The sequence below is a fragment of the Streptomyces sp. RLA123 genome, assembly GCF_056270165.1.
Window position 1 is genome coordinate 6,110,001 of sequence record NZ_JBWDOR010000003.1, and the last position, 57,064, is coordinate 6,167,064.

At 72.3% G+C, this 57,064-nt stretch carries 52 protein-coding genes, 2 rRNA genes and 1 pseudogene (2 of these 55 only partly in view); 40 read left to right on the forward strand and 15 right to left on the reverse strand.

Features of this window, described 5'->3' with window-relative positions; genetic code table 11:
• The 4 genes from RV983_RS27900 to RV983_RS27915 all read left to right on the forward strand — a co-directional run.
• Window positions 1-1,459 (forward strand): 23S ribosomal RNA (locus tag RV983_RS27900); it begins 1,664 nt to the left of the window's first position.
• A gap of 106 nt (window positions 1,460-1,565) precedes the next feature.
• Window positions 1,566-1,682 (forward strand): 5S ribosomal RNA (gene rrf / locus RV983_RS27905).
• A gap of 202 nt (window positions 1,683-1,884) precedes the next feature.
• Window positions 1,885-3,189, forward strand: coding sequence for a hypothetical protein (locus RV983_RS27910; protein WP_475988473.1), 1,305 nt, complete (start codon window positions 1,885-1,887; stop codon window positions 3,187-3,189).
• A gap of 23 nt (window positions 3,190-3,212) precedes the next feature.
• Window positions 3,213-4,130 carry a hypothetical protein gene (locus tag RV983_RS27915; RefSeq protein WP_475990479.1) on the forward strand — a complete coding sequence of 306 codons (918 nt, stop codon included), beginning with the start codon at window positions 3,213-3,215 and terminating at the stop codon, window positions 4,128-4,130.
• A gap of 76 nt (window positions 4,131-4,206) precedes the next feature.
• Here the strand turns inward: RV983_RS27915 and RV983_RS27920 are convergent, their stop codons facing one another.
• Window positions 4,207-5,493 (reverse strand): DUF1015 domain-containing protein, encoded by a 1,287-nt coding sequence (locus tag RV983_RS27920; protein ID WP_475988474.1) that lies wholly within the window; start codon window positions 5,491-5,493, stop codon window positions 4,207-4,209.
• Between the two features lie 72 nt (window positions 5,494-5,565).
• Here RV983_RS27920 and RV983_RS27925 point away from each other — a divergent pair, with 72 nt between their 5' ends.
• Window positions 5,566-6,597 (forward strand): HAD-IIA family hydrolase, encoded by a 1,032-nt coding sequence (locus RV983_RS27925; RefSeq protein WP_475988475.1) that lies wholly within the window; start codon window positions 5,566-5,568, stop codon window positions 6,595-6,597.
• A gap of 49 nt (window positions 6,598-6,646) precedes the next feature.
• Here the strand turns inward: RV983_RS27925 and RV983_RS27930 are convergent, their stop codons facing one another.
• Window positions 6,647-6,994: a sterol-binding protein gene (locus tag RV983_RS27930; protein ID WP_475988476.1), complete on the reverse strand. Its 348-nt coding sequence runs from the start codon at window positions 6,992-6,994 to the stop codon at window positions 6,647-6,649.
• 154 nt (window positions 6,995-7,148) lie between these two features.
• Here RV983_RS27930 and RV983_RS27935 point away from each other — a divergent pair, with 154 nt between their 5' ends.
• From RV983_RS27935 to RV983_RS27960, 6 genes are all read left to right on the forward strand, one after another.
• Window positions 7,149-8,177 (forward strand): histone, encoded by a 1,029-nt coding sequence (locus tag RV983_RS27935; protein ID WP_475988477.1) that lies wholly within the window; start codon window positions 7,149-7,151, stop codon window positions 8,175-8,177.
• Complete coding sequence (locus RV983_RS27940) at window positions 8,170-8,424, forward strand: hypothetical protein (protein WP_475988478.1); 255 nt, start codon at window positions 8,170-8,172, stop codon at window positions 8,422-8,424. Before RV983_RS27935 ends, RV983_RS27940 begins: the two co-directional genes overlap by 8 nt.
• 7 nt (window positions 8,425-8,431) lie before the next feature.
• Entirely contained in the window at window positions 8,432-9,238 is an 807-nt protein-coding gene (locus RV983_RS27945) for a TlyA family RNA methyltransferase (protein ID WP_475988479.1), read from the forward strand.
• Window positions 9,235-10,155, forward strand: a complete 921-nt coding sequence (locus RV983_RS27950; protein ID WP_475988480.1) for an NAD kinase — start codon at window positions 9,235-9,237, stop codon at window positions 10,153-10,155. Before RV983_RS27945 ends, RV983_RS27950 begins: the two co-directional genes overlap by 4 nt.
• A gap of 38 nt (window positions 10,156-10,193) precedes the next feature.
• A complete protein-coding gene (gene recN / locus RV983_RS27955; protein ID WP_475988481.1) occupies window positions 10,194-11,936 on the forward strand; it encodes a DNA repair protein RecN in 1,743 nt (580 codons plus the stop codon).
• 939 nt (window positions 11,937-12,875) lie between these two features.
• Window positions 12,876-14,012: a glycosyltransferase family 4 protein gene (locus RV983_RS27960; protein ID WP_475988482.1), complete on the forward strand. Its 1,137-nt coding sequence runs from the start codon at window positions 12,876-12,878 to the stop codon at window positions 14,010-14,012.
• Window positions 14,013-14,029: 17 nt separating this feature from the next.
• Here RV983_RS27960 and RV983_RS27965 read toward each other — a convergent pair whose 3' ends face one another.
• The gene (locus RV983_RS27965; protein ID WP_475988483.1) at window positions 14,030-15,838 is read right to left on the reverse strand and encodes a glycoside hydrolase family 15 protein; all 1,809 of its coding nucleotides are present in this window, start codon (window positions 15,836-15,838) and stop codon (window positions 14,030-14,032) included.
• A gap of 355 nt (window positions 15,839-16,193) precedes the next feature.
• Here RV983_RS27965 and RV983_RS27970 point away from each other — a divergent pair, with 355 nt between their 5' ends.
• The 11 genes from RV983_RS27970 (at window position 16,194) to RV983_RS28020 (ending at window position 29,407) form a co-directional block, all read left to right on the forward strand.
• Window positions 16,194-17,891, forward strand: a complete 1,698-nt coding sequence (locus tag RV983_RS27970; protein WP_475988484.1) for a CTP synthase — start codon at window positions 16,194-16,196, stop codon at window positions 17,889-17,891.
• A gap of 65 nt (window positions 17,892-17,956) precedes the next feature.
• Entirely contained in the window at window positions 17,957-18,580 is a 624-nt protein-coding gene (locus RV983_RS27975; RefSeq protein WP_475988485.1) for an NUDIX domain-containing protein, read from the forward strand.
• 182 nt (window positions 18,581-18,762) lie between these two features.
• On the forward strand, window positions 18,763-21,051 hold the full coding sequence (locus tag RV983_RS27980; protein ID WP_475988486.1) for a hypothetical protein: 2,289 nt from the start codon (window positions 18,763-18,765) through the stop codon (window positions 21,049-21,051).
• Between the two features lie 259 nt (window positions 21,052-21,310).
• Window positions 21,311-22,426 (forward strand): alanine dehydrogenase, encoded by a 1,116-nt coding sequence (gene ald, locus RV983_RS27985; protein ID WP_475990480.1) that lies wholly within the window; start codon window positions 21,311-21,313, stop codon window positions 22,424-22,426.
• 488 nt (window positions 22,427-22,914) lie between these two features.
• The gene (locus RV983_RS27990; protein WP_475990481.1) at window positions 22,915-23,874 is read left to right on the forward strand and encodes a ParA family protein; all 960 of its coding nucleotides are present in this window, start codon (window positions 22,915-22,917) and stop codon (window positions 23,872-23,874) included.
• A complete protein-coding gene (locus tag RV983_RS27995) occupies window positions 23,859-24,503 on the forward strand; it encodes a hypothetical protein (RefSeq protein WP_475988487.1) in 645 nt (214 codons plus the stop codon). Before RV983_RS27990 ends, RV983_RS27995 begins: the two co-directional genes overlap by 16 nt.
• Before the next feature lie 60 nt (window positions 24,504-24,563).
• On the forward strand, window positions 24,564-25,775 hold the full coding sequence (locus RV983_RS28000; RefSeq protein ID WP_475988488.1) for a segregation and condensation protein A: 1,212 nt from the start codon (window positions 24,564-24,566) through the stop codon (window positions 25,773-25,775).
• Window positions 25,768-26,439, forward strand: a complete 672-nt coding sequence (gene scpB, locus RV983_RS28005; protein ID WP_475988489.1) for an SMC-Scp complex subunit ScpB — start codon at window positions 25,768-25,770, stop codon at window positions 26,437-26,439. The genes RV983_RS28000 and scpB overlap by 8 nt, the downstream gene beginning before the upstream one ends.
• Entirely contained in the window at window positions 26,439-27,503 is a 1,065-nt protein-coding gene (locus tag RV983_RS28010) for a pseudouridine synthase (RefSeq protein WP_475988490.1), read from the forward strand. Before scpB ends, RV983_RS28010 begins: the two co-directional genes overlap by 1 nt.
• Before the next feature lie 117 nt (window positions 27,504-27,620).
• Window positions 27,621-28,397, forward strand: a complete 777-nt coding sequence (locus RV983_RS28015) for a nucleotidyltransferase domain-containing protein (protein WP_475988491.1) — start codon at window positions 27,621-27,623, stop codon at window positions 28,395-28,397.
• 20 nt (window positions 28,398-28,417) lie between these two features.
• Window positions 28,418-29,407, forward strand: coding sequence for an ADP-ribosylglycohydrolase family protein (locus RV983_RS28020; protein WP_475990482.1), 990 nt, complete (start codon window positions 28,418-28,420; stop codon window positions 29,405-29,407).
• Here the strand turns inward: RV983_RS28020 and RV983_RS28025 are convergent.
• From RV983_RS28025 to RV983_RS28045, 5 genes are all read right to left on the reverse strand, one after another.
• Window positions 29,366-30,076 (reverse strand): nucleotidyltransferase domain-containing protein, encoded by a 711-nt coding sequence (locus RV983_RS28025; protein ID WP_475988492.1) that lies wholly within the window; start codon window positions 30,074-30,076, stop codon window positions 29,366-29,368. The genes RV983_RS28020 and RV983_RS28025 overlap by 42 nt on opposite strands.
• A gap of 18 nt (window positions 30,077-30,094) precedes the next feature.
• Window positions 30,095-30,490, reverse strand: coding sequence for a Rieske (2Fe-2S) protein (locus RV983_RS28030; RefSeq protein ID WP_475988493.1), 396 nt, complete (start codon window positions 30,488-30,490; stop codon window positions 30,095-30,097).
• Complete coding sequence (locus tag RV983_RS28035; protein ID WP_475988494.1) at window positions 30,487-31,083, reverse strand: DUF6529 family protein; 597 nt, start codon at window positions 31,081-31,083, stop codon at window positions 30,487-30,489. The genes RV983_RS28030 and RV983_RS28035 overlap by 4 nt, the downstream gene beginning before the upstream one ends.
• A 52-nt stretch (window positions 31,084-31,135) precedes the next feature.
• Window positions 31,136-31,822 carry a hypothetical protein gene (locus tag RV983_RS28040; RefSeq protein WP_475988495.1) on the reverse strand — a complete coding sequence of 229 codons (687 nt, stop codon included), beginning with the start codon at window positions 31,820-31,822 and terminating at the stop codon, window positions 31,136-31,138.
• An 88-nt stretch (window positions 31,823-31,910) separates the two neighbouring features.
• The gene (locus RV983_RS28045; RefSeq protein ID WP_475988496.1) at window positions 31,911-32,273 is read right to left on the reverse strand and encodes a DUF952 domain-containing protein; all 363 of its coding nucleotides are present in this window, start codon (window positions 32,271-32,273) and stop codon (window positions 31,911-31,913) included.
• A 110-nt stretch (window positions 32,274-32,383) separates the two neighbouring features.
• Here RV983_RS28045 and aroH point away from each other — a divergent pair, with 110 nt between their 5' ends.
• From aroH to der, 5 genes are all read left to right on the forward strand, one after another.
• Window positions 32,384-32,746 carry a chorismate mutase gene (gene aroH / locus RV983_RS28050; RefSeq protein ID WP_475988497.1) on the forward strand — a complete coding sequence of 121 codons (363 nt, stop codon included), beginning with the start codon at window positions 32,384-32,386 and terminating at the stop codon, window positions 32,744-32,746.
• The gene (locus tag RV983_RS28055; protein ID WP_475988498.1) at window positions 32,743-33,828 is read left to right on the forward strand and encodes a prephenate dehydrogenase; all 1,086 of its coding nucleotides are present in this window, start codon (window positions 32,743-32,745) and stop codon (window positions 33,826-33,828) included. Before aroH ends, RV983_RS28055 begins: the two co-directional genes overlap by 4 nt.
• 133 nt (window positions 33,829-33,961) lie before the next feature.
• Window positions 33,962-34,651: a (d)CMP kinase gene (gene cmk / locus RV983_RS28060; protein WP_475988499.1), complete on the forward strand. Its 690-nt coding sequence runs from the start codon at window positions 33,962-33,964 to the stop codon at window positions 34,649-34,651.
• Window positions 34,648-35,307: a lysophospholipid acyltransferase family protein gene (locus tag RV983_RS28065; RefSeq protein ID WP_475988500.1), complete on the forward strand. Its 660-nt coding sequence runs from the start codon at window positions 34,648-34,650 to the stop codon at window positions 35,305-35,307. Before cmk ends, RV983_RS28065 begins: the two co-directional genes overlap by 4 nt.
• A 75-nt stretch (window positions 35,308-35,382) precedes the next feature.
• Window positions 35,383-36,840, forward strand: a complete 1,458-nt coding sequence (der, locus tag RV983_RS28070) for a ribosome biogenesis GTPase Der (protein ID WP_475988501.1) — start codon at window positions 35,383-35,385, stop codon at window positions 36,838-36,840.
• 22 nt (window positions 36,841-36,862) lie between these two features.
• On the opposite strand, the gene RV983_RS28075 is transcribed toward der, so the two are convergent.
• Entirely contained in the window at window positions 36,863-37,114 is a 252-nt protein-coding gene (locus RV983_RS28075) for a hypothetical protein (RefSeq protein ID WP_475988502.1), read from the reverse strand.
• A gap of 177 nt (window positions 37,115-37,291) precedes the next feature.
• Entirely contained in the window at window positions 37,292-38,056 is a 765-nt protein-coding gene (locus tag RV983_RS28080) for a hypothetical protein (RefSeq protein WP_475990483.1), read from the reverse strand.
• A 550-nt stretch (window positions 38,057-38,606) separates the two neighbouring features.
• Here RV983_RS28080 and RV983_RS28085 point away from each other — a divergent pair.
• From RV983_RS28085 to RV983_RS28095, 3 genes are all read left to right on the forward strand, one after another.
• On the forward strand, window positions 38,607-39,248 hold the full coding sequence (locus RV983_RS28085; RefSeq protein WP_475988503.1) for a LysM peptidoglycan-binding domain-containing protein: 642 nt from the start codon (window positions 38,607-38,609) through the stop codon (window positions 39,246-39,248).
• Between the two features lie 116 nt (window positions 39,249-39,364).
• Window positions 39,365-39,883, forward strand: a complete 519-nt coding sequence (locus RV983_RS28090) for a LysM peptidoglycan-binding domain-containing protein (RefSeq protein ID WP_475988504.1) — start codon at window positions 39,365-39,367, stop codon at window positions 39,881-39,883.
• A gap of 193 nt (window positions 39,884-40,076) precedes the next feature.
• Window positions 40,077-41,348, forward strand: a complete 1,272-nt coding sequence (locus RV983_RS28095) for a glycosyltransferase family 4 protein (RefSeq protein ID WP_475988505.1) — start codon at window positions 40,077-40,079, stop codon at window positions 41,346-41,348.
• A 70-nt stretch (window positions 41,349-41,418) separates the two neighbouring features.
• On the opposite strand, the gene ctaD is transcribed toward RV983_RS28095, so the two are convergent.
• Window positions 41,419-43,086, reverse strand: coding sequence for an aa3-type cytochrome oxidase subunit I (gene ctaD, locus RV983_RS28100; protein ID WP_475988506.1), 1,668 nt, complete (start codon window positions 43,084-43,086; stop codon window positions 41,419-41,421).
• Between the two features lie 233 nt (window positions 43,087-43,319).
• On the opposite strand from ctaD, the gene RV983_RS28105 reads away from it, so the two are divergent.
• The 3 genes from RV983_RS28105 to RV983_RS28115 all read left to right on the forward strand — a co-directional run bounded on the left by RV983_RS28105 (window position 43,320) and on the right by RV983_RS28115 (window position 45,072).
• Window positions 43,320-44,234, forward strand: a complete 915-nt coding sequence (locus tag RV983_RS28105; protein WP_475988507.1) for a bifunctional DNA primase/polymerase — start codon at window positions 43,320-43,322, stop codon at window positions 44,232-44,234.
• Window positions 44,235-44,238: 4 nt separating this feature from the next.
• Window positions 44,239-44,628, forward strand: coding sequence for a DUF779 domain-containing protein (locus RV983_RS28110; protein ID WP_475988508.1), 390 nt, complete (start codon window positions 44,239-44,241; stop codon window positions 44,626-44,628).
• A 219-nt stretch (window positions 44,629-44,847) separates the two neighbouring features.
• Window positions 44,848-45,072, forward strand: coding sequence for an I78 family peptidase inhibitor (locus tag RV983_RS28115; protein ID WP_475988509.1), 225 nt, complete (start codon window positions 44,848-44,850; stop codon window positions 45,070-45,072).
• Window positions 45,073-45,205: 133 nt separating this feature from the next.
• Here RV983_RS28115 and RV983_RS28120 read toward each other — a convergent pair whose 3' ends face one another.
• Window positions 45,206-46,210, reverse strand: a complete 1,005-nt coding sequence (locus tag RV983_RS28120) for a phosphatase PAP2 family protein (RefSeq protein WP_475988510.1) — start codon at window positions 46,208-46,210, stop codon at window positions 45,206-45,208.
• 523 nt (window positions 46,211-46,733) lie between these two features.
• Between RV983_RS28120 and RV983_RS28125 the strand changes: the two genes are divergently transcribed.
• Window positions 46,734-48,362 carry an MFS transporter gene (locus RV983_RS28125; protein ID WP_475988511.1) on the forward strand — a complete coding sequence of 543 codons (1,629 nt, stop codon included), beginning with the start codon at window positions 46,734-46,736 and terminating at the stop codon, window positions 48,360-48,362.
• An 83-nt stretch (window positions 48,363-48,445) separates the two neighbouring features.
• A complete protein-coding gene (locus RV983_RS28130) occupies window positions 48,446-49,630 on the forward strand; it encodes an acyl-CoA dehydrogenase family protein (protein ID WP_475988512.1) in 1,185 nt (394 codons plus the stop codon).
• Between the two features lie 54 nt (window positions 49,631-49,684).
• Here the strand turns inward: RV983_RS28130 and RV983_RS28135 are convergent, their stop codons facing one another.
• Entirely contained in the window at window positions 49,685-50,134 is a 450-nt protein-coding gene (locus tag RV983_RS28135) for a cell division protein SepF (RefSeq protein ID WP_475988513.1), read from the reverse strand.
• Between the two features lie 295 nt (window positions 50,135-50,429).
• Between RV983_RS28135 and RV983_RS28140 the strand changes: the two are divergent.
• The 3 genes and pseudogenes from RV983_RS28140 to RV983_RS28150 all read left to right on the forward strand — a co-directional run.
• Window positions 50,430-50,738, forward strand: a pseudogene (locus RV983_RS28140) (hypothetical protein); the annotation flags it as partial.
• 265 nt (window positions 50,739-51,003) lie between these two features.
• Window positions 51,004-52,065, forward strand: a complete 1,062-nt coding sequence (locus RV983_RS28145; RefSeq protein WP_475988514.1) for a S1 family peptidase — start codon at window positions 51,004-51,006, stop codon at window positions 52,063-52,065.
• A 134-nt stretch (window positions 52,066-52,199) separates the two neighbouring features.
• A complete protein-coding gene (locus RV983_RS28150) occupies window positions 52,200-53,117 on the forward strand; it encodes a S1 family peptidase (protein WP_475988515.1) in 918 nt (305 codons plus the stop codon).
• Here the strand turns inward: RV983_RS28150 and RV983_RS28155 are convergent.
• The gene (locus tag RV983_RS28155; protein WP_475988516.1) at window positions 53,111-54,250 is read right to left on the reverse strand and encodes a winged helix DNA-binding domain-containing protein; all 1,140 of its coding nucleotides are present in this window, start codon (window positions 54,248-54,250) and stop codon (window positions 53,111-53,113) included. The genes RV983_RS28150 and RV983_RS28155 overlap by 7 nt on opposite strands.
• Window positions 54,251-54,311: 61 nt before the next feature.
• Between RV983_RS28155 and RV983_RS28160 the strand changes: the two genes are divergently transcribed.
• Entirely contained in the window at window positions 54,312-55,274 is a 963-nt protein-coding gene (locus RV983_RS28160; protein ID WP_475988517.1) for a helix-turn-helix transcriptional regulator, read from the forward strand.
• Window position 55,275: 1 nt separating this feature from the next.
• On the opposite strand, the gene RV983_RS28165 is transcribed toward RV983_RS28160, so the two are convergent.
• Entirely contained in the window at window positions 55,276-56,805 is a 1,530-nt protein-coding gene (locus tag RV983_RS28165; protein ID WP_475988518.1) for an alpha/beta fold hydrolase, read from the reverse strand.
• Window positions 56,806-56,904: 99 nt separating this feature from the next.
• Here RV983_RS28165 and RV983_RS28170 point away from each other — a divergent pair, with 99 nt between their 5' ends.
• Window positions 56,905-57,064 carry the start of a helix-turn-helix domain-containing protein gene (locus RV983_RS28170; RefSeq protein ID WP_475988519.1) on the forward strand. 803 nt of this gene lie beyond the right edge of the window, so 160 of the gene's 963 nt are visible here — the first part of the coding sequence; it begins with the start codon at window positions 56,905-56,907; its stop codon lies beyond the right edge, outside the window.

Sequence of the window (57,064 nt, forward strand, 5' to 3'; positions counted from 1 at the left end):
CCGGGCGGTGGTTGTCCCGGGGTAAGGGTGTAGGCCGAGTGGTAGGCAAATCCGCCACTCATTAAGGCTGAGACCTGATGCCGAGCCGATTGTGGTGAAGTGGATGATCCTATGCTGTCGAGAAAAGCCTCTAGCGAGTTTCATGGCGGCCCGTACCCTAAACCGACTCAGGTGGTCAGGTAGAGAATACCGAGGCGTTCGGGTGAACTGTGGTTAAGGAACTCGGCAAAATGCCCCCGTAACTTCGGGAGAAGGGGGGCCATTGCTGGTGAGGGGACTTGCTTCCCGAGCTGGTGGTGGCCGCAGAGACCAGCGAGAAGCGACTGTTTACTAAAAACACAGGTCCGTGCGAAGCCGTAAGGCGATGTATACGGACTGACGCCTGCCCGGTGCTGGAACGTTAAGGGGACCGGTTAGCTCTGATTCGTCGGGGCGAAGCTGAGAACTTAAGCGCCAGTAAACGGCGGTGGTAACTATAACCATCCTAAGGTAGCGAAATTCCTTGTCGGGTAAGTTCCGACCTGCACGAATGGCGTAACGACTTCTCGACTGTCTCAACCACAGGCCCGGTGAAATTGCACTACGAGTAAAGATGCTCGTTTCGCGCAGCAGGACGGAAAGACCCCGGGACCTTTACTATAGCTTGATATTGGTGTTCGGTTCGGCTTGTGTAGGATAGGTGGGAGACTGTGAACTCCAAGCGCCAGCTTGGGGGGAGTCAACGTTGAAATACCACTCTGGTCGTGCTGGATGTCTAACCTCGGTCCGTGATCCGGATCAGGGACAGTGTCTGGTGGGTAGTTTAACTGGGGCGGTTGCCTCCTAAAGTGTAACGGAGGCGCCCAAAGGTTCCCTCAGCCTGGTTGGCAATCAGGTGTTGAGTGTAAGTGCACAAGGGAGCTTGACTGTGAGACTGACGGGTCGAGCAGGTACGAAAGTAGGGACTAGTGATCCGGCGGTGGCTTGTGGAAGCGCCGTCGCTCAACGGATAAAAGGTACCCCGGGGATAACAGGCTGATCTTCCCCAAGAGTCCATATCGACGGGATGGTTTGGCACCTCGATGTCGGCTCGTCGCATCCTGGGGCTGGAGTCGGTCCCAAGGGTTGGGCTGTTCGCCCATTAAAGCGGTACGCGAGCTGGGTTTAGAACGTCGTGAGACAGTTCGGTCCCTATCCGCTGTGCGCGTAGGAGTCTTGAGAAGGGCTGTCCCTAGTACGAGAGGACCGGGACGGACGAACCTCTGGTGTGCCAGTTGTCCTGCCAAGGGCATGGCTGGTTGGCTACGTTCGGGAGGGATAACCGCTGAAAGCATCTAAGCGGGAAGCCTGCTTCGAGATGAGGACTCCCACCCCCTTGAGGGGTTAAGGCTCCCAGTAGACGACTGGGTTGATAGGCCGGATGTGGAAGCCCAGTAATGGGTGGAGCTGACCGGTACTAATAAGCCGAGGGCTTGTCCGTAGATTGCTCGCGTCCACTGTTTGGTTCCCGGGTTGCGAATGGTCGCACCGGTTGAACCAGTCACTTAACTGAAAAGTGTGCTTGTTCGCCTGACACCCGATGGTGTTTCGGTGGTCATAGCGTTAGGGAAACGCCCGGTTACATTTCGAACCCGGAAGCTAAGCCTTTCAGCGCCGATGGTACTGCAGGGGGGACTCTGTGGGAGAGTAGGACGCCGCCGAACAATCTTTCTGGACCCTCGGTCCTGGCCAAAGCGCTGGGGCCGGGGGTCCTTTTGTTTTTTACGGCAGTGCGCAGTCCGCGGACGGTACGGGAGACTGGCACTACAGCAGTACGAACGACAGGAGTCACGTCGATGTCCAACACGCCCGAGGAAAGGCCGGATCGGCCAGAGCGGCGCGCGCCGCATCAGGGCGGCGACCGGGGTGGTAACCGCAGCAGCGGTCCCCGCCGCGAAGGCGACCGAGCCGGCGGCGGTTTCCGTCGCGACGATCGCCCCCGTTATGACCGGCCCCGTGAGGACCGGCGGGACGATCGAGGTGGCTTCCGTCGCGACGACCGGCCCCGTGAGGACCGGCCCCGTGAGGACCGTCCGCGCGATGACCGCGGTGGGTTCCGTCGGGACGACCGTCCGAGTCAGGACCGTCCGCGCTTTGACCGTCCTCGTGAGGACCGGCCGCGCGACGATCGTCCGCGTCAGGATCGTCCCGCTGGTGACCGTGGTGGTTTCCGTCGCGACGACCGTCCCGGTGGTGACCGTGGTGGGTTCCGTCGGGACGACCGTCCGAGTCAGGACCGTCCGCGCTTTGACCGTCCTCGTGAGGACCGGCCGCGCGACGATCGTCCGCGTCAGGATCGTCCCGCTGGTGACCGTGGTGGTTTCCGTCGTGACGACCGTCCCGGTGGTGACCGTGGTGGGTTCCGTCGGGACGACCGTCCGAGTCAGGACCGTCCGCGCTTTGACCGTCCTCGTGAGGACCGGCCGCGCGACGATCGTCCGCGTCAGGATCGTCCCGCTGGTGACCGTGGTGGTTTCCGTCGCGACGACCGTCCCGGTGGTGACCGTGGTGGTTTCCGCCGTGACGACCGTCCCGGTGGTGACCGTGGTGGTTTCCGCCGTGACGACCGTCCCGGTGGTGACCGTGGTGGTTTCCGTCGTGACGACCGTCCCGGTGGTGACCGTGGTGGTTTCCGCCGTGATGACCGTCCGAGTCAGGACCGTCCGCGCTTTGACCGTCCTCGTGAGGACCGGCCCCGTGAGGATCGTCCGCGTCAGGATCGTCCCGCTGGTGACCGTGGTGGTTTCCGTCGCGACGACCGTCCGAGTCAGGACCGTCCGCGCTTTGACCGTCCTCGTGAGGACCGGCCCCGTGAGGATCGTCCGCGTCAGGATCGTCCCGGTGGTGACCGTGGTGGGTTCCGTCGCGACGACCGTCCGAGTCAGGACCGTCCGCGCGATGACCGTGGTGGTTTCCGTCGTGACGACCGTCGTGATGAGCGTCCGCGCTTTGACCGTCCTCGTGAGGACCGGCCCCGTGAGGACCGTCCGGGTGATGACCGTGGTGGCTTCCGGCGCGACGACCGCCCTCGTGGCCCGCGCAGGGACGACGAGCGCGGTGGCCGGCGTCCGTCCGTGCAGGGGCGCGGCCGCTTCGCGGACACGCGGGGCCGTGACGACCGCCGTGAGGAGCGGGAGCCGATCAAGCGGCTGCCGATCCCGGATGAAGTGACGGGCCAGGAGATCGACCCGAGTGTGCGGCAGGAGCTCATGAGCCTGCCGAAGACGCTGGCGGACGACGTGGCGCGCAACCTCGTGATGGTCGCCCGGCTGCTGGACGAGGACCCGGACGCGGCCTACGCGTACTCCCGTGTCGCGCTGCGGCTCGCGTCACGCGTCGCCGCTGTCCGCGAGGCGGCCGGTTTCGCGTCGTACGCGACGGAGCGGTACTCCGAGGCGCTGACCGAGTTCCGCACCTGCCGCCGGATGACGGGCACGGTCGACCTGTGGCCGGTCATGGCGGACTGCGAACGCGGCATGGGCCGCCCGGAGCGTGCGTTGGAGATGGCGGGCGCCCCCGAGGTGAACAAGCTGGACCGCGCGGGCCAGGTGGAGATGCGTCTGGTGGCCGCCGGTGCCCGGCGCGACATGGGCCAGAACGAGGCCGCTGTCGTCACGCTCCAGAGCTCCGAGCTGGCGTCGCACGCCGTTCACCCGTGGACGGCCCGGCTGCGTTACGCGTACGCCGACGCTCTGCTCGCCGTGGAGCGGGGGGACGAGGCCCGCGAGTGGTTCGCCAAGGCGGTGGAGGCGGACCACACCGGCAGCACGGACGCCTCCGACCGCTTGGCGCAACTGGACGGCGTGGCGTTCGTGGACGCACTGGACGATGACACCGACACCGAAGACTCGGTCGTCCCCGGGAACGACGCGGACGAGCCGTCCGATGCCCACATGGACGACGATGACGACGATGACGATGACGATGACGATGACGCGGAAGAGGGTGACGAGGACGACGAGGACGACGACGAGCCGAAGGCGAAGTCCACGACGGACGAGCGCCCCGCCGCCCCGGTCGAGGAGCCCGAGGTCGACCTGACCGACGAGGCCGATCCGTCGGCGTTCCTCGAGAACCCGTTCAAGGAGCCCTCGCGCGACACGGAGGACTGACCCGCGGCGGACAGCCGGCGGCGAACGAGAAGGGCGGCACCCGCATCGCGCGGGTGCCGCCCTTCGGCGTTCTCCGTCAGGCCGGTGTGCCGTCCGGCTCCAGGCTGCGCAGGACCAGACCGGAGGCCGGCTTGGGCCCGAACGAGGTCGACTTGCGCGGCATCGTGACGCCCTGGCGGGCGAGTTCGTGGACGACGCTCTCGCGCACCGGGTGGATGAGCACGGCGGTGCCGCCCAGGCGTTCCGCGTGCGCCACGGCCGCCTCCGTGTCGTGGATGTACTGGATGTGCTCGGGGCTGTCGGGAACCTCCCAGACGCGGTCCAGCAGCAGGCTGTGCAGCACGGTCGCGTCGAGCCGCCGCCATGCCTCGGGGCGGTCGTGCGGGACGGTCAGTGCGGTCAGGTCCGGATCGGGCCGGTCCAGCAGGTGGAAGCTGTTGCCGCCGCTCAGGACGAAGGCGTTGCCCTCGGCCGTGGCGTCCTCCAGGGCGGCCAGGGCCTGGGGGAGGACGTGCGGCAGCTCGCGGACCCGGAAGGCCTTGCGCGCGGCCTCCAGGGCAAGGGCGACGGGCAGTTGGGGCAGCACGCGGTGGATCGCGCGGACCCGCAGCGGGTAGCGGGCGGTGTCGACGAGCAGGACGAGGCCGTAGTCCCAGGGGCTCGGGCCGTCGTGTTCGGCCTGGAGCCGCAGGTAGGTGGCCCAGCGGTGGTGGCCGTCGGCGATGAGCGCCTGGTGGCGCGAGAGGTCGGCGCCGACGGCCGCGATGGCGTCGTCGTCGGTGATCGCCCACAGGCGGTGCCGGATGCCGTCCTCGGTGGTCGTGGCGAGCAGCGGGGCGTCCCGGACGGTGTGTTCGACGATCCGGCCGGCGGGGCCGTCATCGCCGCGGTAGGACAGCAGCAGCGGTTCGAGGTTCGCGGCCGTGGCGCGCATGAGGGCGGCGCGGTCGGCGACCGGCCCGGGCATGACGTCCTCGTGGGGGAGGACGACGCGCTCCTCGGGCGGGCTCAGCCGCAGGGCGCCGATGAGCCCCCGCTGCAGATGGTCGCCGTCGCGCTGCTCGTAGACGTACAGCGCGGGGGCGGGGTCCAGGGCGAGGACGCCGTCCCTCTGCCACTGGGACAGGGTCGAGGCCGCCTTCAGGTGCCGGCCGTCCGGGGGCTCGGCACTGGGCAGGATGAGCCGCACGACATTGTGCGGGTCGGCGGTCTCCAGGTGCCGCTGTCCCTCGGGCCGGACGACGACGTCGTACGGTGGCGAGGTGACCGCGGCCAGGCTGCCGACCCGCTCGGGGACGTAGCGGAGCGCGCGGAACGGCGCGAGCCGCAGACCACCCGGTGCAGCGGGTCCGGAAATGCTCATCCGGGAATGCTACGCGGGTGATGTCCGCGGGGAGTGCCGAGTGATCGACAACATACGAGGAGCGACAGCCAGATGACGACCCACCGGATCGTGCCGGACGGCAGCGAACGGCCCCTGGACCAGGCGTACGACACGGCGCTGCTCGACCTCGACGGGGTCGTGTACGCCGGCGGCGACGCCATCGCGCACGCCGTCGACTCGCTCGGCGCGGCGCGTGGGCACGGCATGCATCTGGCGTACGTCACCAACAACGCGGCCCGCACCCCGCAGGCCGTCGCGGAGCACCTGACCCGGCTGGGCGTGCCCGCGGAGGCGTCGGAGGTCATCACCTCGGCGCAGGCGGTGGCCCGGCTGATCGCCGACCAGGTGCCCAGCGGGGCACGGGTGCTGACGGTCGGTGGCGAGGGGCTGGTGGAGGCGCTGCGCGAGCGCGGACTGCGGCCCGTGGACTCCGCCGACGACGATCCCGCGGCGGTCGTCCAGGGCTACTCGCCCAAGGTCGGCTGGGAGCAGCTCGCCGAGGCCGCGTACGCGGTCAACCGGGGCGTGCCCTGGTTCGCGTCCAACACCGACCTGACGATTCCGACCGCGCGCGGCACGGCGCCCGGCAACGGCGCGCTCGTGGAGGTCGTGCGGATCGCCACCGGCGCGACGCCGCAGATCGCCGGTAAGCCGCTGCCCCCGATGCACCGTGAGACCGTCATCCGGACGGGGGCCGAGCGGCCTCTGGTGGTGGGGGACCGGCTCGACACCGACATCGAGGGCGCGCACGCGGGTGGCGTCGACTCCCTGCTGGTCCTCACCGGGGTCACCACGGCCGCGCAGTTGCTCGCCGCGCCGCCCGAGCACCGGCCGACGTACGTGGACGCGGACCTGCGCGGACTGCTGACGCCGCAGCCCGAGGTGGCGGCGGCCGGCGGCGAGGGGGCGTACCGCTGCGGCGGCTGGACGGCACTCGCCGGTGAGGGCGCGCTGCTGCTGGACGGGCAGGGCGAGCCCATGGACGGGCTGCGGGCGCTGTGTGCGGCGGCCTGGACGGCGGCGGGCAGCGGGACGTGCACCCTGGACGCGGAGAAGGCACTGGCCCGGCTGGGCCTGAGCTAGCCGGGCCGGGGCCAGGGGCGGGCCGGGGAACTTCCGGAGGCTGGAGAGGCTAGAGGAGCTTGCGCAGCCGCAGGAGGTCGCGCAGGGCCGCCTCCAGCTTCACCCGGCCGCTGCCCCACGCCTTCGCGAAGTGCAGCCTGCCTTCGACGAGCGCGACCAGGTCGTCACCGGCCATGGTGAGCCTTATCTGCGCGCGCTCGTCCGGCGTGCCGGGCACCGTGACGACATCCTGGATGCAGCCGTCGGAGAGCCGGCCGACGAAGGTGATGTCGAGGTCGGTGATGCGGCAGCTCAGCGAGCGGTCGAGGGCGGCCGCGTTGCGCATGTCGCCCTCCGCCTTGGCGAGGTTCTCCGACAGCCGGTCGAGTGCGCTGCGGCACTCCTCGATGGTCGCCATCGGTTGTGCGTCTCCCGTTCGGATGCTGACGTGTGCTGATCGACGGTACCGCAGCCGACCCTCGGCAAGGTGCGGGCCGCTACGGGGTAGCGTCATGACGAACGAGAAGCAGAGGCACGAAGACCGGTGAACCCGAAGGTGAGGAGTGAGGGCGATGCGGGACGCGCTGCGGACCTGCCTGCAGATTGCGGGCGGCCTGACCGAGGCCACCCGGCGACGGGCGGTCGGGGCGGCGAGAGAGCTGCTGGACCAGGCGGGGATAGACGTCGAGGAAGTCCAGCGTTCGATCGGCCGGCGCATCCCGACGGAGGTCCAGACGCTCGCCGACGAGCTGATGACGGCTGGGCGCGCCAACAGGGACCTTCTCGTCGGGCTCATCCGCGAGGAGATCGACAAGGCCATGACCCGGGTCAGCCGGCTCGCGGACGACGTCACGCGGGTCGGGGTGGTGCTGGAGGCGCTGGAACGGCGCATCCGCAACCTGGAGGGCGACGGACGCGTCAAGGCGGCCGCTGACGCCTCCGGAACGGCGGACACGGAGGACGAGGGCGGGGAGGCCGAGCCCGGGCTGTACGTGCCGCCCCAGCCGCCCGTCGAGCACGTGCCGGTCGAGGGGGAACCGCCGGTCAAGAGCGCCGCTCCCACCGCGCGCAAGAACGCGGCCCCCGCGACGGCGCCGGCCACCCCCAAGAAGGCGGCCGCTCCGTCCAGGACCCCCGTCGCCGCTCCCACCGCGCGCAAGAACGCCGCGCCTGGGGCGGTGCCCGCCGTGCCGAAGTCCAAGACCCCGGCGGCAGCGCCCGCGAAGAAGGCCGCGGCCAAGAAGGCGGCTCCCGCCAAGAAGAGTGCCGCCGTCACCAAGACCGCGTCCGCGGCGAAGGGGACACCGGCCAAGACGACAGCGGCCGAGGAGACCGCCGCGCCTCGCAAGGCGGCGAAGGCGGCGCCCTCTGCACGGACGGCGGCCCCGGTGAAGAAGGCCGCCGCCAGGAAGACCGCGCCCGCCGCCAAGACGGCCACTGCGGCCAAGGCGCCGGCCAAGAAGGCCACCCCTGAGAGGTCCGCCACCGCGAACACCGCGGCGAAGAAGGCCACCGCGAAGAAGACCACCGCCAAGAAGACCACCGCCAAGAAGACCGCGGCGAAGAAGACCACCGGGACGCGGGAGGCGAGCCGTGACTGAGGCGGGTGCGACGCAGGTGATGCCTGAGGTGACGCCCGGGCTCACGCCCGAGGTGCCGCCCGGGCCGGAGGCGCCGCAGCCGCTGGGGGTCGTGGTGGAGGCGACGGGGAATACCGAGGTGGACGGCGTGCTTGTCCGCCTGGAGGACGCCGACATACTGCCCACCGAGGACCACATCGAGGTGTACGAGGATGTACACCGTGGGCTGCGCGACGCCCTCACGAGACTCGACGACAACAGGAGCTGAACCTCACGTGGCACGACGCCGACTCGACGCCGAGCTGGTGCGCCGGAACCTCGCCCGCTCACGGGAGCACGCCGGGCAGCTGATCGCGGCCGGCCGGGTGACCGTGGGCGGGACGACCGCGACCAAGTCCGCCACGCAGGTGGAGACCAGCGCGGCGGTGGTGGTGACCGAGGACGGCTCGGAACCGGACTACGTCTCCCGCGGCGGCCACAAGCTCGCCGGGGCACTGGAAGCGTTCGTACCGCTGGGACTGGGCGTGGCGGGCCGCCGGGCCCTGGACGCCGGGGCGTCGACGGGCGGGTTCACCGACGTGCTGCTCCGCAACGGCGCCGCGCACGTCGTGGCGGTGGACGTCGGGTACGGCCAACTCGCCTGGTCCCTGCAGAGCGATGAACGCGTCACCGTCAAGGACCGTACCAACGTACGCGAGTTGACGCTCGAGCAGATCGACGACCGGCCGGCCGACATCATCGTGGGCGACCTGTCCTTCATTCCGCTCGGGCTCGTCCTGCCCGCCCTCGTCCGCTGCTCCGCGCCCGACGCGGACCTTGTCCTCATGGTCAAGCCGCAGTTCGAGGTCGGGAAGGAACGGCTGGGCAGCGGCGGCGTCGTACGCAGCCCTCAGCTGCGCGCCGAAACCGTACGCCAGGTCGCCGGACAGGCGGCCGTACTGGGACTGGGGGTGCTGGGCGTGACCGCGAGCCCGTTGCCGGGACCGTCGGGGAATGTGGAGTACTTTCTGTGGCTGCGCGCCGGGGCACCCGAGCTGGACCCGGCCGACGTCGACCGCGCCGTGGCGGAGGGGCCCCGTTGAGCGAGACACATCAGGCGCAGGAGCGCACCGTCTTCCTGCTGGCGCACACCGGCCGGCCGGCCGCCATTCGCAGTGCGGAGCGGGTCGTGCAGGGCCTGCGGCGCTGCGGCATCGGTGTGCGGGTGCTGGCCGAGGAAGCCGAGGACCTCACCCTGCCGGACGCCGGCGCGGTGCAGCGGGTGCAGGAGATCGGCCCGGAGACCGTCAAGGACTGCGAGTTGATCATCGTCCTCGGCGGTGACGGCACGCTGCTGCGCGGCGCGGAGTTCGCCCGCGCCTCGGGCGTGCCGATGCTGGGCGTCAACCTGGGCCGCGTCGGCTTCCTCGCGGAGGCGGAGCGGGACGATCTGGACAAGGTCGTCGACCGGGTCGTCACGCGCGACTACGAGGTCGAGGAGCGCATGACGATCGACGTCCTGGTGCGCAACGACGGCCGCGTCGTGCACACCGACTGGGCGCTCAACGAGGCGTCGGTGGAGAAGCAGGCGCGCGAGCGGCTGCTGGAGGTCGTCACGGAGGTGGACGGCCGTCCGGTCTCCCGGTTCGGCGGCGACGGGGTGGTCATGGCGACCCCCACCGGATCGACGGCCTACGCCTTCTCGGCGGGCGGCCCGGTGGTCTGGCCGGAGGTCGAGGCGCTGCTCATGGTGCCGATCAGCGCGCACGCGCTGTTCGCCAAGCCGCTGGTCACCTCGCCGAGGTCGGTGCTCGCCGTCGAGGTGCAGCCCAAGACGCCGCACGGGGTTCTGTGGTGCGACGGGCGGCGGTCGGTGGACCTGCCCGCGGGGGCGCGCGTCGAGGTGCGGCGGGGTGCCGTGCCGGTGCGGCTGGCGCGGCTGCACCATGCCTCTTTCACCGACCGGCTGGTCGCGAAGTTCGCCCTTCCGGTGGCGGGCTGGCGGGGCGCGGCGCACTGAGGGGTGAGGCCCGTCGCGCGGCGGGCAGCAAACCTCGTATGGTCGTATCCGTGTTGGAGGAAATGCGGATCAGATCGCTGGGAGTCATCGAGGACGCCGTGGTGGAGTTGTCGCCCGGCTTCACCGCGGTGACCGGCGAGACCGGCGCGGGCAAGACCATGGTCGTCACGAGCCTCGGGCTGCTCCTGGGCGGCCGTGCCGACCCGGGCCTGGTCCGGATCGGTACGAAATCGGCGTCCGTCGAGGGACGGATCACGCTGAGTGCCGACGCGCCCGCCGCCGTGCGGGCCGAGGAGGCCGGTGCCGAGCTGGACGACGGCGCACTGCTCATCAGCCGTACCGTCTCGGCGGAGGGCCGCTCCCGGGCGTACGTGGGCGGCCGTGCCGTGCCCGTGGGGCTGCTGGGCGAGCTGGCGGACGAGCTGGTGGCCGTGCACGGCCAGACCGACCAGCAGGGCCTGCTTCGGCCCGCGCGTCAGCGCGCGGCCCTGGACCGGTACGCGGGCGACGCCGTCGCCGTGCCGCTGGCCAAGTACGGCGCCGCCTACCGGCGGCTGCGCGAGGTCGCGGGCGAGCTGGACGAGCTGACCACCCGGGCACGGGAGCGGGCCCAGGAGGCCGACCTGCTGCGCTTCGGCCTGGAGGAGGTCGCGGGCGCCGAGCCGCTGCCGGGCGAGGACACCGAGCTGGCCGCCGAGGCGGAGCGGCTGGGCCACGCCGAGGCGCTCGCCTCGGCCGCCACACAGGCGCACGCGGCGCTGGCGGGCAATCCCGAGGACCCCGAGGGCGTCGACGCCGGGATGCTCGTCGCGGGCGCCCAGCGGGCGCTGGACGCCGTGCGCTCGCACGATCCCGAGCTCGCCGTGCTGGCCGACCGGATCGGCGAGATCGGCATCCTGCTGGGCGACGTCGCCGGGGAGCTGGCCGGGTACGCCGACAACCTGGACGCCGACCCGCGGCGGCTGGCCGCGGTCGAGGAACGGCGCGCCGTCCTCGTGCACCTGACGCGCAAGTACGGCGAGAACATCGACGCCGTCCTGGAGTGGGCGGCCACCGGCGGCGCGCGCCTGGGCGAGCTGGAGGGCGACGACGACCGGATCACCGAGCTGACCGTCGAGAGGGACGCTCTGCGGGCCGAACTCGGCGACCTCGCGCAGGCCCTCAGCGACGCCCGCGCGGAGGCGGCGGACCGTTTCGCCGGGGCCGTGACCGCGGAGCTCGCCCAGCTCGCCATGCCGCACGCCCGGGTCACGGTCGCCCTGCGGCAGACCCCGGACCCCGAGGGCGTCGTGGTGGGCGGGCGTCCGGTCGCCTTCGGCGCCACCGGCGCCGACGAGGTGGAACTGCAGCTCGCGCCGCACCCGGGCGCACCGCCGCGGGCGATCTCCAAGGGCGCGTCCGGTGGTGAGCTCTCCCGCGTGATGCTCGCGGTCGAGGTGGTCTTCGCGGGGTCCGACCCCGTGCCCACGTATCTCTTCGACGAGGTCGACGCGGGTGTCGGCGGAAAGGCGGCCGTCGAGGTCGGCCGGCGTCTCGCCAAGCTGGCGCGGTCCGCGCAGGTGGTGGTCGTCACCCACCTGCCGCAGGTGGCGGCGTTCGCCGACCGGCAGCTGCTGGTCGAGAAGACCAACGACGGCTCCGTGACACGCAGTGGTGTGCGCGTGCTGGAGGGCGAGGAGCGCGTGCGTGAGCTGTCGCGCATGCTCGCCGGCCTGGAGGACTCCGAGCTGGGACGCGCCCATGCCGAGGAACTGCTCGCGGCGGCCCGCGAGGCCCGCTGAGCCGACCGCGTTGGCGGCGGGACCGGGCGGGGAGTGCGTGCCCGGCCCTGTCCCCCGGGGCGGGCCGGTGGGCGGGGCCCGGTGTCCGCTTCACCGGTGCCGAGCGTTCTGCGGCCGGGATGTCCGGACCCGGTGCGGGCTCGGGCCGCCGCGATGCGACGCGGTGCCCCGCCGACCAGACGGCAGGGGCGGGGCATCAGCGGCGCGGCCTGTGCCGGCCGGCTTCGGGCCGAGGCCGTTGACGTGCGCGGGACGGCGTCCCGCCTGGAGCGGCGGTGATGAGCCGCTTCGCGGGGTCATCGCGCGAAGGGCGGGCGGAGCCGCGCGTGCCCGAAGCGGTGGCGTGTCCTGTCGAGCCCGGCTGAGTCGCGTCGGCCGATGCGGTGGGGGTGGGGCTTGGCGGCCTGAGCCGCGTTTCGGGTTTCCTGGCAGTACCTGGGGTGCGTCGGCCGGTTCCGGCCGTGGGGTGGCGTGCGGAGGTGCCGGTGCGGGTGTGGTTCTTCGACTGCGGTCGCCCTGTGCTGGGTGGTCGTTGGCGCGTACTTCTTAAGCCGGTGCGCAGGGGTGTGCGGCTGGGCTGAGTCGCGTCGGCGGACGTGGTGGGGGTGGGGCTTGGCCGTCGGAGTCGCGGTTTCGGGTGTTTCGCCGGTACCCGGGGTGCGTCGGCCGGTTTCCCGCCGCGGTGCTGGGCACGTCGTTCGCGCGGGCTCCTTCGGCCGGCGCCAGGGCGCGGGCTGCGGGGCTGAGCCGCGCCGGGCGAGGTGGTGGCGCCGATCCGCGGCGTGGAGCATGCTGACGCACTCGTAAGGGTGGTCCCGCGTACGTGCGACCGGGCGCGCGCCGCGCAGCGCTCCCTGGATGGCGTATTGGCCTGGCATCCTGGAGGGCAGCACACTGCAATCCCCTTCGCCCGATGCCGAGTCAGGAGTCCGACCGCGCGTGAGCAGTACTCCGAGCCCCCTGCACGGCCAGCTGCACGCCGTCCATGTGCTGGGTGAGACGGGGAGGGCCCATGTGGCCTCGGTCGCGGGCGGGTTGGTGGCGCGCGGTGTGCAGGTGACGGTGTGCGGGCCGGGCGCGGCGGAGGAGCGGTACGGATTCGCCGCGGCCGGGGCGCGGTTCGCGCCGGTGGAGATCGCGCGGCGCTCCGCGCCACGCGTGGACGCCGCGGTGGTGACGGCTCTGCGGGCGGCCTGCGCCGGAGCGGATGTCGTGCACGCGCACGGCCTGCGGGCCGGCCTGCTGACCACCGTGGCGATGGGCGGGCGCCGCACGCCGCTGGTGGTGACCTGGCACGGCGCGGTCTTCGCCGAGGGTGCCCGCAAGCCGTTGCTGCGGTTGCTGGAACGGCGCGTGGCGCGGGCCGCGTCCGTGGTGCTGGGCGCGTCCTCGGACCTGGTGGACCGGGCCCGGGCGGTCGGCGCCCGGGACGCCCGGCTGGCACCGATCGGCGTGCCGCTGCCGCCCAGGACCGCCGCGACGCCCGAGGCGGCCGCCGAGGCGGAACGGCGCCGCCAGAAGGCACGGGACGAATTCGGCACCGGGACAAGCCCGTTGCTGCTGGCGGTCGGCCGCCTGGAGCCCCACAAGGGGTACGGCCAGCTGCTCGACGCCGTCCACGGATGGGCGCGGCTGGATCCGCAGCCGCTGCTGGTGATCGCCGGCGAGGGGTCGCTGCGTCCGGAACTCCAGCAGCGGATCGACGCCGGGAAGCTGCCGGTGCTGCTGCTGGGTCTCCGTGACGACGTGCCCGAACTGCTGGCCGCCGCTGACGCGGTGGTGCTGCCCTCCCGTTGGGAGGCCCGCTCGGTCATCGCCCAGGAGGCCCTCCACGCGGGGGTACCGCTGATCGCGACCGCCGTCGGCGGCACCAAGGAACTTGTGGGCGAAGCCGCCGAGTTGGTGCCCTACGGCGATCCGAAGCGGCTTGCCGACACCGTCGTGCGGCTGCTCGGCGACCCGGCGCGGCGGGCCTCACTGGCCGCCGCCGGCCCCGCGCAGGCGGCCACTTGGCCGACCGAGGATGACACGGTCGCCCAAGTGCTCAGCATCTACGACGAGTTGTCCTCGTACTGAACGCCGCCCGGCGGCATTCAGCCGCCGTACGCGCCGCTCGCGGTCAGCCGCAGCGCGGTGTCGATCAGCGGGACATGGCTGAACGCCTGCGGGAAGTTACCCACCTGGCGCTGCAGCCGCGGGTCCCACTCCTCCGCCAGCAGGCCGAGGTCGTTGCGCAGGTCCAGCAGCCTTTCGAACAACCGGCGCGCCTCGTCGACCCGGCCGATCATGGCGAGGTCGTCGGCGAGCCAGAAGGAGCAGGCGAGGAAGGCGCCCTCGTCGCCGGGGAGGCCGTCGAGGTTCTCGCCGCCGGGAGGGGCGTCGGTCGGGTAGCGCAGCACGAAACCGTCCTCGGTGGACAGCTCCCGCTGGATCGCCTCGATGGTCCCGATGACGCGCTTGTCGTCCGGCGGAAGGAAGCCGACCTGCGGGATGAGCAGCAGGGACGCGTCGAGCTCACGCGAGCCGTAGGACTGCGTGAAGGTGTTGCGCTCCTTGTCGTACCCCTTCTCGCACACGTCCCGGTGGATCTCGTCGCGCAGGTCGCGCCAGCGCTCCAGCGGGCCGTCGACCTCGCCGGACTCGATGAGCTTGACGGTGCGGTCGACGGCGACCCAGGCCATGACCTTGGAGTGCACGAAGTGCCGGCGCGGGCCGCGGACCTCCCAGATGCCCTCGTCCGGCTCGTCCCAGTGGTCCTCCAGGTACTGGATGAGCCGGATCTGCAGCAGCGAGGCGTAGTCGTTGCGGGCCAGGCCGGTCATGTGGGCCAGGTGGAGCGCCTCGGTGACCTCGCCGTAGACGTCGAGCTGGAGTTGGTGGGCGGCGCCGTTGCCCACCCGGACCGGGGTCGAGCCCTCGTAGCCGGGCAGCCAGTCCAGCTCGGTCTCGCCGAGTTCGCGCTCGCCGGCGATGCCGTACATGATCTGCAGGTTCTCCGGGTCGCCCGCGACCGCGCGCAGCAGCCACTCGCGCCAGGCGCGGGCCTCGTCCCGGTAGCCGGTGCGCAGCAGCGACGACAGGGTGATCGCCGCGTCGCGCAGCCAGGTGAAGCGGTAGTCCCAGTTGCGGACGCCGCCGATGTCCTCGGGCAGTGAGGTGGTCGGCGCGGCCACGATGCCGCCGGTGGGCCCGTACGTCAGCGCCTTGAGCGTGATCAGGGAGCGGACCACGGCGTCCCGGTAGGGCCCGTGGTAGGTGCACTGGGCGACCCACTCGCGCCAGAAGTCCTCGGTGGCCTCGAGCGAGGACTCGGGGTCGGCGAGCGGAGGCGGCTCCTTGTGCGAGGGCTGCCAGCTGATCGTGAAGGCGACCCGGTCGCCGGGCGCCACGGTGAAGTCGGCGTACGTGGTGAGGTGCTCGCCGTAGGTCTCGACATCGGTGTCGATCCAGACCGAGTCCGGGCCGGCGACGCCGACGATGCGGTCCCCGACCTTGTGCACCCACGGCGTGACCCAGCCGTAGCTGAAGCGCATGCGCAGCGCCGAGCGCATCGGCACGCGGCCGCTGACGCCCTCGACGATCCGGATCACCTGGGGGGCGCCGTCACGCGGCGGCATGAAATCGATCACACGGACCGTTCCGCGCGGGGTGTCCCACTCCGACTCCAGCACCAGGGAGTCCCCCCGGTAGCGGCGCCGGGTGGCGGCCGGCGGCTGTGAACCGTGCGGGAAGGCGGGGCCGAGGCGCCAGTAGCCGTGCTCCTCGGTGCCGAGCAGGCCCGCGAAGATCGCGGGGGAGTCGAAGCGGGGCAGACACAGCCAGTCGACCGTGCCGTCCCGGCACACCAGGGCGGCGGTCTGCATATCGCCGATGAGTGCGTAATCCTCGATACGCCCGGCCACGTAGGTCTCCAGTCGAACGACGGCGGCGCCCCGTGGGACTGGGGCGGTGATTGCGGTCTGTGGATCTTTCGACGAGCTCTTTCCCGGGAGCAGGCGGGGTGGTGCCGTGCCGGTTCACTCGCATCGAATCGATGTGTCCGAGCAGGATACGACGACAACGCGGGCGGTGCGGAAGCCCTGACCGAGCCTGCTGGGCCGGTCGGGTGCATTTTGTCGTACCAATGTCCCGACGACCTCCCTTTTCATCCGAGAGCCGCCCCCCGCGGCTGGTGCGCGTCACTGATACCCTGGTAGCCCGTGGGCCGGTGGCCTGAACCACTGAACCGCCGCGACGACACCACCCCTCTTCACCGCCATGGTGCCGTCCCGACCACCACCTCGCGACCACGGGAGCCCCCTCTTGGCACAGCCGCCCAAATCCACGACGACCAAGCACCTCTTCGTCACCGGGGGTGTCGCCTCCTCGCTCGGCAAGGGCCTGACGGCCTCCAGCCTGGGAGCGCTGCTCAAGGCCCGGGGCCTGCGGGTCACCATGCAGAAGCTCGACCCGTACCTCAACGTGGACCCGGGCACGATGAACCCCTTCCAGCACGGTGAGGTGTTCGTCACGGACGACGGCGCCGAGACGGACCTGGACATCGGTCACTACGAGCGCTTCCTGGACGTGAACCTCGCGGGCTCGGCCAACGTCACCACCGGCCAGGTCTACTCCTCGGTGATCGCCAAGGAGCGCCGCGGCGAGTACCTCGGCGACACCGTGCAGGTCATCCCGCACATCACCAACGAGATCAAGTCCCGCATCCGTCGCATGGCGACCGAGGACGTGGACGTCGTCATCACCGAGGTCGGCGGCACCGTCGGCGACATCGAGTCGCTGCCCTTCCTGGAGTCCGTCCGCCAGGTCCGGCACGAGGTGGGCCGCGACAACGTCTTCGTGATGCACATCTCGCTGCTGCCGTACATCGGCCCCTCCGGCGAACTGAAGACCAAGCCGACGCAGCACTCGGTTGCCGCGCTGCGCAGCATCGGTATCCAGCCCGACGCGATCGTGCTGCGCGCCGACCGCGACGTGCCGACCTCCATCAAGCGCAAGATCTCGCTGATGTGCGACGTGGACGAGGAAGCGGTGGTCGCCGCCATCGACGCCCCGTCGATCTACGACATCCCCAAGGTGCTGCACACCGAGGGCCTGGACGCCTATGTCGTCCGCAGGCTGAACCTGCCGTTCCGCGATGTGGACTGGACGCAGTGGGACGACCTTCTCAAGCGGGTCCACGAGCCCGAGCACGACCTGAAGGTCGCGCTGGTCGGCAAGTACATCGACCTGCCCGACGCGTACCTGTCGGTGACCGAGGCGCTGCGCGCCGGCGGGTTCGCCAACAACGCCAAGGTCAACATCAAGTGGGTCACCTCCGACGACTGCAAGACCCCGGCGGGCGCCGCGCGCCAGCTCGGCGACGTCGACGCGATCTGCGTGCCCGGCGGCTTCGGCGACCGCGGCGTGGAGGGCAAGGTCTCGGCGATCACCTACGCCCGGGAGAACGGCATCCCGCTGCTGGGGCTGTGCCTGGGTCTGCAGTGCGTGGTCATCGAGGCGGCCCGCAGCCTCGCCGGCATCGAGGACGCCAACTCCACCGAGTTCGACCCGGCCACCGCCCACCCGGTGATCTCCACCATGGCCGAGCAGCTCGACATCGTCGCCGGCCAGGGCGACCTGGGCGGCACCATGCGGCTCGGGCTCTACCCGGCCAAGCTCGCCGAGGGCTCCATCGTCCGCGAGGTGTACGGCGGCGAGCCCTACGTCGAGGAGCGCCACCGCCACCGCTACGAGGTCAACAACAGCTACCGGGGCGAGCTGGAGAAGAAGGCCGGCCTGCAGTTCTCCGGCACCTCGCCGGACAACAAGCTGGTCGAGTACGTCGAGTACCCGCGCGAGGTCCATCCCTACCTCGTCGCCACCCAGGCGCACCCCGAACTGAAGTCGCGGCCGACCCGTCCGCACCCCCTGTTCGCGGGTCTGATCGCGGCCGCCGTCAAGCGTCGCCAGGGCTGATCGATACGGTGGCCGTGGCGGGCCGCAGCCGGGCCCGCCACGGCATCACGTACGGAGGGCACAGCATGCTGCAGGACACCCCTGAGGAGTGGCGGACCACGGCCACCTCCACCCCCTTCACCGGGAACAAGACCGGTGTCCGGACCGACGAGGTCGTCATGCCCGACGGCGGCGTCGCGAAGCGCGACTACCAGGTCCACCCGGGCTCGGTGGCCGTGCTGGCCCTGGACGACGAGGACCGGGTGCTGGTCCTCAAGCAGTACCGGCACCCCGTGCGGATGAAGCTGTGGGAGCTGCCCGCCGGTCTGCTGGACATCCCCGGCGAGAACCCGGTGCACGCCGCCCAGCGCGAGCTGTACGAGGAGGCGCACGCCAAGGCCGAGGACTGGCGGGTGCTGGTCGACGTCTACCCCTCGCCCGGCGGCTCCGACGAAGCGGTGCGCGTCTTCCTCGCCCGCGGTCTGTCCGAGGTGGAGGGCGAGCGGTACGAGGTGTCCGAGGAAGAGGCCGACATGGAGCAGGCGCGGGTCGCGCTGGCCGACCTCGTGCGGGGCGCCCTTGCCGGCCGCCTGCACAACAACTGCCTGGTGATGAGCGCGCTGGCGGTACAGGCCGCACTCGCCGGCGACGGTCTGGACGCGCTGCGGCCGGCTGACGCGCAGTGGCCCGCGCGGCCGTACGCCGTCTGACCGGCCTGACGCCCTCCGCCGGCCGCAGGCCGCCGTCCGGCCTCGCCGCGACAGGGGCCCGGTAGGACGATCGGATCGTCCGGGAGGGTGATCATTGATGCCGTCGGCCGCGTCGCGTCACGGGGTCGGACCCGCCCGGTGAACTAGGCTCATCCCGTTCTCATTCAGAACGGGAGTGGGCCGTGGCGGATCACGTGCTGGACGCCGACGCATCGGTGGCGGCTTGCGACGACGGCCTCCGGGAGGCGTCGGTACAGACACCCGCACCCGGCACGCTTCCGCCCGACGTGCCCCATTTCGTCGGCCGCCGCCGTGAGCTCGAGGAACTGCGGGCCGACATCGACAAGCCCGGCCTCGCGACACTGCGCGGCCGGAGCCCCGAAGGAAGCCGCGTGCTGCTGGTGGCCGGCCGGCCCGGCTCCGGCCGCACCTCGCTGGCGCTGCGTCTCGCTTACGACATCGCCGACCGCTACCCCGACGGTCAGTTCTTCGTCCGGCTCAGCGACAACGAGGGCGAACCCGTGCCGTCCGAGCAGTCCGCGCGGGCCCTGCTGCGGGCTCTGCGGGTCGGCGCGGAGCCGGGAGCGGAGGGCGGGGAGCTGTCCGCGGCGCTGCGCACCGCGCTGGCCGGACGCCGGGCGGTGCTCGTGCTGGACGACGTGGTCGATCCCCGGCAGTTGCTCGACCTGCTCCCCAAAGGCTCCGGCAATCTGTTCGTGGCCACCTCGGAGGGGCCGCTGCCGGGCGTGCCCGACGTACGGCCGTGCACCCTGGGCGGGCTCGACCCGGCCGCCTGCGTGGACCTGCTCGCCCAGGCCGTCGGACGGGTCCGGATCACCAACGATCCCAAGGCCGCCGAGGCGCTGGCCCACGAATGCGGCGGCCATCCCGCGGCGCTCCGCCTGATCGGCGCGTGGCTCGCCACCCAGCCGCGTACTTCCGTCGCCGACGCGACCCGCCGCCTGCACGACATCCGGGCCGAGTCCCCCGCCCCCGCCGCGGCCCGCGACTCCGCGCCGGGCGCCCCGACCTCCGGTAACGGGGTGCTGCGCGAGGACGTCGGCCGCCGCGGGACCGCGGACGCCCTGCCGGTCGACGGGCGGGCCCGGGTGGTGCCCCGCAGCGCCTCCGCTTCCGCTGCCGCTCCCGCGACGGCTCCCGCTCCCGCCGCGGCGCCCGGGGCCGCCGCCGCACCGCGCGCCACCGCCCCGCCGGAGCTGCTGCGCGCCTTCCGCTTCGTGTACGGGGCCCTCGCCCCTGCCGTGGCCCGGATGCTGCGGCTGCTGGCACTCGCCCCCGCGGGCCTGGTGGACGCCCAGACCGCCTCGGCGCTCGCTGGCTGCTCGGTGGGCGACGCCGAGGGCACGCTGGAGAACCTGGCCGGCTGCGGGCTGCTCCACACGGAGCCGGCCGTGGATCCGCTGCCCCGGCAGTACCGCGTGCCGGGCTGGCTGACCCCGTCGCTGCGCGAGCTGCTGCGCACCACCGACAAGCCCGGCGAGACGCAGCTCGCCCGCGCCCGGATGCTGGAGCGCACCGTACGGCTGCTGCACGCGTGCCGGCTGGGCCTGGAGGGCGCCGACACCGAACCGGAGGGGCTGCCCAAGCCGCTGCGTTTCGCGGACCGCCCGGCCGCGGCCGCGTGGCTGCGCGAGCGGCTGCCGGTCCTGCTGGCCGCCGCGCGGCTGGCCGTCGCCGACGGCGAACTGGACACCCTGGCCCGCCGGCTGATGGCCGCGCTCGTGCGCGCACTGGCCGCGGACCCGGGCGGCGGGGAGAACGCCGCGGAGCGCTACCAGTTGCACCACCTCGTCCTGGACGTGGCCGAGCGGCGCGGACTGCACCGCGAGAAGGCCGCGGCGCTGCTCAACATCGGCGACCTCGACGTGGAGGGCGCCCGACCGCTCGACGCCCTCGACCGCTACCGGGCCGCGCTCGTCGCCGCGCGCGAGGGGTTCGACGGGGACGCCGAGGGCCGTGCCCTGGAGGCGATCGCCGGTACCTACCTGGAGCTGGACGACCCGCAGCGCGCGTCCGACTGGTACGGCAGGGCGCTCGCCCTGCGCCAGGCGCGCGGCGAGCTCACCCATGCGGCCAGGCTGCACGGACGGCTCGGCGCGCTCCAGACGTACGCCGGCCGGTACGGAGCCGCGCTGCGCGAGTGGCGGGCCGCGGTGACGGCGTACCGGCGGCTGAAGGACCTGCCGTCCCAGGCCCGCGCCCTGACCGAGGTGGCCCGGGTCCAGGAGTACGCGGGCCACCCCGAGGACGCGCTCCGGACCTGCCGCGACGCCCTGTACTGGGCCCGGCAGGCGGGGGAGCGGCGGCTGGAGGGCGCGGTGCTGCTGCGGATGGCCGACACCCTGGACCGGCTGGGCGATCCGGCGGGCGCGCGGCTGCAGCGGGCGGCCGCCCGGCGGCTGCTCCCGGCCGCCGAGATCCCCCCGACACCCGGTGCCGGGGAGGGCTGACGCCAAGGGGGGCAAGGGCTGACCGGCCGCTACCTACGAAACTGCCAATGCCTTCGAAGAAAGTAGTCACTTTGTAAGGCTAGACAGCGAGTCTTCCTTCACTACACTTGCTCACACCGCGACCATCGCGGCCAGGTCCGACGTACCCTGACAGCGGCCGGTATCAGCTGGTATTGGCTGATATCCGACCGGCATACCGGGTGTCGGAGACCTGTGCACTGGCAAACCCGACGCTCCCCACACAAGGACCGTGATCGACGTGAAGGTCGGCATCCCCCGCGAGGTCAAGAACAACGAGTTCCGCGTGGCCATCACCCCCGCCGGCGTGCACGAGCTCGTCCGAGGCGGCCACCAGGTCTTCGTCGAGCAGGACGCCGGCCTCGGCTCGTCCATCCCGAACGAGGAGTACGTGGCCGCCGGTGCCACGATCCTCCCCACCGCCGACGAGGTGTGGGCGACCGCCGACCTGGTGCTGAAGGTCAAGGAGCCGATCGCGGAGGAGTACCACCGGCTCCGCAAGGACCAGACGCTCTTCACCTACCTGCACCTGGCCGCCTCCCGCGAGTGCACCGAGGCACTCCTGGAGTCCGGCACCACCGCGATCGCGTACGAGACGGTCGAACTGGCCAACCGCCAGCTGCCGCTGCTCGCCCCGATGTCCGAGGTGGCCGGCCGGCTCGCCCCGCAGGTCGGCGCGTACCACCTGATGCGCTCGGCCGGCGGCCGCGGCGTGCTCCCCGGCGGCGTGCCCGGCGTGGCCCCGGCGAAGGCCGTGGTCATCGGCGGCGGCGTCTCCGGCTGGAACGCCGCGCAGATCGCCATCGGCATGGGCTTCCACGTCACGCTGCTCGACCGCGACATCAACAAGCTGCGCGAGGCGGACAAGGTGTTCGGCACCAAGGTGCAGACCATCGTCTCCAACGCCTTCGAGCTGGAAAAGGCGGTCCTGGACGCGGACCTCGTCATCGGCGCCGTCCTCATCCCGGGCGCCAAGGCCCCCAAGCTGGTCACCAACGAGCTGGTCTCGCGCATGAAGCCGGGCTCCGTGCTCGTCGACATCGCCATCGACCAGGGCGGCTGCTTCGAGGACTCGCGTCCCACCACACACGCCGAGCCGACCTTCCCGGTGCACAACTCGGTCTTCTACTGCGTCGCCAACATGCCGGGCGCGGTGCCCAACACCTCGACGTACGCGCTCACCAACGCGACGCTGCCGTACATCGTGGAGCTGGCCAACCGCGGCTGGCGCGAGGCGCTGCGCCGGGATGCCGCGCTCGCCAGGGGCCTGAACACCCATGAGGGTCAGGTCGTTTACGGTCCCGTCGCCGAGGCGCACGGCATGGAGTCGGTCGACCTGGCGTCGCTGCTCGCGTGATCGTCGGCTGAGTCGATTGATCGACTTTTTGGTCAGGCGTCAACGCGCCGCCCCCGCGGTACTCACGGCCGGGCCTTGCGAGTTCAAGGCCCGGCCGTTCGCGTGGAACCATACCGTTTTGCCGATTCGTCCCTCGGCGAAACATCGGCGGCGACCCCGTTACGCCCTTGACAGCGGCGCGTTCGGTTGCCGACACATCGTGCCGTGTCCGGTGGATTGTGTTGCTGTGAACCACCGACACGCCATAGAGTCGCCAACCGTCGGCATGCTGCAACGCTGACCTATTGAGAAGTTTCCTGGTCACCAAGGAGGTAAGACGACTTGTGAATGAGTCGACATTTGCTCCCGGGGGTGGTCAGCCAGGAATGACCGTTCAGGCCGAGGGCTCCTCGAGGCTCGAGGCGGTGGGCTCCGTGGCCGTCCGCACCTTCGAGGCGCGCCGGCCCGGACACGGCAACCAAGGCAACGAGGCACACACCCCGATCCCCATGGCGCACTACGAAGAAGAGTTGCAGGACGGTCAGTTCTACGACCCCGACGCCGAGTACGAGCCCGACCCGGAGTACGCGGCCACCCTCGCGCCCGACGCGGCCCGTCAGCGGCGCGAGCGCGTCGGCCCCACCGGCCGTCCGCTGCCGTACTTCCCGATCCCCGGCCCGCTGACCGACCACGGCCCGGCGACGATCGTCGCCATGTGCAACCAGAAGGGCGGCGTCGGCAAGACGACGTCGACCATCAACCTCGGTGCCGCACTGGCCGAATACGGCCGCCGTGTGCTGCTGGTCGACTTCGACCCGCAGGGCGCGCTCTCCGTGGGTCTCGGCGTCAACCCGATGGAACTGGACGTCACGGTCTACAACCTGCTGATGGAGCGCGGGCTCTCGGCCGACGAGGTGCTGCTGAAGACCGCGGTGCCCGGCATGGACCTGCTGCCCAGCAACATCGACCTGTCCGCCGCCGAAGTGCAGTTGGTCAGTGAAGTGGCCCGCGAGTCCTCGCTCCAGCGCGCGCTCAAGCCGCTGCTGCCGGACTACGACTACGTCATCATCGACTGCCAGCCGTCGCTGGGCCTGCTGACCGTCAACGCGCTGACCGCCGCGCACCAGGTGATCGTGCCGCTCGAGTGCGAGTTCTTCGCGCTGCGCGGTGTCGCGCTGCTCACCGAGACCATCGAGAAGGTCAGGGAGCGGCTCAACCCCGAGCTGGAGCTGGACGGCATCCTCGCCACGATGTACGACTCACGGACCGTGCACAGCCGTGAGGTGCTGGCGCGCGTCGTCGAGGCCTTCGACGATCACGTCTACCACACCGTCATCGGGCGGACCGTCCGCTTCCCGGAGACCACGGTCGCCGGTGAGCCGATCACCACGTACGCGTCCAACTCGGTGGGCGCGGCCGCCTATCGTCAACTCGCCAGGGAGGTGCTCGCCCGGTGTCACGCCGAGTGAGTCTCCCGGGGGCCGACGAACTGTTCCGGACCACCGGGGGGCGGGGGCTCCAGCCCTCGACACCGCGGCAGCACGCAGGCGGTGAGACTCCCGGCGACAGCGCGGACCGCCCCCTGAGGCCCGTCCCGGCCCCCGCAGGCCCGTCCGCGGCCGAGGAACCCGAGGCCGCCGAGGGGGCGCCGGTACAGGAGTCCGCGGCCCCCGCCGAGGCCGCCGAGCACACCGGCCGGGACGGCGACCTCGGCCCGGCCGCGCGTCCCGTCCCGGAACAGGCCACCCCGGCCGGCCAGCCGGGCCGCCGCACCCTCCAGCCGCCCGCAGGGTCCCCCGGGGCGGCCTCCTCGCCGGCCGCCGCGCAGCCCCTGCAGCCGGCCCAGCAGCCGCGCCGCAAGTCCGGGCGGGCGCCACGGCGGCCCAGCGGCCGCGAGCGCCACGACGAGAAGATCACGGTCTACGTCTCCGCCGAGGAGCTGATGGACCTCGAACACGCCCGCCTGGTCCTGCGCGGCGAGCACGGCCTCGCCGTGGACCGGGGCCGCATCGTCCGCGAGGCCGTCGCGGTCGTCCTCGCCGACCTGGAGTCCCGCGGCGACGCGAGCATCCTCGTCCGCCGCCTCCGAGGCCGCTGACGCCTCCGGCGCGATACGGTGCCGTCCTCCGCACGGCCCCGCAGCACGACCTGGACCTGAATGCCCTCCGACGACTCCGCCAGCTCCTCCCGCTCCCGCCGCCTCCTGGGCCGCGGTCCCGGTACCGCTCCGTCCCCGGACGGGGCACCCGAGGCTCCCGCGACCACGATCGCGGCAGCGACCGCGGCAGCCTCCGAAGCCGCCGGCACGGACGGCACGGCCCCCGTCGCGCCGGCCGCCGGGCTTCCCGTGGAACCCGTGGAGCCGGCCCTCGCGCTCCCGGCGCCCTCGAAGGCCCCTGAGGGCGCCTCTGAGGCCCCCGCCGCCGTACCGGCGCTCCCCGCACCCGCCGAGGCCCCCGAAGCCGCTCACGAGGCGCCGGGCGGCCCGCCAGGACCCGCGGCCCCCGAGGACGCACCGGACGCCCCGGCGGGCCCGTCCCCGGCGACGGGGGAGGGGGACGGGAGGTTCACCGTGCGGCTGGCGAACTTCGAGGGGCCCTTCGACCTGCTGCTCCAGCTGATCTCGAAGCACAAGCTGGACGTGACCGAGGTGGCGCTGTCGAAGGTCACGGACGAGTTCATGGCGCACATCCGCGCCATGGGGCCGGACTGGGACCTGGACCAGACGACGGAGTTCCTGGTGGTCGCCGCGACGCTGCTGGACCTGAAGGCGGCGCGCCTGCTGCCCGCCGCGGAGGTCGAGGACGAGGAGGACCTGGCGCTGCTGGAGGCGCGGGACCTGCTGTTCGCGCGGCTGCTCCAGTACCGCGCGTACAAGCGGATCGCGGCGATCTTCGCGGACCGCCTGGAGGCGGAGGCGCAGCACCATCCCCGGACCGTGGGGCTGGAGCCGCACCATGCGGAACTGCTCCCCGAGGTCGTGCTGAGCATCGGCCTGGAGCGCTTCGCGCAGCTCGCCGTCAAGGCGATGCAGCCCAAGCCGAAGCCTCAGGTGTACGTGGACCACATCCACGCGCCGCTGGTGAGCGTCCGGGAGCAGGCCGAGCACGTGATCGCCATCCTGCGCGAGCGCGGGGAGGCCACCTTCCGCGAGCTGGCCTTCGACGCCCCGGACACGCTGACGGTCGTCGCGCGCTTCCTGGCGCTGCTGGAGCTGTACCGCGAGAAGGCGGTCGCGCTGGACCAGGAGGAGGCCCTGGGGGACCTCCTGGTCCGCTGGACGGGCGGCGAGAGCGCACCGGAGCAGCCACTCGTCACCGATGAATTCGACCAGGACCCCGCGGCGAGGAAGGACGGGAAGGATGACTGACGATTCCGCGGAGGCGGCCGTCCCCGGAGGGGGCCGCGGGGAGCGGACCGGGGAGGTGCCCGCAGGGCTGCTCCCGACGGCCGGCCTGGAACTGCGCCCCGCGCTGGAGGCGGTCCTGATGGTCGTGGACGAGCCGGCCACCGAGGAGACCCTCGCCAAGGTGCTGGACCGCCCGCGCCGTGAGGTCGCCGCCGCGCTGCGCGAGCTGGCCGAGGAGTACACGGCCCAGAACCGCGGCTTCGACCTGCGGCACGTCGCCGGCGGCTGGCGTTTCTACACCCGCCCCGCCTTCGCGCCGGCTGTGGAGAGGTTCGTCCTGGACGGCCAGCAGGCCCGGCTGACGCAGGCCGCGCTGGAGACCCTGGCCGTCGTCGCCTACCGCCAGCCGGTGTCCCGTTCGCGGGTCTCGGCGGTGCGCGGCGTCAACTGCGACGGCGTGATGCGCACCCTGCTGCAGCGGGGTCTCGTCGAAGAGTGTGGGACGGAACCCGAGACAGGTGCGATCCTGTACAGGACGACGAACTATTTCCTGGAGCGAATGGGCCTGCGCGGCCTGGACGAGTTGCCCGAGCTCGCGCCCTTCCTCCCGGAGGCGGACGCCGTCGAGGCGGACTCCCTGGAGGGCGTCCCCTCATTCGACCCGGACTCGACGACGGAAACTTGATGCGAAGCAGTAGCGGCAGCGGCAGGAACAGCGGTGGCAACCGGAACAACCGGGGCGCCGGTGGTGGCACGCCCGGGTCGAGGTCCGGCGGTGAGCGCGACGACCCGCAGAAGCGCGAGCGCCGGCCCCGCCCGGAGCAGCGCCGCTATGACGTCGGCGGCGGGGCCCCCGGCGAAGCCGGGAAGGGCAGGGGCGCGGGCAGGCCCGCCGGTGCCTCCGGCAAGCCCCGAAAGTCCGTTCCGGCGCGCCCGCGGGAGCTCGACGCGCAGATCGAGGAGCGGAACCGGGCCCGGCACGACAAGCCCAAGCTGAACCTGCCCAAGACCTTCCCCGGCGCCGAGCAGGAGGGCGAGCGGCTGCAGAAGGTGCTGGCCCGGGCGGGCATGGGCTCGCGCCGTGCGTGCGAGGAGCTGATCGCACAGCGCAGGGTCGAGGTCAACGGCACGATCGTGACCGAGCAGGGCCTGCGCGTCGACCCGGACAGGGACGAGGTGCGCGTCGACGGGCTGACCGTGGCCACGCAGTCGTACCTGTTCTTCGCCCTGAACAAGCCGGCGGGCGTCGTCTCCACGATGGAGGACCCGGACGGCCGCCAGTGCCTCGGCGACTACGTCAACAACCGCGAGACGCGGCTCTTCCACGTCGGACGGCTGGACACCGAGACCGAGGGCATCATCCTGCTCACCAACCACGGCGAGCTGGCCCACCGCCTCACGCACCCCCGTTACGGCGTGCAGAAGACCTACCTCGCGGCGATCAACGGAGTGCTGCCGCGCGACATCGGCAAGCAGCTGAAGAACGGCATCGAGCTGGAGGACGGCTGGGCGCGCGCCGACAACTTCCGCGTCGTGCAGCAGACCGGCAAGAACTACCTCGTCGAGGTGACCCTGCACGAGGGCCGCAAGCACATCGTGCGCCGCATGCTGGCCGAGGCCGGCTTCCCGGTGGACAAGCTGGTGCGCACGAGCTTCGGCCCGATCCCGCTCGGCGACCAGAAGTCCGGCTGGCTGCGGCGGCTGACCAACACCGAGGTCGGCATGCTCATGCGCGAGGTCGATCTCTGATCCCGGCCCCCAGCCCAGCCCCCGGCCATGAGCCGCGGGGCATGGCCGGATCTTCTGATCGACTTCTCATCCCATAAAGGCTTTCCCGCGGACCCCGTCAGCGGGAAGGATGGGGCGATGACCATCCACGCCGAGCGGCTGCGCGAGGCCGGGCTGCCCGAACTCACCCCGGTACTCGCCCGGCAGGGGCACCAGCTGCTGTTCGCCACCGTCTCCGGGGCGCATCTGTACGGCTTCCCCTCCGACGACTCGGACGTGGACGTGCGCGGTGTGCACCTCCTGCCGCTTGCCGAACTCATAGGGCTGCGGGAGGGGGAGGAGACGCAGACCCGCATGTGGGAGCAGGACGGTCTCGAACTCGACCTGGTCACCCATGACCTGCTGAAGTTCGCGCGCCTGATGCTGCGCCGCAACGGCTACGTCCTGGAGCAGCTGCTGTCCCCGCTGGTGGTGCACACCAGCGGGGTCCACGCCCAGCTGGTCGACCTCGCGCCCGGTGTCCTCACGCACCGGCACGCGCACCACTACCGCGGCTTCGGCCGCACGCAGTGGGAGCTGTACGAGAAGACCGGCGAACTCAAGCCGCTGCTCTACACGTTCCGCGTCCTGCTCACGGGCATCCACCTCATGCGCACCGGCACCGTCGAGGCCCACCTGCCGACCCTGCTGGACCAGGTGGCAGCGCCGGAGTACGTCCGCGACCTCATCCGGGACAAGGCGCACGCCGAGCACGGCCTCGCCATGGACCTCGACCCGCGCCGCGTGCGCGCCGACGTCGAGGCCCTCCAGGCCGGCCTGGACGACGCCGAGCAGGCCTCCCGCCTGCCCGCGGAGCCGACCGCGTACGACGCGCTGCACGACCTGGTGGTCCGCACCCGGCTGGCGGCGGCGTGAGGCGGCCGGCCGCCGGGGCGATGGCCGGACTGGCCATCGGCGACGCGCTGGGCTTCCCGACCGAGTTCAACGACGTCCCCTCGATCCTGGCCAAGTGCGGTCCGTGGCGCGCCATGGAACTGCCGCGCCCGGCCTTCGTCACCGACGACACGCAGATGACGCTGGCCTTCGGGCGCGGCCTGCGCACGGCGATGGAACGCGGTCCGCTCACACCGTCCCGGCTCGCCCGGCCGGTGCGGGAGGAGTTCGTCGACTGGTACCACTCGCCCGACAACAACCGCGCGCCCGGCCGCACGTGCCTGGTCGCCTGCGAGAAGCTGAACCACGAGGGCACGCGCTGGCAGGAGGCCAGCCAGACCGGCTCCAAGGGCTGCGGTGCCAACATGCGGGTCGCCCCCGCGGGCCTGGTCCCGGGACTGCTGCCCGGGGACCGGGCCGGCGCAGCGCAGTTGCAGGCCGCGCTGACCCACGGACACCCCACGGCACTGGCGGCGAGCGACCTGACCGCCCACGCCGTGCACGTGCTCGCGCAGGGCGCGGCGCCCGGCGAACTGCCCGCGCTGCTGCGGGAGTACGCGCGCGAGAGCCGCGGGACCTACCACGAGTGGTGGCTCGGCGACCTGTGGCGGTTCGCTCACGACCACAGCCCCGCCGACTTCGCCCGCCGAGGCTGGGACGAGTGCCTGGCGGTCCTGGACCGCCTGGACGCGGCGCTCGCGGCGCCCGATCCGGAGGCGGACCCGTGCCTGGCCACAGGGGCGGGCTGGATCGCCGAGGAGGCCCTGGCGACCGGGCTGCTGTGCTTCCTGCTCTTCCCGGAGGAGCCGCTGACCGCGGTGCGCCGGGCGGCCTGCAGTTCCGGGGACTCGGACTCGATCGCCTGCCTGGCGGGGGCGTTCGCGGGCGCCCACCTCGGCCTGGCGGCGTGGCCCGCGGAGTGGGTGGCGCGGATCGAGTACCGCGAGGAGCTAATGGCCCTCGGCGACCTCTGGGACGGCGGCACCGGCTGACGCCCGGCGGACGCGCACGAGGAAGGCCTCGACGCGCGCGCGGTCGGGCTCGGCCGGGAGCGGTGAGCGCGCCGCCGCGGCGGCCGCCTCCTCATGGAGCCGGTTCATCCAGGCCTCGGCCTCCGGCCAGGGGACCTCGCCGCGCTTGACCTCCAGCAGGCGGGTCCGCAAGTCGCCCACGTCGACGCGCAGTTCCCCGGTGCGCAACAGGTCGCGTGCGGAGACCAGCAGGCGCAGCAGGTGCATCACATGCTTCCAGCGCGGCGCGCCGTGGTTGCGCAGATCCGCCTCGAGCTTCCCTCGCTGGCCCAGGGCGTAGCGGGTGAAGGTCTCGTGGACGTGCCGGGAGAGGAAGGCGCCGCGCAGTTCCAGCAGTTCCCGGCCGGTCGCGTCGGCGTGCTCGACGAGCGGGGAGTGCAGGCACTCCAGGATGTTGGGGTTGGCGCGCAGGGCCAGTTCGCAGAAGCGCTCCAGCTCCCAGGAGAACTGCTCCGGCGCGGGGCCGTCCACGTGCGTCGGGGGCTTGGCGAAGCGCCAGAACAGCGCGGTGGGCGCGACGAAGACCCCGCGGCGGTCGGTGTCGCTGCCGTCGGTGGCCAGGCCGAAGGCCCGGGAGCCCATGACGCAGGCGTAGACGGTGTGGTGGCGTACGAGGTCGTGGTCGCGCATGGGGCGCGATCGTACGCGTCAGGCCAGCCGGACCTCACCTGCTTTCACGGTGACCGGCCGCGGGTCGAGCGGCCGGGGGGCGGGCCCGGCGGCCACCGAGGCGTCGGCGATCCTGAACCTGCTGCCGTGGCAAGGGCAGTTGATCGTGCCTCCGGAGACGTCCTTGACCACGCAGCCCTGGTGCGTGCAGATCGCCGAGAACGCCGTGAACTCGCCGGCGGCCGGCTGTGTCACCACGATCTTCCGGTCGGCGAGGACCGTGCCGCCGCCGACCGGCACCGCGTCGGCGCGCACCAGCGCCTCGCCCACGGCACCCGCCGGCGGCGACCCGGCGTCGGGCGGCGCGTTCTCGGCGCCGTACTTGGCGCACCCCGCGAGCGCCGTCAGGGACAGCAGCAGCGCGCGCCGCCTCATGTCGTGATCCCCTTGGTGCGGAAGAACCACAGCGCCGAGGTCAGCCACAGCACGGTCAGCACGGTGAAGACCAGCCCGCCGACGACCGGGAGCAGCCACCCCGGCAGCCGTTCGGCGCGCAGCAGCAGCATCTTGGCGCTGAAGGCGCCGAAGAAGAAGCAGCCCAGCAGCGAGTGCCACAGCACGCGGGCGCTGTAGGTCTGGTAGCCCAGCGCATACAGGCAGTGCACCGCGACCGGCACCGACAGCAGGAACGCGATCCGCCCCGACCAGCGGTGCAGCGCCCCGGTCCAGGAGGGCGCGCGCAGCCCCGGCACCTTGCCGTACATCGCGAGCGCGGAGCCGAGTTGGACGAGAGCGAAGGCGAAGGCCGAGGTGGCCAGCCACGACTTGACCGCGCCCGTGCTGGAGAAGCCCGCGAGGTTGAAGGCGGTGCCCGCGGGGTCGTGCAGCCTGCCGTACGCGCCCAGCCCGACCCCCACCGCGGCGGCGGTGAGAGCGGGCACGAGGTACACGGCGGCGGCGCGGAGACCGCCGCCGCGCCGCGGCGGCACCGGGAAGGACGTGGTGGCGGCGTTCGGGTCCACGCTCATGGGACGCTCCTGCTCCTGCCTGCGGGACGAGCACGGGGACGGAGGGGGACGATCAGGGGATGGGCCGTGCGGTGAGCTGTTCGCCGTCGACGGTCACCGCGCCGGAGCCGGTGTCGACGGGAGGCGCGGCGGACGGCTCGCCGTCGCGCGAGACGATCCCGATCTGCGCGCCGCCCTGGAGCACGATCCAGCCGCCGACCACCTTGGCGCCGCGCACGGAGGCCGTCGCCCGGTACAGGCCGGACGGCTTGACCGCCTTCCGCGCCTCGAAGGTCTGCCGCAGGCCGGTCAGCTCGACGTCACCGCTGATCGTGGTGCCCCTCAGGGTGCCGATCAGACGGGCGCCGTGGCCGTCGGTCAGCCGCAGGGCTCCGTCGGCCCGGACGTCGCCGCGCAGCCATGCCTCCTTGGTGCGTCCGTCGCAGACGTAGGCGACCGCCTTGCCCTTGCGTAGCGCGACGGCGACGCTCGCCGCGCCGTCCGCGGTGCGGCCGGCGTAGTCGGCGTCGGGCGCGGCGCTGCGGGTCGAAGGCGACGATGCCGAGGGCGACGTGGGTGCCGTCGGGGCCACCGCCGTCGACGGCGATGAGGGCGGTGAGGGCGACGGCGCGGGTGCGGGCGAGGACGAGGTGGAGGGCGCCGAGGAGGCCACGTCCCCCGTCGTCGCGTTCAGCGACAGCATGACCAGCGCCAGGGCCAGCCCGGCGAGGAGCGTGTAGAGCGGTCCGGAACGCTGCATGTCCGCCTCCCCCGAGGCCGTACGGCCCGGGCACCATGGAAGCGGACATCACGCCCGGCGTCCAGGGCGTATTCGGGCAAAGCGGCGCCTAGGACCACACCGCGAGCGCCTCCGCGCGGCCGTCCCCGTCACGGCGCACCTCCAGCATCCCGACCACCGCGCTGCGGTTGATGCGTCCGTACACGTGCGGGAAGCGGGTCTCCGGCGAAACGCCGGGCGGCGGCACCGGTTCCGCCTCCTCCCACAGCACGCGGGCCTCCAGCGCCTGCTCGTCGATCAGCAGCACCATCAGCGGGCCCGGTGTGGCCCGGTAGAAGGCGTCGGCCACGGCGAGGGTCACGTCCTCGTCGGGCGAGCAGTGGACGAAGCCGTCCTCGGCGAGCGACGAGGGGGCGTACGGCCGGTCCGGGTCGCGCAGCCAGTCGTCCAGGGGAACGAGGTGGTAGATCATGCCCAAGTTGTACCGCGCCCGTCTCGCGGGACGGGCGTGTCCACCACGTCCGGGCCGCCCCGACTACGCTGACCAGGTACGTGCGGGTCGAGGACACAGGGAGCAGGGACGTGGCGGTACGAGCGGTCCGCGGAGCTGTCCAGCTGGAGCGGGACGACGCGGAGCACATGCACGGTCAGGTGGCGGAACTGCTCACCGCGATCCTGCAACGCAACGACATCGCGGTGGACGACCTGATCAGCGTCTGGTTCACGGCCACCCCCGATCTGCACAGCGACTTCCCGGCGGTCGCCGCGCGCAAGCTCGGCATCACCGACGTGCCGCTGATCTGCTCGCAGGAACTCGACATCACCGGTGCGATGCCCCGGGTCGTCAGGATCCTCGCGCACGTCGAGAGCGGCCTCACCAAGGGTGAGATCTCCCATGTCTACCTCGGCGCCGCCGCCGCCCTGCGCAAGGACATCGCCCAGTGAGGACCGCTCTCGTCATCGGCACCGGCCTCATCGGCACCTCCGCCGCGCTCGCGCTGGCCGCGCGCGGCGTGGAGGTGCACCTGGAGGACCACGACCCGCGCGCCGCCCGGACCGCGGCCGCCCTCGGCGCCGGCACCGACGAGCCGCCCGCCGGCCCGGTCGACCTGGCGATCGTCGCCGTGCCGCCGGCCCATGTGGCCACGACGGTGGCCGAGTCTCAGCGCCGCGGGCTGGCCCGCGGCTACCTCGACGTCGCCAGCGTCAAGGCCGGGCCGCGGCGCGACCTGGAGGCCCTCGGCTGCGACCTGACCTCGTACATCGGCACGCACCCGATGTCCGGCCGCGAGCGCTCCGGCCCGCTCGCCGCCACCGCGGACCTCTTCGAGGGCCGCCCCTGGGTGCTCACCCCGACCCCGGGGACCGACACCGAGGTCCTCAACCTGGCCCTGGAGCTGGTCGCGCTCTGCCGCGCCGTGCCGGTGGTCATGGACGCCGAGGCGCACGACCGCGCCGTCGCGCTCGTCTCGCACACCCCGCACCTGGTGTCCAACATGGTGGCCGCGCGCCTCCAGAACGCCGAGGACAGCGCCGTGCGGCTGTGCGGCCAGGGCATCCGCGACGTCACCCGCATCGCGGGCTCCGAGCCCGGCATGTGGATCGACATCCTGTCGGCCAACCCCGGGCCGGTCGCCGACGTCCTCGCCGAGATCGCCGCCGACCTGACCGACACCGTCGAGTCGCTCCGGGCGCTGCAGTCCGCCGACGACGCCAAGCGCCGGGCCGGAGCCGGCGGCATCGAGGACCTGCTGCGCCGCGGCAACGCGGGCCAGGCCAAGGTGCCCGGCAAGCACGGCTCCGCGCCCAAGGCCTACGAGGTCGTGGCCGTCCTCATCGGCGACCAGCCGGGCGAGCTGGCCCGCCTCTTCGCCGACGCCGGGCACGCGGGCGTCAACATCGAGGACGTCCGCATCGAGCACTCCACCGGCCAGCAGGCCGGCCTCGTCCAGCTCCTGGTGGAGCCCGCGGCCGCGGCCCGGCTGTCCGCCGCCCTCCGCGAGAAGGGCTGGAACCTGCGGGCCTGAGCCGGGCCCCGCGCGCGTTCCGTATGGCGGTGGGGCAAACGTGGTACGGAGCCGAATGGGTGGCCCGGTAACCTTGTGGGGATGGCGTTCGCCAGCAGCACAAGGCTCCGCGTACAAGGAAGGTCCCCCGACTGTGTCGAATCCGGTGATCGTCGCGATCGACGGCCCCTCGGGCACTGGCAAGTCCAGCACCTCGAAGGCGGTCGCGGCCCGGCTCGGGCTGAGCTACCTCGACACCGGGGCCCAGTACCGGGCGATGACCTGGTGGATGCTGAGCAACGGTGTGGACGTCGGCGACGGGGCGGCCGTGGCCACGGCCGCCGAGAAGCCGGTGATCATCTCCGGGACGGACCCGTCCGGCCCGACGATCACGGTGGACGGCGTGGACGCGTCGGTCCCGATCCGCACGCAGGAGGTCACCGGCGCGGTGAGTTCCGTGAGCGCGGTGCCGGAGGTGCGGACGCGGCTGGTGGAACTGCAGCGCTCGGCGGCTTCCGGCGCGCCGGCCGGCATCGTCGTCGAGGGCCGGGACATCGGCACCACGGTGCTGCCGGACGCCACCCTCAAGATCTTCCTCACCGCGTCGCCGGAGGCCCGCGCCGCCCGCCGCGGCGGCGAGCTGACCGCCGCCGGCAACGCCGGCGTGGACCTCGCGGTCACCCAGGCGGCCCTCGTCCGCCGGGACGCCGCCGACTCCGGCCGCACGACCTCCCCGCTGGCGAAGGCGGAGGACGCCGTAGAGGTCGACACCAGCGACCTCACCCTCGACCAGGTGATCGACCGCATCGTCGCCCTGATCGGGGAGAAGCGGGACGCTTCGTGAGTGGCACATCCGGGGTTCCGGGGCCGAAGGGGGTGGCCGCCGGCCGCCGTCTCGGCATCGGGATCATCAACGGCCTGTGGCGCCCGCGCGTGCTCGGCGCCTGGCAGGTGCCCGCCTCGGGCCCGGTGATCCTCGCCGTGAACCACGCGCACTACGTGGACGGTCCCGTGCTCATGGGCACCTCCCCGCGTCCGGTGCACTTCCTGATCAAGAAGGAGGTGTTCATCGGGCCGCTGGACCCGTTCCTGCGCGGGATCGGCCAGCTCCCGGTGGACCGGCACAGCACCGACCGCACCGCCGTGACGGCCGCCCTCGGCGTGCTGGAGCGCGGCGGGGTGCTCGGGATCTTCCCGGAGGGCACCCGGGGCGAGGGCGACTTCGCCGAGCTGCGCGCGGGCCTGGCCTACTTCGCGGTGCGCTCCGGCGCGCCCATAGTGCCGGTCGCGGTGCTCGGCACGACCCGGCCGGGTCGGCTGGTCCGCGGCCTGCCGCCGTTCCGCGGCAAGGTGGACATCGTCTTCGGCGAGCCCTTCGAGGCCGGGGACGGCAGCGGACGCCGCACCCGCACCGCGCTGGACGCGGCCACCGTGCGCATCCAGAAATACCTGACCGCCCATCTGGACCACGCCCGGCGCAGCACGGGCCGCGTGTCGTAGCGCCGCCCTGATCCACACTGGGGCAGACGGCCCCTGCCGGGCCCCGCACATTTGACGATCGACGGAGAAGCTTTCATGGACATCGAGAACGAGTACGGCGAAGTCGGCGCGCTCGGCGACGCCGAGTACGCCGAGTTCATGGAGCTCGCCGCCGAGGAGGGCTTCGACGTCGACGACGTCGCCGGCGACCTCGCGGCGGCGGGCCACGGCCCGCTGCCGGTGCTCGCCGTCGTCGGCCGCCCGAATGTCGGCAAGTCGACCCTGGTGAACCGGATCATCGGCCGCCGCGAGGCGGTCGTCGAGGACCGTCCCGGCGTCACCCGCGACCGCGTCACCTACGAAGCCACCTGGAACGGCCGCCGTTTCAAGGTCGTCGACACCGGCGGCTGGGAGCAGGACGTGCTCGGCATCGACGCGTCCGTCGCCGCGCAGGCCGAGTTCGCGATCGAGGCCGCCGACGCGGTGGTCTTCGTCGTGGACTCCACGGTCGGCGCCACCGACACCGACGAGGCCGTCGTCAAGCTGCTCCGCCGGGCCGGCAAGCCGGTCGTGCTGTGCGCCAACAAGGTCGACGGCCCCTCCGCCGAGGCGGACGCGGCGCTGCTGTGGAACCTGGGCCTCGGCGAGCCGTTCGCGGTCTCCTCGCTGCACGGCCGCGGCACCGGCGATCTGCTGGACGCCATTTTGGAGGCGCTGCCCGAGGCGCCGATGCAGACCTTCGGGAACCTGGTGGGCGGCCCGCGCCGGGTCGCGCTCATCGGGCGCCCGAACGTCGGCAAGTCGTCCCTGCTCAACAAGGTGGCGGGCGAGGAGCGCGTCGTCGTCAACGAGATGGCCGGCACGACCCGCGACCCGGTCGACGAACTGATCGAGCTCGGCGGGAAGACCTGGAAGTTCGTGGACACCGCCGGTATCCGGCGCCGGGTCCACCTCCAGGAGGGCGCGGACTACTACGCCTCACTGCGCACGGCCGCGGCCCTGGAGAAGGCCGAGGTCGCCGTCGTCCTGATCGACGCCAGCGAGTCGCTGGCGGAGCAGGACACCCGGATCATCTCGCTGGCCGTCGAGGCGGGACGCGCCATCGTCATCGCCTACAACAAGTGGGACCTGATGGAGGAGGAGCGCCGCTACTACCTGGAGCGCGAGATCGAGAAGGATCTCGTCCAGATCCAGTGGGCGCCGCGTGTGAACGTCTCCGCCCAGACCGGGCGGCACATGGAGAGGCTCGTCCCGGCCATCGAGGCCGCTCTCGCGGGCTGGGAGACCCGGGTTCCCACCGGCCGCCTCAACGCCTTCCTGGGCGAACTGGTCGCCGCCCACCCCCACCCGATCCGGGGCGGCAAGCAGCCGCGCATCCTCTTCGGCACCCAGGCCGGCACCAAGCCCCCGCGGTTCGTGCTCTTCGCCTCCGGCTTCCTGGAGGCCGGCTACCGCCGCTTCGTCGAGCGGCGGCTGCGCGAGGAGTACGGCTTCGAGGGGACGCCGATCCAGGTGTCGGTCCGGGTCCGCGAGAAGCGCGGCCGCAAGAAGTGACATCCCGCCCCGGGGGTCTGTGTTACAGGCCCCCGAGGCGGTTGTTCGGCAGGCCGGGGGGCAGGGCCGCGGGCCCCGTCAGATGGGTGCGGTGCCGCCCTGACCTGTAGGCGGCGGACGACGGCAGATGCCGCGGGCCGAAGCCGTTGAACTGCAGTTCCTCCTCACCCGTGCGGTCGCCGGGGAGGGTACGGAACAACCTGCGGTACTCCGAGTAGAGCGCGTCGTAAATCGGCGTGCCCTCGCTCGTGGACGTTTCCTGCGCCGTGCGCATGGGGGGGATCGGGCTGCGGTACGGGGCTCGTGAGGAAGCGTCAAAGGTGTGCACGCCGTGCCAACGATCAGGAAATGTCGCGGGATGCGGTTCGTACGGATGAATTACGCATATGCACCCGCACAGGCCAAAGGCGCGTACGGACTTCCGTACGCGCCTTGACGGGGGCCGGTCGGCTCAGGTGCCGGAGAGGGGCATCGTCGCCGCGACGAGTGCTCCGCGCCCGCACGCCCGTTCCAGTGCCTCGCGCAGCAGGTCCTCGCGGGGCTGCTGGCCGATGGTGCCGTGCGGGGCGGCGTAGACGTACACCGCGTTGGACTTGTTGACGGCCGCGCGCCAGCCCTCGCTCACCGCGAGCGGCTGGTGCGCCTGCCACCAGGCGCCGGCCGCGCCGGGCTGGAGGATGGCGTGCAGCTGGCCCATGGCGAGCAGCACGGACCAGCCGTGCAGTGGGGCGGGCGGTGTGGTGAGGTTGCCGACGGGCAGGAAGCCCTGCTCCATCAGGATCGGCAGGAAGTCGTCGCCGGGGCCGTTCTCGCCGGGCCGGGCGATCGGGCCGGTGGGCTCGATGACCAGGGCCGGGCAGATCTGGTCCTTGACCAGGATCAGGCCGCAGGTGATGCCGAGCACCGCCTGGCGCGGCGTGCTGTCCGCCTGTGCGGCCCCGGGTGCCTCGCTGCCGGAGATGCTCTGCACGGCGCCCTGCAGTTGCTCCTCCGAGACCGGGACGACCTGGGAGGGGATGCAGGTGGCGTGCGCGAAGGCGAGCACCGCGGTCTCCTCCCCGACGAAGAGCACGGTGCTGGTGCGCTCCGTCGAGGTGTCGCCGGGTGTGCGGCAGGAGGTGCAGTCATACGTGCCCGGCGCGCTGGCGCCGGCCAGCAGACGAGTCGCCTCCTCATCGCCGATCTCGGCTCGTACCTCGTCGCTGACGTCGAGCATGGGCGGCACGAAAGCCTCCTTGGAATGTACGGCTACGGGCTCCTCTGCCGGGCATCGCCCGGCACATAGTGACAACGGCCGATCTGTGGCGGGAGTCACGGCTTTCTTCGCTTGCACTCCTCTTGCTGCGTGCACAGGGTGAACGGCCGTGCGTAGCCGGTCACTCCATGTCCAACGATGGCCCTTCCCGGGTCAGGTGTGTATGTGAAAGACGTCACATGTCGCATATTCCCTGTGCTGACAAGGGCTGATAAAGCCTGATCAATCGGGTGTCCTGAATGCGGGCTTACTCCAGGTAACCGTCAACTGGCCTGCGGCGAAGGGGATTTGCTTGGCGACAGGGGGTTGCGCTGCCTAGATTTGCCCGCCGTGTGCAGAGAGCACCACCCGGGAGAGCTCGCACGGAGGGTGACGGCGGATCAGCAGACCGCCGTTCAGCGAGCGAGGGGGACGGGGCACCGCGTCCAATGCGCGGGGCTGTCGTCCGCCTGGGAGCCGTACGGCACGTACGGCGCCATGGGGGAACCCCGGGTCCGTGGAGAGGGATTCCATGGCTGTAAACGCCAAGTACCGACAGACCGCACTGCTCGCCGGCGCCGCCGCGCTGACCCCGCTGGCCCTTCTGGCCGCCGCGGGGCCCGCCAAGGCCGCCGACAGCGGGGTCTGGGACCGCATCGCGAGTTGCGAGAGCGGCGGGAACTGGCACATCAACACCGGCAACGGGTACTACGGAGGACTTCAGTTCTCGGCCGGTACCTGGCGCGCCTACGGCGGCACCGCCTACGCGGCGACCGCGGCAGGAGCGAGCCGGGAGCAGCAGATAGCCGTCGCCGCCAAGGTGCAGCGGTCGCAGGGCTGGGGAGCCTGGCCGACCTGCTCCGCCCGTGCGGGGGCGTACGGCAGCGCGCCGGGCGGTGGTTCGGCCCCGGCGGCACGCAAGGCACCGGCGGTGCGCAAGGCACCGGCGGCCCCCAAGGCCCCGGCGGCGCCCGGGCACTCCGTCCCGCGGCACAGCGACCGCGGGCACCAGCGGGCCGAGGGGCACGGCAACTACCGTGTCCGGCCCGGCGACACGCTCAGCCGCATCGCGGCCGACCACGGCACCGGCTGGAAGAAGCTGTACGCGGTCAACGCGTCGGTGATCGGTGCCGATCCGAACCTGATCTACCCCGGTCAGCGGCTCTCCGTCTGAGGCCGCGGAACCCGTCCGCACCGCGCCCGCCCGGTCGTGCTCCGACCGGGTGGGCGTCGTGCCCACCGGGCGCGGCGGACGGCGGCCTCCACCGCACGGTCCCTAGCGTGCCCCCCATGTCCCCCACGTCCCCCCGTCACCGCGCCGCCGTCGGCGTCGGCGTATTCGTCCTGCTCGTCCTGTGGCCCGCCCTGGTGTCCGGGCGGGCTTTCGCGTATCCGGTCGCGCACGCCCCGGTCTGGCAGGACGTGGCGCAGTGCGAGTCCGGCGGCCGCTGGGACACCAACAGCGGCAACGGCTTCTACGGCGGCCTGCAGATCTACCAGCCCACCTGGGTCTCGTTCGGTGGACTGGACGTCGCCGACCGGGCCGATCTGGCCTCCGCCGACGAGCAGATCACCGTTGCCGAGGCGATCCTGCGCAGCCAGGGCTGGCAGGCCTGGCCGACCTGCTCGCGCAGGCTGGGACTGTACGGCCGCGCCCACGCCGTCCAGCCGGGCGACACCTTGCAGGGCGTTGCCGAGCGCTTCTCCGTCGCCGGCGGCGCCGCCGAGCTGATCCGTCTCAACGAGGCGACCGTCGCCCCCGACCCGCTGGCCCCGCTCGCCCCGGGGACGCTGGTCCGCCTGCCGTAGCCGGGCGTTCGCCGGCACGTGTCTTTCCGGAGCGGAAACATGAGGCGAACGGGAGATTGCGCTGCGTCGGTTATCAGATTCATCACAGCCTTGGGGAGAGGATGTGATGACCGGCAACTCGGCCCTCCGGATCGCGGTCTTGTTGCACAAGCGGACGGACGGTCCGCGGCAGCCGCGACGACGACGGGTACGCATGCGCATCTCATTCCTGATCCACAACGGGTACGGCATCGGCGGCACCATCCGCACGACCTTCAACCTGGCGGCCGCGCTCGCCGGGCAGCACGAGGTGGAGATCGTCTCGGTCTTCCGGCACCGGGCGAAGCCGGCGATGCAGCTGGACCCCGCCGTATCGTTGCGCCACCTGGTCGACCTGCGGAGGACGAGCGGGACCTACGACGGTCGACACCCGCTCGCCCAGCGGCCCGCCGTCGTCTTCCCGCCCGCCGAGTCCCGCCACCGGGAGTACAGCGCGCTCACCGACGAGCGCATCGCCGCCCACCTCGCGGGGCTCCGGGCGGACGTGGTCATCGGCACCCGGCCCGGCCTGAACGCCCATGTCGCGCGGCAGGCGTCGCGCCGGATGGTGCGGGTCGCTCAGGAGCATCTGACGCTGGAGACCCACTCCGTGCGGCTGCGGCTCGCTCTGCGGCGTCTGTACCCGCGCCTGGACGCCGTGATCACCACCACCGAGGCCGACGCGGACGCCTACCGGCGCAGGCTCCGGCTCCCCGGGGTGGTGGTGCGGTCCATCCCGAACAGCGTGCCCGACCCCGGGATCGCGCCCGGCACCCTGGAGGCCAGGTACGTGGTCGCGGCGGGCAGGCTCGCCCCGGTGAAGCGGTACGAGGACCTCATCCGCGCCTTCGACAAGGTCAGGGCGGAGCGTCCGGACTGGGGCCTGCGCCTGTACGGCACCGGTGCCCGGCGCGAGTCGCTCGCCCGGCTCGTCGAGGAACTGGAACTGGGCGGCAACGTCACGTTGATGGGACCGGTGTCGCCGATCGAGCCCGAGATGGCCAAGGGATCGATCCTCGCCGTCTCCTCCGCGCTGGAGTCCTTCGGCATGACCATCGTCGAGGCCATGCGGGTCGGCCTCCCGGTGGTCAGCACCGACTGCCCGCTCGGTCCGGGGGAGATCATCGAGCACGGGGTGGACGGCCTGCTGGTGCCGCCCCGCGACATCGACGCCATGGCCTCCGCGCTGCTCCGGCTGATCAACGACGAGGAGGCCCGCAAGCGCATGGGCCGGGCCGCCCTGCTCAAGGGCGGCCACTACGATCCGCAGCGCATCGCCGAGATGTACACCGGGCTCTTCCAGGAACTGCTGGACCGCCGGGCCGGTGCGGCGGGCCGGGTGCGCGGCACGGGCCGGTACGCCGGGGGGCTGGCGCTCGCCACGGCCTACGCGGCCAAGGACGCCGCCAAGCGGGCGGTCAGGCGGGCCCGCTCGCCGGCGAAGTAGCCCACGGCGCCCGCGCGTCCGCCGGTCCCTTTCGGGCCGGCGGACCCGTGCCCGCCGCGGTCGTCCGTGCTCACAGGGCGTCCGGCCGCGCTGCCTGCCCCGACACCTGAGGGTGGTGGAGGTCGAAGGCGGGGGACTCGGAGCGGATCCGCGGGAGCGCCGTGAAGTTGTGCCGCGGCGGCGGGCAGGAGGTCGCCCATTCCAGGGACCGGCCGAAGCCCCACGGGTCGTCCTCCTCGACCTTCGTGCCGTGCCGCGCGGTGTGCCAGACGTTGCAGAGGAACGGCAGCGTCGAGATGCCCAGCAGGAACGCCCCGATCGTCGAGACCGTGTTGAGCGCGGTGAAGCCGTCCGCGGCCAGGTAGTCCGCGTACCGCCGGGGCATCCCGGCCACCCCCAGCCAGTGCTGGACCAGGAAGGTGGTGTGGAAGCCCACGAACAGCGTCCAGAAGTGGATCCGCCCCAGCCGTTCGTCCAGCAGTTTGCCGGTGAACTTGGGCCACCAGAACGAGAAGCCCGCGAACATCGCGAACACCACGGTCCCGAAGACCACGTAGTGGAAGTGGGCGACGACGAAGTAGGAGTCGCTGACCTGGAAGTCCAGCGGCGGCGACGCCAGGATCACCCCCGTCAGCCCGCCGAACAGGAAGCTCACGAGGAAGCCCACCGCCCACAGCATCGGTGTCTCGAAGGAGAGCGAACCGCCCAGCATCGTGCCGATCCAGTTGAAGAACTTCACCCCGGTCGGCACCGCGATCAGGAACGAGGTGAAGGAGAAGAACGGCAGGAGCACCGCGCCCGTGACGAACATGTGGTGCGCCCAGACCACCATCGACAGCCCGGTGATGGCCATCGTCGCGCCGATCAGGGTGGTGTAGCCGAAGACCGGCTTGCGCGAGAAGACCGGGAGGATCTCGGTGATGATGCCGAAGAACGGCAGCGCGATGATGTAGACCTCCGGGTGCCCGAAGAACCAGAACAGGTGCTGCCACAGCAGCGCCCCGCCGTTCGCGGGCTCGAAGACCAGCGACCCGAAGCGCCGGTCCGCCTCCAGTACGAGCAGCGAGGCCGCCAGCACGGGAAAGGCCATCAGCACCAGGACCGAGGTGAAGAGCACGTTCCAGGTGAACACCGGCATCCGGAACATCGTCATGCCCGGTGCCCGCATCCCGACGATGGTCGCCACGAAGTTCACGGCGCCCAGGATCGTCCCGAAGCCCGCCAGCGCCAGCCCCATGATCCACATGTCGGCACCGACCCCTGGCGAGCGGGTCAGGCTGTTCAGCGGCGCGTAGGCGAACCATCCGAACGACGCGCCGCCGGACGGCGTGAGCAGGCCGCCGACCACGATCAGCCCGCCGAACAGGAACAGCCAGTACGACAGCATGTTCAGCCGGGGGAAGGCGACATCGGGGGAGCCGATCTGCAGCGGCATGATCTCGTTGGCGAAGCCCGCGAAGGTCGGCGTCGCGAAGAGCAGCAACATGATCGTGCCGTGCATCGTGAACAGCTGGTTGAACTGGTCGTTCGTGATCAGCTGCAGCCCCGGGCGGGCGAGTTCGGCGCGCATCAGCAGGGCCATGGCGCCGGCCGCGAGGAAGAAGCAGAACGAGGTGATCAGGTAGAGGTGCCCGATCTTCTTGTGGTCGGTGGTGGTCAGCCAGTCCACCACCAGACGCCCCGGCCGCCGTGGCGTCCGCACCCGCTCGTCGGTGATCGGCGCCGCGTACGTCCCCATCCGCGCGCTCCCTCGTGATCGGAGTTGCTGTCGGTGTGTGCACGGTAGCCCGGGGTAAGCGTGTCGGTGGCGCGCCTCGCCCACCGCGCCGGGCACGGCCCGCTGGGGCGCGCCGAGGCCGGCGGACGACGGTTCCGGACCGGTTCCGGCGGCTTCGCGGCACCGTTGAGCGCGAGGTCGAACGAAAGTACGATAAAGGTGCCATGCCGTAGCGCAGCGAGGGGGGGCACCCCGTGACGCACCCGGACTTCCACCGCGCGCTGGCCTGCGCGCTCGCGGCCGCCCGGCGCGGCTTCCCGGTCATCCCGCTGTCCCGTACCAAACTGCCCGCCCTGCGGTCGCCGCACCGCGGTGAGACCGGTGGCGGGATGTGCCGCGGCCAGTGCGGGCGGTTCGGCCACGGGGTGCACGACGCCGCCACCGACCCCGTCCGGATCGCGGAGCTGTTCACGGCGGCGCCCTGGGCCTCGGGGTACGGGATCGCCTGCGGCCGTCCGCCGCACTATCTGATCGGGCTCGACCTGGACCGCAAGGGCGGCGCCGACGGCTTCGCGGATCTGGTGGACCTGGCGGCGCGGCAGGGCTTTGCGGTGCCGTGGACGCGCACGGTGCTCACCCCGAGCGGGGGACGGCACCTGTGGCTCACCGGCCCGGCCGAGGTCGCCGTCCCGAACTCCGTGAGCCGGCTCGGCCGCGGCATCGACGTACGCGGCAGCGGCGGCTATCTGGTGGGACCGGGCTCGGTCACCGTCGCGGGCCGCTACCGCTGGGACCCGCCCACGGCGTCGATGCCGCCCGCCGCCGTGCCGCGGCGGCTGCTGCGGCTGCTCATGACGCCGTCACCGAAGCCGTGGGCGGCGCGCGCGGGGGCCACCGGAGTCGGGAGGCCGCGGGGCGCGGGCCCGGACACCGCGGGCCCGCTGATCCGCTTCGTCCTGGACTCGCTGGAGGGGGAGCGCAACGAGCGGCTGTTCTGGGCCGCCTGCCGGGCCTTCGAGAACGGCCACGGCGAGGACGTGGCGGCCGAGATGGTCGGCGCCGCCGTCCGCACCGGCCTGCCGGAACGCGAGGCGGCCGCCACGGTGGGCTCGGCGCGCAGACATGTCCTGCGGGGGTCTGGCGGCCGGGGCGTCGCGGGAGCACGCTGACGACATGACCTCAACCGTATCGAGTGCCGGCCGGGTCGCGATCACCGAGGACGCCGCGGGGCTGCTGCGGCGCCTGGCGGACGAGCACGGCCCGTTGATGTTCCATCAGTCCGGCGGCTGCTGCGACGGCAGTTCGCCGATGTGCTATCCGCAGGGGGAGTTCCTCACCGGGGACTCCGATGTGCATCTGGGCGACCTCGGCGTCCCCGGCGTCGACCCGGTGCCGGTGTGGATGTCGCGGGATCAGTTCGCGTACTGGAGCCACACGCATCTGACGATCGACGTGGTGCCGGGCCGCGGCAGCGGCTTCTCGCTCGAGGCGCCCACCGGCAACCGGTTTCTCATTCGGTCGCGGTTGCTGACCGACGATGAGCTGGCGGCTCTGGGGATGTGATGTGAGGGAAGTGTGAGGGCCGTTTCCGGTAATTCCGGGACCCCCGGGCGCGGTTTTATCGGCGACGGATGGCGTGAATTCGTGGGGTGATTGGAAAACCGGATGCCGGGAGCATGAACGGTGCACGCCAAACGGGACTCGGCATCCTGTGACAGAAATGTGACGATGGCGCGTCGGCGTGTCTTCCGTCACGGCTCGTATGCGCCTACCGTGGCTCACATGGCTACCGACCCGGGCGGCACGCCCCACGCATCGCATCCGCAGGACCCGCCGGACGCCTATGTCGGCCTCGCGGCGGACCAGGCCGAGCGCCGTGCCACGGAGTGTGGCTGGACCACCGTCCGCTCCCTCCCGCCGGGCGCGATCATCACCATGGAGTACCGCGCCGGGCGGCTGAACTTCACCGTCGACGGCGGCCGGGTGACGCGCTGCTGGTCCGGCTGACACACTCCCGGCCCTTCCGTACGGCGACGGCCCCGGCACCCTGGGAAGGGGTGCCGGGGCCGTCGCCGTACGGGCCGGGGGAGGGCGCCGGGTGCGTACCGGCGACTCCCGGATGAGCCGGAGCCGGCCGCGGTCAGCCGGCGGTGCCGCGGCCGCGGCCCGCGCCGCTCTGCCCGAGCGGGCCCTGCCGGGCGGAGCGCTCGGCAGGCGGCCGGCGGCTGCCCGCCGGGGTGACCGGGCTGCGCTCATGACGGGTGGTGTGCGGACGGACCGCGTGGTGCGGCACCCCCGGCGCCGCGTTCGGCGTGCGGCCGCTGACCACCAGGCTGTCCCGGTCCGCCTCGGAGTCCTCCGCGACCTGCGGGGCCGCCATGGCCGGGCTGACCGGCCGGACGGTGGCGGGCAGCACGGCGGTGCCCCGGCGGCGGGCCCAGGCGGTGGTGATCCACTGCTCCGAGGAGGCCATCAGGGGTTCGAACCAGGGCAGCGCCAGCAGGATCAGCAGGCCGGCCGCCCAGCCGAGCAGCACGTCGCTGACCCAGTGGGTGCCCAGGTAGATGGTGGTCATGCCGACGCCGAGGGCCAGCAGCGCCGCGATGACCGAGGTCACCCGGCGGACCCAGGGCGTGGTGGCCAGATAGGCCAGGACGCCCCAGGTCACGACGGCATTGGCGGTGTGGCCGGAAGGAAATATATCGCCGCCGGCGAAGAGCTCGGCGGATCCGGCGGTGGTCGCGTAGTGGGGGCCGAGCCTGCCCAGCCCGTACTTCACCGATCCCACGGTCACGTTCAGCAGCAGGAGCGAGGTGCCCAGCACGAGCAGCGGGTGCAGCGTGCGCTGCCGCCAGGCGCGCCAGCCCAGCCAGACCGCCACGATCAGGGCGGTGGGGCCGCGCTGACCCAGGACGACGAAGTAGTCGAGGAAGGCGTGGACCTGCGGCCACTGCTTGTACGGCCGGAACATCATGACCTGCCAGTCCAAGGTCACGAGCTTGGACGTGGTCAGCACGGCTACGACGATGGCCACATACGCCACCAGCGTGGAACCGAACAGCAGTCCGCGTGTTCGGCTCATGCGCGGGAGCGCCTGGGCTGTCTCGGGCTTCGCCGGACGGCGAAGCTTGTCATCGGTACGCACTCAATCGACGTTACAGCGTGTGATGGGTGAGTTCGGCCTGAAGACCCCCTTCGTAATGACGATGTGATGTGGACTGCGTCTCAGTACACCCATTGGAGGTACTCCCTCGGGGCGCATTGAGCCAAATGCGCGAACTCCTGGATTTCTTGTTTGGAAGACGCTCGCCCCGATCATGGAAAACCCCGCGTTCGATTTTTCTCGCCCGGTTTATCGGCGACTGTCCGAGGCTTTACCCATGAGTTGCCACGGTGTTTGCCTCCCGTTCATGATCACGGTCGGTCGCCGGTCGGTCACCGTTCGGTCCCGGTCGGCTGCGGTCCGGACGGCCGGACATGTCCGGCAGGTCCGCCGCGCGGGAATCGGGCGTGACGGGGACCACGTCGGAACGTGACCCGGGCCCTCCACCGGCCGCCGCGACTCGCGTAGTGTGTCGATTCACTCGCCCTCGTCGCTGGGTTCCCCCGGGACCGTTCCCCTCGTCCTGCCCGGCCGCACCGCGAGCGCACCGCTGGGAGGTACGTACATGACAGGGACGACCTCGGCCGGCATCCCCGGGTCGGCCGCCGTCCCCCGGCGCGGCAGGCCGGTCAGCCGCTGGACCGTCCTCATCGTCCTCTGCGTCAGCCTGCTGCTCGTCGCACTCGACGCGACCGTGCTGCACGTCGCCGTCCCCGCCGTGAGCGAGGATCTGCGCCCCAGCGCGATAGGCCTGCTGTGGATCGTCGACGCCTATCCGCTCGTCGCCGCTTCCCTGCTGATCCTCTTCGGCACCCTAGGCGACCGTGTCGGCAGGCGCCGCATCCTGCTGCTGGGGTACGCGATCTTCGCAGTCGCCTCCGCGGTGGCGGCGTTCGCCCCCACCCCGGAGATCCTGATCGGGGCCCGGGCGCTGCTCGGCGTCGGCGGCGCGATGATCATGCCGGCCACGCTGTCGATCCTCCGGCAGGTCTTCCCCGACCGCCGGGAACGGGCGGCGGCCATCGGCGTGTGGAGCGCCGTCGCCGCCGTCGGCGCCGCGGTCGGACCGGTCCTCGGCGGCTTCCTCGTCGAGAACTTCTGGTGGGGCTCGGTCTTCCTCATCAACATCCCCCTGATGGTCGTCATCCTTCCGGTCGCCCGCTGGCTGCTGCCGGAGTCCCGCGGCGAGCAGGACGGCCCGTGGGACGTGGTCGGCGCGCTGATGGCGGCGTTCGGCGTGCTCGGCGCGATCCTCGGCGTGAAGCGGCTCGGCGGCGGTGCCCCGGTGTACGAGCCCTCCGTACTGGTGCCGCTGCTGGGCGGCTGCCTGCTGCTGGTGCTCTTCGTACGGCGGCAGAACCGGCGCGAGCACCCGCTGATCGACATAGGGATGTTCCGCCGCCCCGCCTTCGGCACCTCCGTGGGCTGCATCGTCCTCGCGCTGCTCGCCCTGGTCGGTCTGGAGCTCATCGCCGTCCAGTACCTCCAGCTCGTTCTGGCTCTCAGCCCCCTGGAGACCGGGCTGCGGCTGCTGCCGCTGACCTTCGCCGCCATGGGCGCGGGACTGCTGGGCTCGCGGATGCTCACCCGGTTCGGCCCGCGGGCCATGGTCGCGGGCGGGTTCGTCCTCACCGCGGGCGCCGTGCTCGGTCTCACCCTCATGGGTGAGCACGACCGGCCCTGGGTGTTGACGACCTGCTTCGTGCTGCTCGGCTTCGGCCTGGAGACCACCTTGTTCGCGGCGTACGAGTCGATGCTGAGCGAGGCCCCCGCCGAGCAGGCCGGCGGCGCCGCCGCGATCGGCGAGACCTCGTACCAGCTCGGGGCGGGCCTCGGCATCGCCCTGCTCGGCAGCGTCATGAACGCCGCCTACGCGCCGGACGTCGCCCGGACCCCCGGGGTGCCCGCCGACGCGGGGGCCGCGGCCGGCAAGTCGCTCGGCGAGGCCTACAAGGTCTCCGACCGCCTCGGCGGGACCGCGGGCGCCTCTCTGCGGCACGCGGCGCGGCACGCCTTCGTGCACGGCATGCACATCACTCTCGTCGTCAGCGCCGCACTGCTCCTGCTGGGGGCGGTGGCCGCGCTGCGGCTGCCGCGCCGCATGGAGTGCGCCGCGCGCCACACGACGTCCTCCGCCGCCGGGGTCCCCGCGCCGCGCGAGCACGCGATGGCCACGGTGGAGGCGTCCCGCTGACCTGGGAGAAGCGGGGTCTTTACCCGGACCCGCCGCGCAAGTAGCTTCGGGCGTGAAGCACTGTGATCACCGGAGGGACGACGATGTCCGCTGGAAAGCCGCTGTTCGACCCGTACGACCCGCTGGGTCTCGACGACCTGCTCGGCGACGAGGAGCGCGCCGTGCGGGACACCGTGCGCGCCTGGGCCGCCGACCGCGTGCTGCCGCACGTGGCGCAGTGGTACGAGCGCGGCGAACTGCCGGTGATCCGCGAACTGGCCCGTGAGCTCGGCTCGATCGGGGCGCTCGGGATGTCGCTGACCGGCTACGGCTGCGCCGGTGCCAGCGCGGTCCAGTACGGCCTGGCCTGCCTGGAACTGGAGGCCGCCGACTCCGGTATCCGCTCGCTGGTCTCGGTCCAGGGCTCACTGGCGATGTACGCCATCCACCGCTTCGGCTCCGAGGAGCAGAAGCAGCGGTGGCTGCCCCGCATGGCGGCGGGCGAGGTGATCGGCTGCTTCGGCCTCACCGAACCCGACCACGGCTCCGACCCGGCCGGCATGCGCACGTACGCCAAGCGCGACGGCTCCGACTGGATCCTCACCGGCCGCAAGATGTGGATCACCAACGGCTCGGTCGCCGGGGTCGCCGTCGTCTGGGCGCGTACCGACGAGGGCATCCGCGGCTTCGCCGTCCCCACCGACACCCCCGGCTTCTCGGCACCGGAGATCACCCACAAGTGGTCGCTGCGCGCCTCGGTCACCAGCGAACTGGTCATGGACGACGTCCGCCTGCCCGCCGACGCGGTGCTTCCCGGGGTCACCGGTCTGCGCGGGCCGCTCAGCTGCCTCAACCACGCCCGTTACGGCATCGTCTGGGGCGCGATGGGCGCCGCCCGCAGCAGCTTCGAGGCGGCGCTGGCGTACGCGCGGACGCGCGAGCAGTTCGGGCGGCCGATCGGCGGCTTCCAGCTCACCCAGGCCAAGCTCGCCGACATGGCGGTCGAACTCCACAAGGGCATCCTGCTCGCGCACCACCTGGGCCGCCGGATGGACGCGGGCACGCTGCGGCCCGAGCAGGTCAGCTTCGGCAAGCTCAACAACGTCCGCGAGGCGATCGAGATCTGCCGCACGGCGCGCACGATCCTGGGCGCGAACGGGATCTCGCTGGAGTACCCCGTCATGCGGCACGCCACCAATCTGGAGTCCGTGCTCACCTACGAGGGCACGGTGGAGATGCACCAACTCGTGCTGGGCAAGGCGCTCACGGGCCTCGACGCCTTCCACTGACGGGCCCGCGGCGCGGCGGGCCTGCTCCGGGGGCGGGGGCACCCCGGAGCGGCCTCAGTTCTGGTTGAAGAAGCCGTCGCCGCCGCGCTTGCTGTCGGCGTTGACGACAAGGTAGTCGGGCGGGGTCAGCAGGAAGACCCGGTTGGCCACGCGGTCGATGGAACCGCGCAGGCCGAAGGTGAGGCCGGCCGCGAAGTCGACGACGCGCTTGGCGTCGGCGGAGTCCATGGCCGTGAGGTTGACGATGACCGGGACGCCCTCCCGGAAGAGTTCGCCGATGCCGCGGGCGTCCCGGAAACCGTCCGGGGTGACCGTGGCGATGCGGCGCCCCTGTTCGTGCGCCGACTCGGAGGCCACGCGCACACGGGGGTCGGTGACCCAGGAGTCGCTCGGGGACGCCTCGGCGCCCTCGCCGTAGTCGGCGTACTCCTCGTCGTAGTACTCCTCGCCGCCGTTGTCGTCGACGAGGCCCAGCCAGGCGCTCGCGCGTCGTACCGAACCCATGGACGCCTCCTCTCTCACACACGGTCAGTTTGCCGTCCGCATCCCTATCGTCGTCCATGATGCGGAGGATGCGCCAAGTGGATACCCGGCAGGGAGGGGATTCGTGACATACCTGGTGCATTAATCTGCCCGGAAGTACCCGTTTGACGCAGGGGATACGGGTATCTGACGGATCATCGGAAAGTTTGGCACCCGGGAGGGTGACGGCGCACGGCCGGATAGCCGAACCGGCTGACGTACAACATGACCGGCTGATGAGGTGTTCCATCGCGACACGAGACGTGTGGGGGAGGCGATGTTCGGAATCGTCAGGCCGTGCCGGCATCGGCTGCCGGAGACTCTGCGCACCTCCTGGCTGGCCCATCTGTGCGGGCTCTGCCTCGCCCTGCGGGACGACCACGGGCAACTGGCCCGCGCCGCCACCAATGACGACGGCCTGATCATCTCGGTGCTGGTCGAGGCGCAGACCGGCACCGGTGCGGACGGCTCGGGCGGCACGCGGAGAGCCGCCGTGTCCCGCAGGACCGCCGGGCCGTGCCCGCTGCGGGCCATGCGGACCGCGCCGGTCGCCATGGGTGAGGGCGCGCGACTGGCCGCGGCGGTGCACCCCTCCACCCCCGCCCCCTCCGTTTCGTCATGCGCCTGATCCCCGGTGGGGGGTGGCAAAAAGACGGCCTCGGGCTGGGATCCGGGTTGGGCGTGACGCGGCTGAAAGCTGCCCTTGTGCGATTGTGCACGGGTCTTGAATACTCCGATGTGCGCAGCGTCTTGACAGGGGCACGCCACCCCCCACGGTGGTGGAGTCCCCGCTGTGCCTCACCGGCTCGCGCTACGCGGGTCAACTTCCGTTCCCCCACAGGAGGACAAGCGTGAGGATCAAGCGCACCACGCACACCCCCGCCCCGAGACGTGTACGGCTGATCGCCATCGCGTCCGGTCTGCTCGCGGCCACCGCGCTCACCCTGCCCGCCGCCCAGGCCGCACCGTCCCCCAAGGCCTCGCCGGAGGCCGCCACGGCGCTCGCCGCGTCGCTGGGTACCGGCTCCACGGCCGGGTCGTACTACGACGCCCAGGCCAAGGCCATGGTCGTCAACGTCACCACCACCAAGGCCGCGCAGGCCGTCAGTGCCGCCGGTGCCGTGCCCAAGATCGTCGCGCACAGCACCGCGCAGCTGAACAAGGCCGGCGACGCCGCCCTGGCCGCGGACGTCGCGGGCACCTCGTGGGTCATCGACCCCAAGAGCAACCGCCTGGAGATCACCGCCGACAGCACGGTCACCGGTGCCGAACTGTCCAAGGTGCAGAAGGCCACCGCCCCGTACGGCGCGGCCGTCACCTTCCGGCGCACGGCGGGCACCTTCAAGCGGCTGATCGCCGGCGGTGACGCCATCTACGGCGGCGGCTACCGCTGCTCCCTCGGCTTCAACGTCCGCAGCGGCAGCACCAACTACTTCCTGACCGCCGGCCACTGCGGCGAGGTCGCCTCGACCTGGTACTCCAACTCGAGCCAGTCCACCGTGCTCGGCACCAACGTCAGCTACAGCTTCCCGACCAACGACTACGCGCTGGTCCGGTACACCAACACCTCGGTGGCCAAGGGCGGCACGGCCGGCAACACCGACATCACCAGCGCCGGCAGTGCCTTCGTGGGCCAGGCCGTCCTGCGTGACGGCTCCACCACCGGTATCCACAGCGGTTCGGTGACCGGTCTCAACGCCACCGTCAACTACGGCGGCGGCGACGTGGTCTACCAGATGATCCGCACCAACGTCTGCGCCGAGGGCGGTGACTCCGGCGGCGCCATGTACACCTCCGGCGGTATCGCGCTCGGTCTGACCTCGGGCGGCAGCGGCAACTGCTCCAGCGGTGGCACGACGTTCTTCCAGCCGGTCACCGAGGCCCTGAGCGCCTACGGCGTCAGCGTCTTCTGATTCACCCGGATTTCCGATCCTGATGTGCCCGGCGGCCTCGGCCGCCGGGCACATCGCCGTATGGCCCTCTTGTCCGCAAGCCGTATGGTCGCAATACTCCGCGAGGCACCGCATAACCTCGTAGGGGGGCACAAATGAGGAACAAGGGGCGCAGGGACACCACTTCGCACAGCGGTACCGGCAGATGTGCGGGGTACCTCGCCGTGGTGGTCGGTGTGTTCGGGCTGCTCGCGGCCACCGTGCTCGTCCTGCCCGCCGCCGAGGCGGCCCCCGGCGGCCGGGCCTCGCCCGCGCGTCTCGCCGCGGCGGTCCGCGCGGCGGAGTCCGCCGACGTGCCCGGCAGCGCCTGGTCCGTCGACCCCGGCAGCGGCACCCTGGTCGTCCTGGCCGACGCGACGGTCTCCCGTGCCGGGCTCGACGCGCTGCGCCGCGCGGCCGGCCCGTACGGCGGAGCCGTCCGCTTCGAACGCGCCCCCGGCGTCTTCCGCCACTTCGCCGCCCGGGGCGGCACCGCGGCCTACGGCGGGGGCTTCCGCTGCTCCGTCGGCTTCAATGTCCGCTCCGGGGGTGTGTACTACTTCCTGACGGCCGGTCACTGCGGTGCGGCCACGGACCGCTGGTACGCCGACTCCGCACAGACCCGCCCGCTCGGGACCACCGTCGCCCATCGCTACCCGGTCGACGACTACGCCCTCGTGCGCTACGACACGGCGAAGGGCCACCCCGGCAGCGTCGGCCGGCAGGACATCAGGAAGGCCGCCGCGGCGTACGTGGGCGAAGCCGTCCAGCGCGCGGGCTCCACCACCGGCGTGCACGGCGGCACCGTCACCGGACTCGGCTTCACCGTCAACTACGGTGGCGGCGACATCGTCCGCGGACTCATCCGCACCGACATATGCGCGCAGGCCGGCGACTCCGGCGGCCCGTTGTACGACGGCACGAAGGCGCTGGGCCTGACCTCGGGCGGCAGCGGCGACTGCACGGGCGGCGGCACGACCTTCTACCAGCCGCTGCCCGAGGTGCTGAAGGCGTACCGGGTCGCCGTCTACTGACCGGCGAAACGCACCTGCCGTTCCGTCGTCCCCGGCGCCGCGAACTCCAGCAGGCGCTCGCCCTCCGCCGCGAGCGCCTCGCGCGCGGCGCGGGGGAGCGGCGCGTACGGCAGGACGTGGAGCACGGCCGCGCCGCGCGACGACTCGATCCGCCACAGCCCGTGGACGAAGCCGTCGTGGAGGAAGAAGCCGCGGTTGCTGCCACTGCCGGGGAGGGCGGGGACGGGAGTGCCGGGGGAGGGAGCAGGCGGCATGATCCGCGAGCGGTCGGCGTGCGACAGCGCGATGTTGTCGTACTGCGGCAGGAAGCGGGGCGGCGCCGGGGTCCCGGGAGCGGGGAAGGGCGCGCCGGGGACGTCGTACAACTCGGCGCCGTTCTCGTCGCGGTAGACCCGCAGCCGGGGGCGGAGCCCGTCGACCACCGCGCGCACCCCGGTGAGCCCGGACCACACGGTGACGTCCCTGACCGCCGCGGGGCCGAACGCGGCGAGGTAGCGCAGCACCGTCCGCTCCGGCGCGGAGTCCCCGGCGAAGTCGAAGGCGCGGCCGAGCCACTGCTCGGCCGGGGTCTGCAGGGCGGCGCCCGATGTCCGCCACAGCCCGCGCGGAGGCGGCTGGACCGTCGGCACGCGGGCGGTCACCGCGAGACTCAACGGGAGCCGTTCGCGCTCCGGCCACCGCTCCCGCAGGCCGTCGCCGAGCCGGCTCCCGGAGAGCGGGCCGCCGGCCAGGAGCACGCGGCCCGCCGCGGCGACCTCCGTGAGGTCAAGACCGGCCAGCTGCCGCCGGAACTGCCCGAGCAGCCGTCGCTCGAGGACGTCCTGGACGACCGGCCGCAGCACCATGCAGTCCTCGGCCGTCACCAGGTGAACGGTCCAGCGCAGCAAGGACATGCGCACCGCGCGGCGGTCCGCCAGCATCCCCGACAGCTCGCCCGGCTCGAAGTCGGCGATCCGCGACCACAGCGCCACATACGGGTCCTGCGGCTCCTGCGCCTGCAGCCCCACCAGGTGCCCGATCACGTGTTCCGCACTCACGTCCGCCCGCCGCAGCAGGAACTGGCGGGCCAGCAGAGAGCGGTTGAGGGTGCGGCGGTCCAAGGTGGTGCCCTCGGGAACGGTCTCTGTCTCCATGGCGGCACCGTATCCGTCGTTGCGGTCAGAAGCTGTCCGCAAGGGCTGCCAGACTGGGGCCGTGCTGGAAACCTCCGCCCGCTTGCTGCGGCTGCTCTCCCTGCTCCAGTCGCGGCGCGACTGGACCGGTCCCGAACTGGCCGGGCGCCTCGAGGTCACCGTCAGGACCGTGCGCCGCGACGTGGAACGCCTGCGCGCGCTCGGCTACCCCGTGCACGCCGCCCCCGGCACCGCCGGCGGCTACCGGCTGGGCGCGGGTGCCGCCCTGCCCCCGCTCCTGCTCGACGACGAGGAGGCGATCGCCGTCGCCCTGTGCCTGCGCACGGGCGCGGGCGGCAGTGTCGAGGGCATCGAGGAGACGTCCCTGCGGGCCCTGGCCAAGCTGGAACAGGTGCTGCCGACCCGGCTCCGGCACCGGGTCCAGGCGATGGGTGCGGTCGCCGTCTCCCGTCCCCCCGCGCCGGCCGACGCCGTGGCCCCGGACGTCCTGGCGCTGATCGGTGCGGCCTGCCGCGACCGCGAACGCCTGCGCTTCGACTACCTCACGCACGACGGGACGGCCGGCCGCCGTACCGTCGAGCCGCACAACCTCGTCCACCACGGGCGCCGCTGGTACCTGCTGGCCTGGGACACCGACCGCCAGGACTGGCGTACGTTCCGTGTCGACCGGATGGACCCCAAGTCCCCCGCCGGGCCGCGCTTCGCCCCCCGCCGGCCGCCCATGGACGCCGCCGCCTACGTCGCCCGGGGCGTCACCTCCCGCGCCTACCGGCACCAGGCGGTCGTGACCCTGCACGCCTCCGCCGAGTCCCTCGCCGAACGGGCCTCCTGGGGCTTCGCCACCATCGAGGCCGCGGGCCCCGACCGCTGCGTCCTGCGTACGGGCGCGGAGTACCTGGACGTCCTCGCCCTCTACATCGGCACGCTCGGTGTCGACTTCGAGGTCCACGAACCCCCCGAACTGGCCGCCCACCTCCGCGACGTCGCCGCCCGCCTGGTCCGCGGCGCGGGCGGCGACGGGTAGCTCAGGGCGTGGGGAGGCCCAGGTGCCGCAGGACCGAGCCGGCGGCGCGGGCGACGGCGGCACGGGACTCCGCGGTGGGGCCGAGGGTCTCGAAGCCGTGGCGGCCGTGGGGCACGTCGACCACCTCGACGCGGGCGCCGCACCCCTCGGCGGCGGAGAGGAAGTCCGCGACCGTGGCGGCGATGTCCGGCGCCTCCCGCCCCACGCGGGTCAGCACCACCGGCAGGGAGCCGGCCGTGCGCAGCGCGGCCGCGGGCCGGAAACGGGGTTCCACCGTGCCCCAGTTCGGCAGGGGCTCGAGCACGGGGTAGCTGGCCGCGACGCACCGCAGCCAGGCCGGTGGGGCCGCGAGCCAGTCGGCCGCGAGCAGCCCGCCGACCGAGAAGACCCACAGCGCGACACGGTCGCCGTCGACGCGGGGGTCGTCGCGGACGAGGTCCACCGCCTCGGCGATGTCGTCCGCGGCGCGCGCGAAATCGGCCATGCCGTGCAGCCGGTGGTCCACGGCCGCCCCGACCGCGCCCAGCCCTGCCAGGTACCGGCCGTACCCGGTGAAGGAGGGCCAGTCGCGCGGCGTAGGCCGCGCGCCCGCGGGTACCGGGCCGCCGTGGACGAGGACCACCGCGGGCCGGGGGCCGTCGGCGTCGGGCAGGTACAGGTCGACCCGTCCGTGGCGCTCGCGGGGCCGCTCGGGCAGGTCCATGAGGAAAGGCCGCAGGTGGGGCGGGAGTTCGTCCCCCGGCCCCCGGAGCCGGTACCCCTCGCCCGCGGCGGCCCGCAGGAGGACGTCGGCCAGTTCGCCGGGGGCGGAGAGCATCGGCCAGTGCCCGGTGGCGAGTTCGAAGAAGGTGACCCGCGGATCGACGAGGGCCCGCAGGTGCGGATCCCCGAGGCCGACCAGGGCCTCGACCCTGGCGATGCCGGACCCGTCGGCGGTGCACAGGACACCGGTCGACGGCACCTTGGCCACCGCCCCGGAGAGCCGGAGCGGCTGGGTGAGCGTGCCCGCGGGCTGCGGCGCGGCGAACCGGGTCAGCCGGGCCAGCGCCTCCTCGGGGACGCCGTCGAGGCTGCCCCACCGCTGCCATCCGTCCCGGCCGGGCGGGGCGACGAGCCCGTCGTCCCCGGCGGTGTGCCGCAGCCGCTCGTGGACCGCCGGATCCGGCACCAGCGCGAGCGCCGGGTCGCCGTCCCGGGGGATTCCCGCGTCCAGGTGGACGATGCGGGCGACCCGCTCCGGGCGGCGGTCGGCGGCGCCGGCCACCGCGTGGATGCCGTATCCGTGGCCGACGAGCACCACCTCGCACGCGTCGCCGGTGCCGTCCTCCTCGTCGATGACGCGCAGCACGTCCCGGACATGCGTCTCCAGGTCCGTGTCCGGTCCCGCGACGGCGCCCTCGCCCTCGCCCATGCCCATGCCGGTGAGCGTCACCGGATGGGCCCGCGCCCCCGACTCCCGCAGCCGCGCCGCCACGTCGTGCCAGATCCAGCCGCCCGTGTGGGCCTCGGACACCAGGATGAACACCGTCATGATCGCCTCCCGTACGCCGTGGTCCGCGGGGCCCCGCGCCGTACCGGGCCCCCGCGCTCACCGGTACCGTAGGAACTCCCCCTGAGGGAGGTTCAAGCCGTGCCGCCTGACGGCCTGTGGAGCATCGGGGACCTGGCCGCGCACGCCGGCGTCACCGTCAAGACCGTCCGCTTCTACTCCGACCGCGGCCTGCTGCCCGAAGCGGGCCGCAGCACCGGGGGGCACCGCCGGTACGGTCCCGACGCGCTCGACCGGCTCC

Bases quoted from the DNA above. Each gene is read 5' to 3' on its own strand.
- RV983_RS28035 (WP_475988494.1), bottom strand. From the start codon at position 31,083: ATGAGCGTGGACCCGAACGCCGCCACCACGTCCTTCCCGGTGCCGCCG.
- RV983_RS27935 (WP_475988477.1), top strand. From the start codon at position 7,149: ATGCGGGACGCGCTGCGGACCTGCCTGCAGATTGCGGGCGGCCTGACC.
- RV983_RS28075 (WP_475988502.1), bottom strand. From the start codon at position 37,114: ATGCGCACGGCGCAGGAAACGTCCACGAGCGAGGGCACGCCGATTTAC.
- scpB (WP_475988489.1), top strand. From the start codon at position 25,768: ATGACTGACGATTCCGCGGAGGCGGCCGTCCCCGGAGGGGGCCGCGGG.
- RV983_RS28090 (WP_475988504.1), top strand. From the start codon at position 39,365: ATGTCCCCCACGTCCCCCCGTCACCGCGCCGCCGTCGGCGTCGGCGTA.
- RV983_RS28025 (WP_475988492.1), bottom strand. From the start codon at position 30,076: ATGCGCGACCACGACCTCGTACGCCACCACACCGTCTACGCCTGCGTC.
- RV983_RS28030 (WP_475988493.1), bottom strand. From the start codon at position 30,490: ATGAGGCGGCGCGCGCTGCTGCTGTCCCTGACGGCGCTCGCGGGGTGC.
- RV983_RS28155 (WP_475988516.1), bottom strand. From the start codon at position 54,250: ATGGAGACAGAGACCGTTCCCGAGGGCACCACCTTGGACCGCCGCACC.
- RV983_RS28085 (WP_475988503.1), top strand. From the start codon at position 38,607: ATGGCTGTAAACGCCAAGTACCGACAGACCGCACTGCTCGCCGGCGCC.
- RV983_RS28000 (WP_475988488.1), top strand. From the start codon at position 24,564: ATGCCCTCCGACGACTCCGCCAGCTCCTCCCGCTCCCGCCGCCTCCTG.
- RV983_RS27990 (WP_475990481.1), top strand. From the start codon at position 22,915: ATGGCGCACTACGAAGAAGAGTTGCAGGACGGTCAGTTCTACGACCCC.
- recN (WP_475988481.1), top strand. From the start codon at position 10,194: ATGGTCGTATCCGTGTTGGAGGAAATGCGGATCAGATCGCTGGGAGTC.
- RV983_RS27970 (WP_475988484.1), top strand. From the start codon at position 16,194: ATGGTGCCGTCCCGACCACCACCTCGCGACCACGGGAGCCCCCTCTTG.
- RV983_RS28040 (WP_475988495.1), bottom strand. From the start codon at position 31,822: ATGCAGCGTTCCGGACCGCTCTACACGCTCCTCGCCGGGCTGGCCCTG.
- RV983_RS28080 (WP_475990483.1), bottom strand. From the start codon at position 38,056: ATGCTCGACGTCAGCGACGAGGTACGAGCCGAGATCGGCGATGAGGAG.
- RV983_RS28130 (WP_475988512.1), top strand. From the start codon at position 48,446: ATGTCCGCTGGAAAGCCGCTGTTCGACCCGTACGACCCGCTGGGTCTC.
- RV983_RS28110 (WP_475988508.1), top strand. From the start codon at position 44,239: ATGACCTCAACCGTATCGAGTGCCGGCCGGGTCGCGATCACCGAGGAC.
- ctaD (WP_475988506.1), bottom strand. From the start codon at position 43,086: ATGGGGACGTACGCGGCGCCGATCACCGACGAGCGGGTGCGGACGCCA.
- RV983_RS28115 (WP_475988509.1), top strand. From the start codon at position 44,848: ATGGCTACCGACCCGGGCGGCACGCCCCACGCATCGCATCCGCAGGAC.
- RV983_RS28135 (WP_475988513.1), bottom strand. From the start codon at position 50,134: ATGGGTTCGGTACGACGCGCGAGCGCCTGGCTGGGCCTCGTCGACGAC.
- RV983_RS28165 (WP_475988518.1), bottom strand. From the start codon at position 56,805: ATGACGGTGTTCATCCTGGTGTCCGAGGCCCACACGGGCGGCTGGATC.
- RV983_RS28015 (WP_475988491.1), top strand. From the start codon at position 27,621: ATGACCATCCACGCCGAGCGGCTGCGCGAGGCCGGGCTGCCCGAACTC.
- RV983_RS28010 (WP_475988490.1), top strand. From the start codon at position 26,439: ATGCGAAGCAGTAGCGGCAGCGGCAGGAACAGCGGTGGCAACCGGAAC.
- RV983_RS27930 (WP_475988476.1), bottom strand. From the start codon at position 6,994: ATGGCGACCATCGAGGAGTGCCGCAGCGCACTCGACCGGCTGTCGGAG.
- RV983_RS28095 (WP_475988505.1), top strand. From the start codon at position 40,077: ATGCGCATCTCATTCCTGATCCACAACGGGTACGGCATCGGCGGCACC.
- RV983_RS27975 (WP_475988485.1), top strand. From the start codon at position 17,957: ATGCTGCAGGACACCCCTGAGGAGTGGCGGACCACGGCCACCTCCACC.
- RV983_RS28150 (WP_475988515.1), top strand. From the start codon at position 52,200: ATGAGGAACAAGGGGCGCAGGGACACCACTTCGCACAGCGGTACCGGC.
- RV983_RS27920 (WP_475988474.1), bottom strand. From the start codon at position 5,493: ATGAGCATTTCCGGACCCGCTGCACCGGGTGGTCTGCGGCTCGCGCCG.
- RV983_RS28045 (WP_475988496.1), bottom strand. From the start codon at position 32,273: ATGATCTACCACCTCGTTCCCCTGGACGACTGGCTGCGCGACCCGGAC.
- RV983_RS28125 (WP_475988511.1), top strand. From the start codon at position 46,734: ATGACAGGGACGACCTCGGCCGGCATCCCCGGGTCGGCCGCCGTCCCC.
- RV983_RS28020 (WP_475990482.1), top strand. From the start codon at position 28,418: ATGGCCGGACTGGCCATCGGCGACGCGCTGGGCTTCCCGACCGAGTTC.
- der (WP_475988501.1), top strand. From the start codon at position 35,383: ATGGACATCGAGAACGAGTACGGCGAAGTCGGCGCGCTCGGCGACGCC.
- RV983_RS27925 (WP_475988475.1), top strand. From the start codon at position 5,566: ATGACGACCCACCGGATCGTGCCGGACGGCAGCGAACGGCCCCTGGAC.